Origin of the sequence: Rubripirellula lacrimiformis (assembly GCF_007741535.1) — a bacterium.
GTDB classification, from domain to species: domain Bacteria; phylum Planctomycetota; class Planctomycetia; order Pirellulales; family Pirellulaceae; genus Rubripirellula; species Rubripirellula lacrimiformis.
The window spans coordinates 7,208,919-7,266,589 of the sequence record NZ_CP036525.1; the positions used below are offsets into that span (position 1 = coordinate 7,208,919).

Genomic DNA, 57,671 nt, shown 5'->3' on the forward strand with positions numbered 1-57,671 from the left:
TATGCGTCGGATGCTTCTTCGCTCTGGTTGAACGGAAGCGTCGGCCGAGATAACTGGATTGAGTGGACAACGAACGCCGATGGCTCACTGAGGTCCGACGCACGCTACGAAAGCGTCAGTGGAAGTTGGGCAGGTAGAGGAACCGGCACTTTCGAGCACGATGAACGTGGTCGCGCCAATAGTTTGGTTTACAGACACTCAGGAGACATGTTGCTTGCAGATCACGATATGATCTTCACCGATTCCGGTAACGTTGAAGAACGGACAATGAAAGGATACAACGCGTCTGGTGCTAGCGCGGTAATGAACGATGGGCGGCAGAACACCTTTGATGCGTATGGACGTCTGGATAAAACCTCAGTCCAACGAACGGGTGTCAACGCCTACGTTTTGGACAAGGACTACGTCCTTGACGACAATGGAAACCGAACGAATGACGTGAGTGTGGCCCCAGGCAACCGGCTCATGGAGGACCCGTACCACACTTACAAGTATGACAAAGAAGGTCGTGTCATCGAACGAGTTTCTAAGGCCACCGAAATCAAGATCATTGATTACAACGACGACGAAGTTCGAGATGGCAGTCTCTGGAATTGGCAACTGGAGGGCGGGCAATACACGACGACCAGCCTGGGCATGACCATTAAGCATGAAGTGCACATCGCCGGAGACTATGAGGTTTGGGTTCGATGGGACGCGCTGCCGTCCAACGACGCAGGATCCGCACTCGTTGAACTTTCACTAAACGATTTCAATTCTTCGTTGACCGGTGGCGTTATCTACACGAGCAATGAAATCGATTTTTCGCAAAGCCCAGATGGCTTGCGAATGAACGATGGTCTGATTTGGCGAAAACTTGGTTCGATATTGACCGATGATTCCGACACGATCCAAGTCGAATTCAAACATAACCAAGATGGAAAAATTGCCTTCGACGGTCTATTGATCAAACCCGTTTCGTTGAAGGCCAACTACCGATGGGATTCCTTAGGACGTCTATTGCAGATTAGATCTGAAGAGTATGCCAACGGCAGTGGTCGCACGATTGACTACAACTACGATGGAACTGGACGCCTAATCGGAAGAACATCAACGCGTGAGATGGCCGCGTTTACCGAAAGCAAGTTCACAAGCTATCTGTACGATGGCAACTCCGTTCAATTCGAGACATTCGCCGAGCAGCAGGAGTACCAGGGTACAGCGCCCACACCGACCGGAGGAAACAAGATCGCACGGGCCTGGATCGATGCAGGAGGCAGGCGTCACGGCTACGTCGATTCAGAATCTGGAACGGCAAAGGCCATCTGGATCTATTCGGATCTTGAGGGCGTCGGTCGAACAATTGCCTACGTTTCCCCCTCTGGAAACTGGGATGTGTTGCACCGAACACTCAATGAAGATGGTCGGCTACTTAGACGCGAGTGGTTTGTCAAAGGCGATACAGACAACGAACTACTGATGGACGCCGCAGTCGTATGGCGTGGGATGGTTCAAGATGCCGATTTTGACGTTTACAGTGGATCAGGAGCTGGAGCATACGATCCGCTAACAGGTCGCTCACTAATCGATTCTGGAGGACAAAACGGATACGTTGCGTTTTCGACGCTCTCGTCCATCTCGCGAGCTCCAAAACCGAACTCAGAGCCAACCTTTGGTTCTCTTTGGGCACAGCATACGCGTGAATTTTCCGCCGCTCAGCAACAATGGATCGTCGATGCTGGAGCGAGTCTTGCTGCATCGGTTCGCAATCAGGGGCACGCACAATACAACCGGTCTGCTCTGCACGCTGATGACGCCATTATCGGCGCAATCGCAGCCACGTACATCGAAGGGGCCGCCGGTATCGTTGGCATGCTCGCCAACCTGCCGGGTACCGCAGAGGCAATGGGCTCTACGGCAATGGCATACTACAACAAAGGCGGTGGCGGGATTGGTGGTGTCGCGCTAGCCGCTTCGGCACTGACTGGCATTGCCGGTGCGGCAGAGTCTTACTACGGATTTGACATCCTGAGCGGGGACAAGCTTTCAGGCGACGAACGCTTTGATCGGGGAGTGCTTGCTCTTGGATCGGCGATGTCGATGGCTGGCGGAGTTGCAACAACGACCACCGGCCGCAATCTGGTCTTGGCAGCAGGTCGTAGTTCTCGTGCGGGACGCATTGCCCAGTATCGACACTTCCGTACGAAGTTGGGCTCGTCCAGCATGGCCCGTCAGGCTATGGGAATTAACGCCAGCAAGCACAGCAAGTGTTTTGTGGCAGGCACCCCTGTCTATGTCCCGGTCGACTCAGAGACCCAGGTCCTGGCGATGGCGATAGCCGAACCTCAGTACACAACACCGCGCGAATCTTCCGAAGTCACCGAATCGGAGTCGGTTGCACACTGGAGAATCCCAGTCGGATACGGACTGGCGATCGCCGGTGCAATCGGTTTTGCGGCAAGTGAGGTTTACTCGTCAGTTCGAAAACGTAGGGGTGAGTTGCTTGCTGCGACTGCGTCAGGTTCAGACGAGGAAAGAGTGTTCGGCGAATCAGAATGCTGGCTCGATTCCGTCGAACTTATTTGGGGGACAGGAACGTTTGATGAAAGGCCAGCGTCCCAGGGCCAGCGAGCTTCGACGATTGACGAGATCGCCAGATCGGCGACGGACTGGCTCAGCCCTCCTGGAGGTGAATTTTCATGACGCAACGGGGTTTAACGCTGCACATCTAGTTCACTCTCTTTCAGTCATTCAATCACGCAAAAATTCATGAGCAACTCACAAAAAGATTTCACCGCAAATCGCATCCAACGTTTCAGTCGACTGTTCTTTGTTATCTGTATGCTTGCTGCGGCCGCGCTGTGGTACTGGCCAAACCCATCTGCGAACGAACCAGCCGGACAAGACCAGGAGTTAGGCGAGCGTTTGGTCTCGTTTGCGCGATCCAACCGAAATACAATCGCGGATCACGCGACGAAGCCAATCGAATCGATCCGAGTTGGCGATCGTGTGTTGGCGCACAACCCCGAAGTCGGTTCGGAAGAACGCGAGGGATGGGTGGAGCCCGATTGGTCGAATTATCTAAAGTTGTCTTTGGTGATGCCGAAAGACGACGGTAGCGAGTTGAAGATGGAACTTCTGCGCAGCGAAGATTGGGTGCGTTCGCAGCTGAGTTGGTTGGTCGATGAAGCGGAAGCTGAGTCGAATGACCTAGTCGCTCAGATCCAACTGCTCCCTATAAACGCTCCTGATTCCGAGTTTGAAAGAGATCGACTAAACGTCCCTCTCTCGCCCATGCGCCCGGTCTTTCGAGAGCTACTTCTGACCAATGCCACAATCGAATTGCAGGGCTGGCAGATACAGTCGCTGTTGGTAGAGATGGACCTACCCGAACTCGCGATCACCGGTTCCGCGATTGTGACTGACATTCAATCAGCACCGATGGTCAAAAGTGGTCAGGGCCGCGTTGTGACGGCAACCTTTCATCATAGCAGCGGCGACGTCATTGACCTGACGATCAGTGATAATTTGGACGCGGAAACCATCGGTACGACAAGCAATCACCCATTCTGGTCGGTTGACCGCCAAGAATACGTCCAAGCCGGACGACTTGACAAGGGTGAGCGAGTCCGAACCTACCACGGTGACACGAAACGGGTTGTAAGCAAACTCGCGCGTCCGGGCCCCCAGGCTGTCTACAACATGGAAGTGCACGGGGAGCACGTCTACTATGTAGGCGACCAAGGACTATTAGTCCACAACTCACAAACATACGACTTCGGTGGAGGAGTTGCCTATACAGATTCTCTCGATGACCTTGCCCCAAACAGGGGAGGGCTTGGGCTTGGTCGTTTCGCTCGCGAGATGAACGCGGATGCTTCGACTCGTAGAGTTTTGAACCAAACTCGTGGCAGAGTTTTCGATGATGTAGCGGGACAGTCGGTCGATGGCCGCTTTATCGACCTACAAAGTGAAGTAACCATACGACCGTTTGTTGACGCAAATGGTACGTTGGCTGGCCGAGGATTCCGGGCAGATCGACTCGGAATTGATGTCGAATCATTTGCAACGCGGCCACTTGAGTTTAAGTCCAGTTTCAGAGCGCCGCTGACGAAGGGTCAGCGTCAGGGCTTCCCGTTATTCGAGCAGTTTGGCGGTCAAGTCAGAGGACATGGTGGCGGGTTGGCGTTCCCTCAAGGGACGGTTCTTGATCCGTCAAATGTATTGACTATTCGTCCGCGTGATCTTCCGCGAGCTGCAAGAATTCAGTTTGGCCAGGACCTACGTGACGCGCTGATCCAGTTGCGTTCAGCCCAATAAATCAGATATGAGTTTAAGATGCTTGAAAATGCCCAACAGCTAGCTGAGTCGATTATCCTTGCAGTTGCAAAGGAATTAGCGTCCGATGGATTCGAGTTTGACATTTCGTCAAGTTGTTTCGTGAAGCTAGAAGGAGACTTTCGCCTTCAGTTTCAGATCGCATTGGCGGATAGGCACGGTCGTTTAGTTTGCACGCCTGATGTAGGCGTGCGGAGTGAACGCATTGAAGACATTTTTCATCGCACGTCGGAGTTTTCTGACTCGGACGCGATAAATACGTCAACGCTAGGTGTGAACGTCAAACTGTTGACGCGTTCTTCTGATTACGACGTGTCAGTATCAGAGGCGGCGGATGTCGATGAAGCAGTTCAAAAAATAGTGTGCGCTTTCCGAGAGGTTGCCGTTCCCTACTTCTCGGAGTTCGGAAGCCTGGCAGGAATTGACGCTGCCTTGAACGGCAGCCCTTCCGAACGATGCGTTCACATGATTAACGAGCGTGCACGTTGTTCAAAGGGCTTGATCGTTGCCAAACTCCTAGATCGACCAAATTACGAGGAGCTCCGTCAAATTTATGACGAAAAAGTTTCGCAAGCAGGAGCAATGACATACGAAAAATATTTCGTGCCACTTGTGAATGATCTCGAGCATCTTGGCGTCTCTTAAGTGAATGAAACATGTTTGAAGTGACTTCAGATATCGGGTTCAAGCTGACGCCGACGGCCAAACGACTCACCATCAGGGCGGACTTGCAAGCCGTCGGAACCACAGCGCCGCTTGGATGACGCTTGCGTCTTGTGTGAACCGAAGGTGAACGCGGCGACGGCCACGATGGCCGTCGCAACTTCGGGCGGGATGCCCGCCACGCGCAACTTAGAGCGCACTCGCCGAAGGCAGGCGGGCCCGGATGGCCCGCCAATGAGCCAGCCCGGTGGCAGGACGCCGCCCGGCGGAACGCGACACGAAGCGGTGATCCGCGGTTGATCTATCCAATGGTTCAAAGGTTGGAATTACGGATCAATGTTGCCAACCGTGAAAGTTAGCGACGTCGCGCGTAGCCGGGTCGTAGCGACCGAACGTAGGGAAGGCGCAGCGACGAGGAACGAGGAGCGGAGACCGCACCGGAGTGACCGAGCGGAGACCGGGCGTCGAGAGGAGGGAGCTCGCGCAGCCATGGATGGCGAAGCGCACGACCGACGAACCAAGGCAGGATGCCGATAGAAACGAAAGGCAGGACGCCGTCATCCGCTCATAGAGTACGGTAGCGAAGCGGGTCGGCCTCCGAAGGCCGAGCAGGCGTAGCGGTGGAGCACCAAACGACTTGCAAGGCGGCGGCGATTGCGGTCCTTCGCTGTGAGTGAGGCACAGTCACGTTGCTCTGTAACCGTACACCAGCACCAGTTGGGCGCTTGGGGTTGGTTACTTTTTGCGGGTTCGGCGGCGGGCGCGGCGAGTTTTCTTGCGGTCGGCGGCTTGGCGACGTTCGTCGTCGCGGTATTGCCGGATCGATTCGGGATGTTCTGCCTTCCAGGCATGGGGCGTCATTGATTGCCAGTCGGTTTCGCCGGATAGCGCACGCCGCAGGACATCATCCAAGTACGCTCGCACGTCCAAGTTGTTGCGGATCGCGCTCCCGATGATTGTCATTAAGTTTGCAGCCCGTTCGCCCGCGGCCACCGAGCCTTTGAACATCCAGTTCTTGCGACCCGTCGCCACCCGCTTCATCAACTGCTCGCAGTCGTTGTTGTCCAGCGGGATCGATACATCTTCGGTAAAACGATGGAGTGCCTCCCAGTGCCGACGGACGTAGGCCGCCGCCATCCCAAGGTTGCTCTTGGGAAGCACCTTCGGTGACTGCATCGCTTCACTGGAAAGATAGGCTTCGATCTGATCCAGAACATGACGTGACAGGCTTTGGCGTCGCGAAAGTTGCTCCGGCGCAGTAAGGTGTTTGCATTGATCCTCCACGTCGTAAAGATTTCCAATCAACGACTCAAGTTTCGCCACTTGGATCGGGAACGCACTGCGGCACTCGTCGATCTTGCGACGCGCATGTGCCCAGCACGCTGCGAAAGTGATTCGCGAGTCGCTTCGTATTTGGATCTTCTGAAATCCCGACCAACAGTCGCCAATCAGGTTACCTTCAAAGTCACTCAGCACGTCGTCCGGACCATCACGGTGACGGCTAACCGTGAAGTCGAAAGCGACAACCGGAAGCCGTGAAGCGTAGTAGCCCCAGAAGTTCGCTTTGATGCTTGGCTTGCCTGTGGTCATCGCCTTCTCGAGGACCTCGGTGATACGTTTACCGCGCGGGTGATCCGATAAGTCCGGCATCGCGGCGGGCGTAATCAACAGCACGCCGGTGTCATCACAGCCAACGGTGGGATCTTGTTTCAGAATGCTCTGCAAGTGCTCGGCGAGCGGACGCAGGGCGAACTCGACGGCCGTTTCGATGTTCTGCAGTGTGCTGCGACTGGGCGTCCAGCCGCTGGCCCCGAACATGTCTTGTTGACGATAGAACGGCAGGTGATAGAAGTACTTCCAGGCCACCACCTCGACACCGATCGAGGCGTCGAAGCGATCCCATTCGACGAGGCCCGTGGGCCGCTCGGGGCTGACGATGCCTTGCGCTTTGTCGGTTGGGTGGACGTATTTGGCATACTTGGTTAGTCGGACTTTGAGATCCGCGGGAACCCACTCCAGCGTTTCAACTTCGTCATAGCCGATCAGGGTCAAGCCTTCGCGTTTTCCTTCGGGCACATCGACGATGCGTTCATAGCGCGGCAAATGTTCGGGGAACTTGCGGTCGCCGGTTGCGGAGCGATTTCGTCGTCGCTTCTTCTTGTCTTCTTCGGCATCGTCAACAATTTGTCGAGCGTCGCAGATCGCTTCTTCGAGTGCGCTGATGACTTCGGGCGTGGGCTCTTCGCCCAAGTCGAAATGCAGCTGGCCGTCACAGTCGATGCGTCGCTCACTCTTGCGACCAAAAAGTTGCTTGAGAAGTTTCTCGATCGTCAGGTTCAGCTCGATGTTCTTCTCGTCGAGTTTGTCACGGTCGGACTTAAGTTCTAAGACGCTGTGGGCTTGTTCCTCAATCAGCTTGTCTTTCAACTCCAGTGCGACGGCTTGTTTTTGAATCAACGCATGAGCAGCATCGAGGTCGGCGGGGAGTGGTTTGGGATCCATGATGGCGACATTATAAAGTTCGCCACCAAAAGCGCAAGTGCGTCCCCACGAAAGTCCAAAAGAAAACCGGCCCCGCGAGAATGTTCTCACGAAGCCGGTTGATGCGAAGTGGAACTGATTGATGCGAAGTGGAACTGGCCGGCCAGACGGCCCTACGCCACCATTCGCTTGCGTCTTGTCTTGGCCGATTTCAGTGAGACGCCTGCGATCCACATGGCCAGTTCGACCGAATCGATCGTGACGTGCGTTTGATCACAGGGAGGCGTTGGCAGCTCGACGGTGCCTTGCTCGAGTCGCCTGTACCACAAGGTCAATCCACCAGTCTCCCACCAGAGGGCTTTGATGCGGTCTCGCTTTCGATTGACAAACAGAAACAGCGAACCGTCGGTGACGCTCTTGCCCAACGAGGTGGTGACGATTCCGGTCAGACCATCAAAGCCTTTTCGAAAGTCGACCGGCTCGGTGCACAGATAGATCGGCATGCCATCAGGCAATCCGATCATGGTTGATCCTTGCGCAGTGGATTCGGCTGAGAATCAGTTGGCACTTCGATACGAATGCGGATGCCACCGGGAAGTTCAATCGTCGCGTTCGCGAGATTGGCTGCGGGAGCGGGGCGATCCGGTGTGGCTTGAAACGAGACGGGCACAAACTTGGCCACGACGGGGACTTTCGGATCCCGCGTCGACCGCAGCTTGCGTTTCCAGTTGTAGAAAGACGGCTGCGAAACACCTTCGGCGGAACAGAATTGAGCGACCGTCATCTGAGCTTGCTCAAATCGTTGCAGACGCTCCGTCCAAAGCTTCGCGGTTTCGGCTCGATTCATAGGGTTCTCCATTGGGAAGCAAGGTAAACCCAATAGCCTAAAACCTGCGCCTACAATGGTTTTGGTGTACGGTTACGTTGCTCTTGCTAACCGCCCCTGCACTGGGCCTGATGCCTAGAGTCATCCGCAGTTCCATCAATCCAGCTTAAACTATCAGCCGAATATTTGACTCCCTCACCTCCCGTCACTTTCCTTGCAAAGACCAAATCCTCACGGCGAACCACGAAACTTCGCTGTGTCCTTGAAGATAATCCTGTCACCTTCCCGAATCATTGGTAATTCGCACGATCGCCAAGCCCCATCCACAGTTCGCCAGATCTCTGGTGCGGCTGGACATCGAAAATGACGTGAACCCGCCCTTCGTCAGTGTTATTTCGAGCCTCATGGATTGCTTTGTTGTCGAACCACCACAGCTCTCGCTCCCGAAAAACGACGCGTTCATCACCGCAGATCATTTCACTACCACCTTTGCTCTGCAACACGAGATGATATCGATCTCGTGCCCGATAGTACTCCCCTTCGTCAATATGCGGGTAAACCTGAGAGAATGGGTTCAAGCGAACGATGCTTAGCCGAGCTAGATCACCACCAGTTTCGCGAGCGAATTCGCTGGCCCAGCCATAGATTGCCGGAAAATGTACTGCCAAGCTTGTCGACTCGCTTGGGTGCATGTCGTTGTTGCGAACGCCGGGGGGACGCGAGGACAAGCTGGACCGCAGGGGGATACTGCTTGTTTCTCGCTGCACTCGAATACTCCTTTGCCGCCGTGTGTTTTCGCCCCAAGCGGACTCACCTTGCTGCTTCAGATCCACCAGCATCTCGGCTGTGTCAACATTTCGAATGTACTGAAAATGCTTCCACTCAGAATCTGGCCGTGGTCGCCGAGGCGTCGGTAGCACGTCGATGATCACATGGATTCGCCAATCGGAACCTGTGTTCGTTTCCTCATACGCAACACTGTTGTTCAGCCACCAGACCTCGCCTGCTGCTACACGACAACTAGTATCTCCGCAGACCAGTTGAGATTCACCGTCGCATTGTAAAAGCAAGTGGTAGCGATCTCGGCATTCATAGTAGCTTCCTTGATCAACGTGCTTGTAAACGCGTCCCTTCGGCTTCAATCGAACCAAAAAGACACGCCCAAGATCGCCCCCCACCCGAACCGCGAATTCCTCTGCCCACTGAGACAAGACAGGAAACTGTTTCGACATCCGAGTCCAATTGCTCGCCCGAACGTCGCTCGACTCTACCTCTACCGGAACCGGTTTCTTTGCCGTTCGAATAAAAATCGTTTGTGTGTCTCTTTGGCAGCGAATTTTTTCTTGACGACTGGTATTGCGGAGCCATAGCAAATGATTTGCATGAACCTCCTCTAGCATCGAATCGGTGAAAACGTTGTCTTCGACTCTTTGAACAAACTTATCCATGGTGATTTCGTATCAATTGCGGCGTTGGATTTCAATCTTCGAGATAACTATTCGCGAACCGTTGAATGACAGTTCCCACGGCGGAATTTTTGATGTGAACTTCGTCCTCCCGCCAAACCAGCCTTCGATTGGAATACATCAGCATCTCAAAACTCGGAAAGTAATCAACATTGTCATGCATGGCAGACAGATGACCACAGGCGGCTCGCAAAACACTTTTTGAATAGGTGTTGGCAAGAATAACATCGACGTCACTGTAGGTTGTCTGCAGCGGAACGGGTGACACGGTGAAGATAAACTTCATCTCACGGTTGCACTGCTTGCAAACCAAGTCGATAGTCGACTCCAATGCTTCCACCACACTTGGATAGGTTGCATTCGAAAAACCGAATCGATCGGGGAAGCGTTTTAGAAGATTTGGCTTCGGAGGTAGGTTCACAGGGACATTTAACTCATTGTCTATCCATGTTTCCGTTAACCCCAGCGTGACAAATACAAAATCGCAGTCTTCAATCTCGCGAGTAACCCCGGCAACTTTCGCGCGAACTTCTCGGCAGTCCTCCAGCGGTCGGGGCACCACTTGGGAGCAATGGGGGTCGTACCACAATGAATCATCGACCTGCACAAAACCATCGTTTTCCAGGGAGCGACCTGAGATGACTCGATCCAACTCGAACGCAATTGAATGCGGTGAATACTTGTTGAGTGCCGTCCGTGGACCATGCATCGAAGGCTTGTAGTAATATTCACGAGGCAAGGAGAAGCCCCGGGAAGCAACGTTCACTCCGTGCGAGATCAATTTATCTTCGACATTTCTCGCGAAACATGATCCAATCGTAAAAACCTTTGCCCCCCGAGAAAGCTGAAACTTTGGATTGACGCTCGCGTTGACAATGTCGTCCTCCCGAATTCGATTCCCAGCATTTTCGATTTGATTGCCGTCGACGTACATGAACTTGCGAAATCGATTCGACATCGCTCGCCGCAAAGCCTCCCGCCCGCTGATCGCAGCGTGCGTGCCGGTAGGTAAGACGGGGCCTTGGACTTCATGACGCGGAGTTGGCATTGGATCTCACTGGCGAAAATGCAGGTGCCTGCTTCTAGAGTACAATCGTCACGATACTTTACCCGCTTGCAAAAACTGAGTCAGCTCAATACGTCGTCGCTGCTCCGAAGTGCCTGCTTTGTTTTTCTAGATTCCGAACAGCTTGTCGACGGCGGATTCGCGACGGACTCAGTTTCAGGAATGCGATGACACGATCGACTTCAATTGCTGGTGACTGCTGAAGCAAATTATAATCCACTCGCAAGACGGGGATACTCGGATGCAAGTCAAGGAAGGTCTGCTTTGCCCGCATCAACCGTTCTTGTAGAAGGCGACAATTTTTCTCTGTGACAGGGCTCCAGCCAGCATAGTTGTGCGTACAGCATTGCTGCAAAGACTCCGTTGCCTCTTCGATCGAGCGATCGATAGAAATGACGACCAATCCCTGCCCAGCTGCTCGCAGAAGATGGGGCCCCATCGCGCAAAGCAGTGGATGCTTGCCTCCCGCTATTGTTTCGACGGGGCGGTTCCTCGCTACATTTTTTCGATCAATCACCCACCGCTTAACAAGGCGGTCGGTGCGACGTTCGGATTGCTTTGGAGAAAGATCTGGCAGGGCAATGACATTCTCGCAAATGTTTCTCAGACCGATCGCCTCACCGCCACCATCAGGAACGCGACCGACTAGCTTGTTTCCCATGTAGACACCAAGGTCTCGAAGCATTAACGATACCGCCGTAGTTCCAGAACGGTATATCCCCATCACCGCAACGAACGGATGAGTGGAAAGCGATACATCGCCTGCGTTCAGAAAAAGCTTTGTTTGCTTGATCTCTCGGTTGACGATGTCAGAGTGACCTGCATTTTGTCCAACCATCCATTGGCTGGGAATGTAAGTTGGAACGCTGCGGGCATCTTCCGCTCTTCCGAATCTATGGGCGTGATACTGTCGCTGAATCAGCTGCCCTAGCAGATGATCGATATGAAATCCTGGCTTTTTGTAGGGGCGACAAAGATGCTGCTGCAGCTTCATCATGCTTTCACGCCCGCGAAGAATCATCGCATGCGTGCGATTGACGTTGTATGGCACGAAAACCGATTCACTGATCTGAATCGGCAAAAACCGATCGCCCATCAAGTTCTGACCGCCAAGATATGCGAGCCCGCAATTCTCCGGCAATTCACGCATGAACGTTACGAATCGATCTTTGAAATCGGCACTGAAAATCGCATCGTCTTCAAACACGGCATATGAATTGACGCCGTCGTCCAAACATCGATTCAAAATTGAGAGGTGGGATTGATAGCACCCCCATGCGCCCTTCGATGGCCACAACGGGGGAAGCACGTTCACGCCCTGGCCGTCAAACGCAGAAATGCGTTCCACCTGTGGCAACGGCCATGACTTCGGCAAACCGTCTAGAAACTGCTGCATGCGATCCGGACGTCGATCCAGATTGATGACAAAGCAACGTTCGACTGCGGCGTTTCCCATTTTAAAAATCTTCGTTTCGACCACGAATGCCTAGATCGGAATTTCATTGGCAATGATTTTCTGGATGGCCATTAGGCCGTGCTGGACATTATCGACTCGAACGACATTGTTTCCAACCGTTGTCCGAACACCTCCTCGTAGCCGTTCACGCTTTTGCACATAGAACATGTCAGCATCATTCTTGAAGGTCAACTGAAACAAGCTTCGCAGTCCTCGCCGAATAGCCGTTAAATAAGAATCTGCCCGTTCAATATCTTCCAGCCTGGCAGCCAGCAGATAGGCGTCGGCAAGACCTTCCAGGTAGACGCCAGTTGACGACGCGTGCGGTGGCCCGAACGGCCGGCTAGGATCGTGAAATCGTCCACGGCAATCGGCGTATGGTGCATCGTCCCACTGTTGCACAGCAAGCAGCCAGTCGTTCATCTCCAGAATCCACTTTGCCAGATCGTTATCTGACGTTCTTTCCCAAACACGATAGTAGGCCTGAGTGTGCCATGGAATGAACGCGGGATTTCGGTTTGCGAGGTGCCAACGCTTGTAATGCCATGCTGATCGCATGAAGCGTTCGAGTAATTCGGTATGCTTCAGAAAGTCCCCTGTCGATAGTCGATGGCTCCATGCTAGAAGTGCTTCGCCTGAGTAGAAATTTTGATTGTCGTTCCGTTTGGGGGGAATCAGGAAAGTCCTGAAAGACCCGTCTTCTTGCCAAAGAAAATCGATTGTCCGCATGAACGCATCCTGGAGCGTTGAATAGTCGCTGGATAGCCCGGACTCTTCGATCGCTAGCCACGAAAGAGCAACAGCCCCCAATTTGACTTTCCCAGCATCATCGACTCGCCCTCGTCCGTGATGGTCGATCGACGTGAAGCTCCGAACATTGTGCGCCACGTTTTTGACGAGCGTTTGCTGCAGTTGATCTGACTCAACGGCATAACTTCGATCGCACCGACAAACCCTGGCCAAAGCGAGCGTTGCCATCCATTGCCGAATTTGATTATTGCGTGAAAGATCTTCCTGTCCGGTACTGGGGTAGTACAGATAGGTCATCCGGCCATCTGGCTGTACGGAACGAATCAGATAATTTGCCTGCAGTCGCTCCAGATCGAGCAGTCGCTCGGAAGTGACCTCCGACTCATCTACCGTTGGTGCTCCGTGCAGGAGCTGGTCAACGGTGCTGATGGTCGCATCACCGGCATTGAACCGAACAAGATACTGGCTGGCTCGGAATTTTCGCACGACGGCTTTTCGAATATCGACATCCGCGCTACCGCCTTTCTTACGCTGCAAAACCTGGATCCATTTTTCCAACGAACGGTTTGCGGCAATCGACTTTTGCGGTGTCAACAGAATTTGGCCACCCTGTTCCTGAACGTTATCGACGATCCACCCAACGACCCCGCGGTCAACACGGCCGTCCGGCCAAGCTTTTCTAACGAACGAAACGCGTCGGACATCGCTCGCAATGCAAATTTCAACCGCATCGCAGTGACGCAACGTCTGGTGCGTTAGCTGTTCGAATCCACCTGAAAGGGCATCGCAAACCGTCATGCGATCAAACCGCTGCTCAGCAAGTACGCGTCCTTTCGCACGCCAGCAGAAATGGACCTCCTCAGCGGCGAAACCCAGCTTCTGTTGCCGCTTTACATCAACCCGCCCCGACACGAACAGGTCGACAACAGACTGTCGCAGGACGTCCTTAGGCAACACATCTTCGATTGACGAGGGGACCGCAATCGGGACTGCGGCTGAATTCCTAATCGGAATGAGATGGGTCTCAGCCCAGAACGCCTCGACATCGACGACACCTCTTCGAGATGAAACCTGAGGTAACCCTATGTCATCGCAGAACGCAGCGATCCAATCGCGATGCGACAGACCAGCCTGAGCAATCGCACGAGGTGTGACTAGCCGAAAACGACTCGGGTCTCCGGCGAATGAGATCTTCAAGCCGACTTTGCCTAAGACCGTGTCTTGAAAGAGCCAGCGGCGATCAGGTCCAGAGGCCAGGTCGATCGATCGGGAACGATTGGGGATACAGATTTCGAGATGTTCAATTTTTCCCCACTCAAGCGTACCGAGAACTTCCCGTGCATCGACCACTGCCAATCGAATCGCTTCACATGCATTTCGCGCAGACGTCCATTTCGCCCAGGCGACTGTGGTGCCAATGGAAGCGAGCAAATGGATCGTACCGGACGAGGCCTGCAATCCAGATCTGAGATCATCGTTCAAGGGAACTATCGTTCGATCTATCTCCTCGATCCACTCGAGAAGCCGCCGTGTGTCGATGCGAGAGTCACTGAAGCGTCTGGTAAACACGACTGGCGATTCAAGCGACTCGAAAGAAGATGTCACGCTAGCGTCAATTTGGAAACCGAGCATCTCGCCAAGACGCAACCTGTAATCGATAACCTCCGAGGGCTTTGGCATGCTGTCGGTAGCGTGACGATTCTCGCAGGCTTCGCGAAGTTTTGCGAGCGATTTGTCGCCAAGGTTCAAATTGCCGAGCAGGCCCTCAATCGCTTCCCCAACATCTTCGACGACCAAAACACCGAACTCTTTTGGGAATTCCGAGATTTGCTCAGCAAGGGACCTTGAAGCTAGAATTCCAATCGCACCGCTGCTAGCGTGCGCGTCCAGAAGTCGTTTCGCTAGAGCCGCGTCGACATCCTTGTTGGGCAATAAGACAACCAACGACCTGGGCGGCGAAGACACGAGATCAAACCGACGATCCGTGTCGAAAACAATCGCACTAATCGCCGTGTCCGGTGGACGCCGAACCCAGTGACCAGAGCACCAGACAGCAACTTGCCCCGATCGCCATCCAGGTGTTTCAACTACCATTTCCATGGTGTCTCGACATTCGATTGCTAGATCTGACTTGACCATTCGTCCCCCATCCTCCGCCATACTTTTACCGCTAGAGCCACTATCATAGCCGCAACAACGCGGCCCGGCCTGCGGATGAGCGACGTTTTGCATTGCAAAGGAAAGAGTTTTGTTTAACCCTGAAGAATTCTCGAGTCGCCTGCGTGAAGGCGAAGACTGGATCCAAGAACGATTCGGCGCAGCAACAAAATCGGATGAACAAGACTCTCCGGTTTTCGTGATGGCGTCGAGTTGGCGATCTGGATCAACTCTCTTGCAACGGATGCTAATGCCAAGCTGCTTCGTTTGGGGAGAGCCCTACGGGCACGCTTGGCCAATACAATCATTGCTTGCCCCGTACGCTAGCGTGACGGAGCAATGGCCTGCGGAGGCGAGTCTCTACGACGGGCGACTATCGGATGGCTATGAGGGAAGATTCATTGCCAATCTCTACCCAACGATTCGTGATCTCGACGACGCGTCACGACAGTACATCAAACAACTGTTCAAAGCGTCAGCACAAACCGCAGGGGCGGATCACTGGGGAGCGAAAGAAGTTCGGTGGGATGGGCAAATCGCCCGATCGCTGAAACGTCTTTTCCCATCTGCCAAGTTTCTCTTTTTGATTCGAAACCCTTACGATGCCTACCGTTCCTTTTCAGCGTTTCGTGCTAAAACAAGTCCGTGGTACGACCGCTGGCCAGACAGGGAAGTTACGACAACGCTGTTTGCGAAACACTGGAGCCGGATCACGGAAAGCTTCCTTGAAGTTTCCAACGAAGTTGACGCGAAATTAGTCCGATACGAAAACCTAAATGGTTCCGCGGCCGATGAAATCGAAGAGTATCTTGGCTTTGAATTGAACCGGACTGAACTTGCAAACCGCCCCCAAAGCAATCCCGACCCCAAGGAAACGATCGAAGAAGACGCTGCCGCGGAACTCGATAAATACGTTGCCCCACTGGCCAAACAGCTTCAGTATCAGAACGAAGTAGCCGCAAAGAAAGAGGCGTTAGGTGGTTTCTATACGATTGAGCAGTCGCGATCGAAGTGTGTCATCTTGACGCCTGTTGGGCATTCGATCGAACCCAAATGTGAGCAATCACTCACAAGACTCGAGTCGATGGGCTACGCCGTTCGGAGAGTAAGGGGCTATTCAGCAATCGATCGTGCTCGGAACGAAATAGCGTCGCACGCTCTTCGCGACGATTTCGAGGAAACGATGTGGATCGACAGCGATGTTACTTTTGATCCAGAAGTGATCGATAACATGCGGTCCTTGGGTGAACCAATCCTTGCCGGAATTTACCCCCAAAAAGGATTCCAGAAAATTGCATGCCGGGTGCTTCCGGAAACAAGGAGTATTCAGTTCGGTCAGAACGGTGGGCTTATGGAAGTCCGCTATGTCGCAGCCGGATTCTTGCTGGTGCATCGATCGGTCTACAAGACAGTCCAAACTCAACTTGCCCTACCACTTTGCAATGAAATATTCGGAGGCGGAGTTGCCCCTTACTTCCAACCGATGGTAATCGATCATGGCGGATCACCGCTTTATCTCGCAGAAGATTTTGCGTTCTGCGAGCGAGCACGCCAGTGTGGATATAACATCATGGTCGATACACGAATACGGCTCGGACACGTGGGCAGCTACGAATACAGCTGGGAGGATTCTGGAAAGCAACTTGAGCGAGTCCAAAACTTCACTCTCCGGCTCGGCCAGAACTAACCGAAAATTGCGTTATCTCAATGCGATTCTTCGTTCAAGGGCTGTTGCGAATGAAAGGTGAACGGAACAAGGATCTTACGAAAGCGAAAGCTGCACAGCGCAGAAGAGACGAGCCACTCAACGGAACCTGCTGCACTCTTTCCGCGTCGGGTGCAGCAATCGTCCATGCCGGAAAGCGGCATTGGCGCAGGAACGGAATGCAGGGCTGCGTACGCAGTTGGGGGCGACAAGATTTGCTTGCGCCACGACGTCAGGACCTACGGAATCGACTCGTGCCGGGTTCAGGCTTGGGACGCTGAGCTTCGGATTCGAGGATCGCCTTGGCGAGTCCAGCGACGCGATCGGTGTTCACTTGTCGTCGCAGGGATTCAAGGAAAACGAAGCGACGATGCTGCTTGCGTTGCTGGCCTTCAATCTCAATACGATCTGCCGCAACGAACTCGAAGATGCGGTGGGTGATTGCTGGGACATGCAGCGGTTCGTCAATTTCATGCTGAAGGTTGGCGGCTGAATGGTCAAGCATTCACGCCGATTAGTTCTGCGAATCGCTCAGTCGGCCGAGCCGTTGTGGTCCCGCGTGATCGAGCGGCTTGAAGGCAGGCAAGTGACGCTGCCGAAGCCGAGTGTCGGCCAAGACTTCATGCCTCCACCGGAGCACGCTCACCTGCAAGAAGTGCTTCGTCACGAAAGGCACCCATCGACACGAAGCACGGCTTTGGGGAGGGGCCGTTGCGCGCTCACCGACCGAACCAACCCCGAAATCAATCACGCCGGTGCTCCAAACCGCCTTGTCAACAAATCAAGTCGCATTCAGACGCTTGGTAAATAATGCGGGTTCACTAGCGGATCGTCATGGCCGAGGAGGTAAGGGAACAATTCTAGATATCCAGCACCCTGGCCGGTCCATGAAGATCGCGACCTTGAGGGGTGCCCCCATGACCGCGCTGACCAATCGCGATACATGGAACTCGCCCCGGCATCTTTCCACCTTGCAATGCACCCCCGTGTCGGCCACAGGGTCCCGTTGATCAGGCAACGGAACGGGCGCAGGCCCCGGCAAGCCCGTCTCGTTTCAGAAACAGAAAAAGGTTCCAGGACTCATAAAAGTGGCGAACAGAAAAAGGTTCCAGGACTCATAAAAGTGGCGGAACAGAAAAAGGTTCCAGGACTCATAAAAGTGGCGATCACTTCTGATTCGCCTGAAGCAGGACACCTGAGCCATTAAAACTAGACGGGCTCCCCGGGCGAGCGGCAGCGGACACGGAAGGGGCAAAGACGCGACACCGCGATCGCGATACGCCACAGCCAAGTTTGCGATCGCAATCGTTTGTGCGATGACGGCAGTGGGATTCGCCCGAATTCCGGATCGGCCGGTTGGCGTTTCTTTGAAGGAGGGAAACCCGCCTGCCACGAGCGTCGGTTATGGCTTTTGCGCCTTGGCGCCAAACTGGGACATCTTGTTTGGATTCATGAGCTGTATCACCAACATCTTCATGTCGATCGCCGTCGCTATCCGCCGTCCTGGGGTACAGCCATGAATGTCGAACAAATGAAGACGATCTCAAACGAAGCAAGAAGCGAGTCGGCACATCTCAATCGGTGATGCCGAAACGGACGAAAAATGTAACAAGCAATGGAATAAAGTAGCACGACAGCCCCCATCATGCGAACAACCGCCGACAAGGAGACAAGGCCGAACGCGTGTGAGTGCCAAAGCGAGGATCCAGTGGAATCCAGCATCACGGGCAATAGTGCCAGCATCAGGAAGGAATGCAGGTAAATGTAACCAAGGACAACAAGGTGAGATGGCGAACCGAGGTAGGAATCCCGCAGCCCAATTCGCGTATAGGGGTGTGATACATCGCGTCCACGCATCCGATCAAGCAGCACAAGAGCGAGGGTGCAGACGAGGATCATGAGGAAAAGCACGGAATCACCAGCGTCGGAAGGCGTATCGCGTTAGTGGGTAAGGTCAGCCTTCGAGGCAATGCCCGGCCCAGTCGGACAGCACCAGGATTCACGGGGAGGGCCGCGAAAACATTGATCGGTTGAAACGCGTGACATCCGACTCCCAGGCAATCCATTGGTGATCCACCAGCATGGGTTCCATACGCTGTCACAGCACTGCGTGGCCAACGCCGAATTGTAGCTCGGGCGAGCTTCCCGCCCGAGACATTAAGAACGAGTTCAAGGCTGCCACGCCCGTAAACCCAGCATTGCAGCCCCCAACCGACACCCGCACTGAAAGCGTACTTTGCCCGGTATCGCGAAGTGCCAGAGGTGATGGCCAGTGCTGATGCTAGGAAACGTGTTCAGGAAACCGGATCGCAATCCCAGCCGTGTCGCCGGAATTACGCAGGGGCGGCACGGCGGTTGCACAAGGCATTGCCGTACCGCGACACGCTTGAACCACTGAAAAAGAAAACGACCATGAACCCTGCTACTGCTTGCATTCTGTGCCAATCGCTAATCGTCGTGGCGACAACGGTGGCGGCCAGCGGGCAAGAACCATCATCAACTTCCTCGGATGGCAACAACGCCGAGCTACATACTCGCTCCTCAAACATGATCGCGACCGTCGAAGACGCAATCTTCACACAGACCAACGCGTTTCGAAAGTCAAATGACTTGGGTGGGGTGCAGCGGGATGACCACTTGATGCAAGCGGCCGAGAAGTTCGCAGAGTTCATGGCTCGTACGGACAAATACGGACACCGAGCAAACGGTCAATCGCCGGCCCAGCGGGCAGAGGCGGCTGGGTATGACTACTGTGTCGTCCGCGAGAACATTGCCTACCGCTCGAACACAGGTGAAATTACCGCCGAAACGTTGATTGAAGTCTTCGTTCAAGGATGGATCGACTCACCACCACATCGCGAGAACATGCTAGCCGACTATGCTACTGAAACGGGCGTCGGAGTCGCGACGACTGACGAAATCACCTACTACGCCGTGCAGATGTTCGGTCGTCCAAAGTCAGCGGCCTTCCAGCTGACGCTAATCAACAAATCAGAGGAAACTAAAACAGTAGTCTTTCGCGCCAATGATGAGCAAGACGAAGTGGAACTTCAGCCGCAAATGACCCTAAGGATGACACGGTGTCTTCCGACCAAAATTTCATTACCGGGAAGCGGCGTTTCCAAGCGGATGACATCCCGCGCAACCTTGACCATTACGGACGAAGGAATCACGGAGTCTGATTGATCGACCTTAGTAGGATTTCCCAGAACCCGTTCGTTTCGTGCACACGCGATTTCGGGAACGCCCCATCTCGCACCCTCCATCCGAAGAATTGAACCATGCCCCAAGAATGCCTGATTGCTGAGTTCACTGACGTCACCTCCTTTCGCACCGCGTTGGAAGTACTGGAAAAATCGCAGTTTTCCGAACGTGACGTTTCGCTAGTGACCAAATCGGACCAAGTCTCCGAATCCGTGATAGGTGACACGAAAGACACCAAGCCAGCGTCGCCCCCGGCTGGCAAAACCACTGGGGCAGCGACGATTGCCGGTGGCACGCTGGGCGCGATGTTAGGCACCGCGACGTTGATGGGCCCGATGTTGGTGGCTGGGCCGCTGATTGGAATGGCCGCCGGCGCTGCCGGTGGTAGTGTTCTGTCAGCTATCGAAAGCTGGGGCGTCCACCGCGACGTAGGCAAGGGTTATGAAGAACGGGTCCGCAACGGTTCGCAATTGATCGTGCTAACCGGCAAAGATATCGACCTGTCTGAGGGAGAGCAGCTACTGAAAACCTGTGGCCCGAAATCGCTAGAGCGGTTTCAGCCTGTGGCTTGAGTCGTCGTTAGACGAGACCTTTTGGCCTACTGTTGATTTTCCCGGATCAACTGGATGATCTTTTTGGGACCTGGAAGTCGTTCGGCAACGACCTCCAAGTCATCTTGCCCAGAACTTGAAATCCCGACGCTGCCCACATTCAGCAGTCGCTGCATGAATGACTGATCAAGCTGAATATTTCGCACGTCGTCATGCTGAACTTCCGACGTCTCGCGTGAGACGATGCCACGCTGATAGATCGTCCGGTCGTCAGTCACAGTCAATGTCGTGAAACGACTCAGCAGCACCCAATAACCTATGACAACAGCCTCGACCGAGAGCGTGATTGCGGACACCCAGGTCAGCAGCGACGCCGGACCTAGCGACATGGTATCGTTCAACGAATAGCCAGCGATGGCCATGCCAGTGATGGAGAGGATCATGGCGACAGCGGCGACTAGAAAAATCATGCCAAGGATTAGCGTCGCGACAGGTCGCGCACGCAAGACGACAGGGTGGACCTTGATCAGCGTGCGTTCATCAGGATCCGCGGCCAGACGCTTTCCACTTGCGGTCTTCTCATCAACTTCTTGAACCGAAGTTACCACCGCGGTCGGCATTTCCATCTCGAAAGGCTTGCGACACTCCGGACAGACGATCGGACCATCGAGGTGATCAATCGTGCTATCAACGTCGTGATTGCAGTAGGGGCATATGGCGGAGAGAACTTGCATGAGACTGGCTTTCGGCGATGAAGGATCGTTCGTAACGAGCGGTTCGGCGCAGGCCATCCGATCCTACGTCGACGAACCGGACGGCCCGCACCGTCCTGTCTGAGTCACGCAAGTCGCATGCCACATGGAGGCGTTCGGATGGAAACAGGTCAAACGATAGCCCAAGGTGAACGCTAAACGACCAAACGCCACCATCGAAAGGACGCAATCCTTGCCGACTCGCAAGAAAGTGTGTGCTGCGTTGGATGAGTCAATCAACCAGCCTGCCGCTGGTGGAAACGAGTTATCGTAAGCGGAGCGTTCGAAACCGGACGGCAAACGCAGCAGCAGTTCGACACTTGCCCCAAGTATCAGACGATCTGACACTGAAACGCCAGCAGGTCGCGACGATCTGGGAATGGATGACGAGCGAACCGGTGAAGAAATTTCGCTTGACGTCCACAACGATCGATTCGGCGACAACGGCGAGAGGGCCGCCGAAGCACGTAGTCGCGCTGACGTGATCAAAGACGGTGTCCAGAGAGCGATCGCGGCCGCAGCGGGTCGGCGATGAAGCGAGATCGCACAAATCTTGACAACTACACCGCTCAGCGATCCAAGCATGACCAGGATGCACATTGGGTTTAATTTCACCTGGACGCCAATCGATCAGTATGGCGACAGCTGACGACGCTAGAAAGTTGGAAATTCAAACAAGCACTGCATAGATCAAGCTGAAAGCGGACATGAAAACAGCGTTGGATGCAACTGACGACGAACAACCGCAGAGTATTCTGCGTCAGTTTTGAAAGTAGCGGCACAGCGTAAGGTGCCTGGTGCCTGAGTTCCGCTACGTATTTGAGCGGCATCGTATTTGCACCCCAGAATCATCGCACTAAATCAAACACGTCAGCTGGAGCTTTACTGATGAATGCCATAACGATCGCCCCCCGCACGCGAACCGAGCTTGTTGATTTGATTGGCAAAGAGTCGGGAACATGCGTTTCGCTGTTGATGCGAACTCACAAAAATGGGCGTGAGACGACACAGAACTCCATCCGCTTCAAAAATCTGATCAGCGAAGCAATCGAAAAAGTTGGCGACCGTTGTGACACGTTACAAGGCCGGCTTCAAGAGTTTGCAAAGCTGGAACATGACGAGAAGTTCTGGCAGAACCAGTCCGAAGGTTTCGCCCTCTTTGCGTGCGAGGACTTCGATCAGCGTTTCAAACTCGGGCACTCGCCGGATGAACTTGTCTACGTTGCCGACCATTTCTACACGCTGCCAATTGCCAGCGTTTGCTGCGGCGGCGGCAGCACTCGGGTGTTGGCCTTGAGTTGGGAACGTGCCCGACTGTTCTCGTGTGAGGGCCACACGGCGCAGGAGATATGCAACGAACAATTCCCCGTGGAAATGGACGAATTGGTGACTGAGCGGGATGCCGAAGAGCAATTGCAATTTTCGACCCACTCGACACAAGGCGGTGGCCCGGCTGGTCCCAATGGTGGTTCGACGGCGATGTACCACGGGCATGGGGAGGGCGAAGGAAAGATCGCCGCGGATCGAGACATGTACTTGACTCGGGTCGGTCGGATGGTTGCCGACGTCACCTACAATACGAAGCACCCGCTTATCGTCGTTGCAACCGAAGAGGTCGCGGGGCATTTCACCTCGACAACAGATGTCGATGTCGTGGAAGTGATTCACGCTAGCCCCGATGGTTTGGAAGACCAAGATTTGCAAAAACGAATTGTCGAAGCGTCACACCGATTGCTAAAAAAGTCCGGTGAGGCGTTCACTGAACAGCTCGGTACCGCGATCGCGAAGAACGCTGGGTCAACTGACTTGGCGGATATTGTCGTGCAGGCCGCTAATGGGCGTGTCGACACGTTGCTGATCGGTAGCGTTGGACTGCAGTATGGCAACTTCGATCGAGACAGCCGGAAAGTCGAGATACACGAGGACGGGGAAACCGAGTTGGTCAACCTGGCTGTTCGGGAGACACTGCAAGCCGGTGGCTCCGTTGCCGAGCTCGCGAGCGATGGCGGGGATCGACGCATTGCCGCGATCTATCGCTTCTAAGACTCCTGTATCATCGCGGACGCTCCACCGCTCGCCGGGCTTGGCCAGCGAGCGGCACCTACGCTGCGGCGTCTTTAGCCGCCAGTACCTCAACAGTCACGATCCGAGCCCAGCGGTCGACATCGGCTCGCATTTCCTGTCGCTCGCTAAGCTTAACCCACACGTCCACGTAGGTTCGCTGGCTAACACCCGCGTCAGTTCATGTTTCGGCATCCGACCTAAGAACACTTAAAAAGGAATTCTAGCGAATCCCAACCTAATGTTTTATCTCTACATCTATCTCGCGACGCTTGTTGGTGCCCTTTGCACGATCGTTGCGTTAACCGCGATGCGGCGTCGCGAAAAGCACAATGTGGGGAAGTTTGGTTGGCTACTGCTGTTGCTCCTGACGCCGCCTGTCGGACTAATCCTGTTCCTGATCTTTAGTGGTAAGAAAATATCTGCGGAACATGCTAACCGTGACACAGTCGTGCTGCCAAAGCCGGACGAACCTGACGCAGAGGTCAAAAGCTCGATCGCTGAGATTGCGACAATCCGTGGGATACCGAGGCCCAGCAAGAACAATCGACTGGAGATCAAATTTTCGCCAGAATCGATGCACCAATCACTTCTAGCGTTGATTGACTCTGCTGAAAAACGTCTCTTCGTTCACACCTTCATTCTATGCGACGACGAGATTGGCAATCAGATCACTGATCGGTTATGCGAGAAGGCCAGCGCGGGCGTGGAGGTTCGATTGATGGTCGACGGGGTGGGTGCGTTCATGCTGTCCGACTACTTGCTTAACCGGGTGCAAAAAGCGGGCGGGCACACGACTCGCTTTAAACCGATATCCAAATTTGCACGATTCGCCTACCTCAACTTTCGCAACCATCGCAAGTGCGCTATCGCGGACGGGAATCGTGCGTTCCTGGGTGGCGCGAACTTTGTCGAATACGAGATCACGAAGGATCCGGACGACGAAACCTGGGTCGATTATGGAATGGTCATCGAGGGCACGGCCGCAAGGCAAGTCGAGGCAATCTTCGTATCGGACTGGAACTTTACCAGTGGTGATGAAGTTGTGCGTACGACAGACAACATCCCTGAAATTTCGCATTCGGACGGCGATCAGACGACGTTGCAAGTAATTCCCGTTGGGCCAGATGGGCCACGCGAGATTCTTGACGATCTATGGTTGACGGCAATCAGCCGTGCAAAGGATCGAGTCTGGATTGTGACGCCATACTTTGTGCCACCCCCGATGGCGATGCGTTCGCTAGCGATGGCTGCGCGTCGGGGCGTTGACGTGCGAATCATCTATCCGAATGAATCCGATATGTGGCCAGCGGATTACGCGAGGCGCGACTATGTAACCGACCTCGACGAACTAGGTGCTCAGCTACATCGTTTTCCGGACCAGATGGTTCACGCAAAGATGCTGCTCGTCGATCGCGAAGTCGTCTACGCCGGGTCGGCCAATTTTGACATGCGAAGCTTCTTTCTCAATTACGAACTGGTCGTTGGCATCTTCAATGAAAAGAAGATTGACGACGTGGCCGACTGGTTCGAGACACTGGCTAGCCGCTGCGTGAATGGACCGAAGGAAGATAATTGGAAGCGCAAATTCCTAGGCGTGATGACACGAATCTTCGGAGAGGAATTGTAGTGGGATTCGCCAGAATTCCTTATCAGCACTTCGTCAACAAGAACCCTGGCGAATCTCACGACAACAAACGGCACGAACTAAAAAGCGGGAATTCTACGATGACAACGACAACCGCGACAACGACGCATTCATCCAACAACAATTCTTGGCGGGGCTTTGAAACCAAGTCGCTCCCCGAAGTCCAATCGTGGGTCGAGCCGCTTGGTCGCGCCGGGCATATCGCGAAGGGAATCGTTTACGGAATCATCGGTGCATTGGCTTTCATGCTGGCTATTGGCGCGGGCGGCGAAGTTTCAGGATCACGTGAAGCCGTCCGGCAAATTGGCGAGCAACCGTTCGGTCGTGTGATGTTGGGCATGGTCGCTATTGGTTTGCTTGGTTACACAACCTGGCGTTGGGTCCAAGCCGGCAAGGACACCGAGGGCGTGGGGACCGATGCCAAAGGGATCACCAAACGTCTGGGTTACATGATCAGCGGTATCGCCTATTTGTCGCTCGGCGTCTTCGCTGGTTCACTCGCACTAGGCTTCAGCGGTGGATCCAATGGAGGTTCGAGCTCCATTCTTGATTCCACTTGGGGCCGAGTCGGTTTGGGCATGGCCGGTGCAGTCACGATCGGAGTCGCGATTTATTTCATTTACAAGGCCTATCAAGCGAAGTTCATGGAGCAGTACGACTTTGGCCGGATGAGCGAATCGGCGAGACAGTTTGCGTTGTACGCAGGGCGTGCTGGCCTGAGCACCCGCGGGGTTGCGTTTGCCATCATCGGCGGCTTCATCCTGCGCTCGGCAATTCGCGGAACGGCGAATGGCGAGGTCGCGGGCATGAGTGACGCTCTGGCGGCGATTGCGGCACAACCATTTGGAAAGGTATTGATAGGAATTGCTGGATTCGGCCTGGTGTGCTATGCGGTTCACATGCTCCTGCTGGGCTGGTATCGCCGGTTCAATGTTGGCAAATGAAGCATTCGCGTAAAGAACCGGATGCCCTGCGGCCGTCTGCTACGAAGAACGCTCACTCATGCAATCAAAAAATCGGACACATGCCCGTTCGTGCCATCGGGCACCATTGCGATCTAAAAATCCAGTGTGTCCACCCGATTCGGCAAGTGCCGGATAAAGTGGACCGCCGGCTGACCACTCGCGCCCGGTGAAGACTTCGTCATCGACTACAGGGTCATCTGACGCATGAAATAGAAGCGTTTGTGTGCGGATTTTATCGAGCACATAGATCGCTGAGTTCTCGCGGTAGAATTGCTGCGCTTCCTCGTAACCGAGATGAGGTGCCGTGAATGTATCATCAAGCTCCCAAACTGAACCCGCCTTCTTAATTGCCGCTCGTTCATCATTGGAAAGCTCGGCGCCTTCACGTAGCAGCTCGTCTCGTTGCTTCTTCAGCAGGTACCGATCGAACATACGGTTTAGTCCACACCGGAGGTTTCTCGAGGTGACCTCCATATCCAGCGGTGCGGAGACACTTGCGGCAGCAGTGATCGGCGAGTCAGAACCCTTTTCTGCCAAGTATCGCAACAATACGTTCGCACCGAGCGAGAAAGCGACTGCGTTGAGGCCATGCCGGGTCCACTGTGGTCGTTCACTCTGTACAAATTCAACTAGGTGATTCAGATCGTCTGTATATCCGGGATGATGAAAGCGACTGCAATTGCGAGCAGAACTGCCAGCCCCACGGTTATTCCAGAGGACCACTGGATAGCCAGCCTGGATCAGTCGCTCTGCCATGCTTCGCATGTACCCGCTTCGTGCGTGCCCACCCATGCCGTGCAACAAAATGGTGGTAGGGCGGTTCGTTCTGCCCAGAGTCGGCAAATAGTAGCCGCTCATCACGTCCGGCGGTGTCTGGTCACCAGAAATTTCGAATGGCTCACAACCTTGGTGGGTGTCAATATCAAGCCCTGGGCGCAGTGACTTGATCGAAAGTGTTTGCAGAGTCCCACCAACCCAAAGCCGCGATGGTTCAAACGGATCTAGCCATTCGAAATTCTCAATTGCAAAGCGGCTTGTTAACCGGTCGGACATAACCGTTGCTTTCGTTGCAGGACCTACCAAAGTTCCTTCTAGCGGAACGAAACAACCGGCCCACTTACCAGACTGAAGGTAACGGAGTCCTTTGACTAATCGTTAAGACAGCAGTCCTATAGAACCACAATCAACGCGTGGATGACTCCGACAACCCAGAATCCGACCAGAGTCAAAACAATGTTCAGGATGAACTGCGTTCCCATGCCCTTGTCCATAAAGACAGCCAGTGGCGGGAGCAAGACAGCAAGAAGCACCTTCAGCAGAGTATTTTTATTGTTAACTGCGGTGGACATGATTTTTCCTTTTTAGATCGTATTCGTTGACGCACTGGGATTCGTCAGAGTCCCTGAAGTGAGTAGCGGGATGAAAAGCATTGCAAGCTTCACACCAGCGAGCGCTCGAGACGGAACCAGTGCAAGTGTCGCGCCAATTCATGCGACACAGCATTTCGGGGCGGGTTGCTACGCATGGCTGCTCGCAATCCCGCTTGCAATGCGCCGCCTACGAGGAGAGAAGTTGCCAAGACAACAACGAACACAACGATACTTTCGGTGTTCTCGATACCCGCATAGGATCCGCCTAGATCGCTGGAAACAAACTCATTTGCCTACGCCCCTCGCATTTTATGAACATTGCAACATCTTCCATGCCACTTCTGCAAGTCTTTCCTGCCGCGATGATCGAGCCTATTGCCGAATCATTTCGGCAGCTCATCACCAGATGGATTGTTGCGCCTCGAAGAATCATTCTAGGAGCGTTGCGGGCCACTGAACTAACCAAGCACCACAGTGCCTACCACCGACTCTTCGCCATCGCACGGTGGCCGATCGACCAAGTTGGTCTGAAAATGTTCGATCTCGTAGTCAATGATACGTTGGTCCACAAGACGGGACTGAAGGTATACGGTGTCGGCACGCACCGAGATGCCTGCCAAAGCTCCTCATGAGCAGCGTTCTGTCGGAACATGCGGCCGGCAAATCGTTGCATTTCATCGGCGATTCGGCGTACACCGGAGGTCGAATGCTCGACCAGATTCCCACCCACGTGCAGGTCACCCGAGCGTGAAGCCAAAGTCGTGGTGGTGGAGCATCTAGGCGGCGGGCGAGGCATGCAGCACGCTTCGTTCGCTGACATCCTTGCGAATCTACGCCAGGATTCACTGGCGAACGTGTGCAAAACGATTTTCTTAGCCGGCGACCCGCAGCGGGCTGTCGAGAAAACAATCAAGCCCCTCCGAGTCCTGCTGTCACTGGCTGCCTAAAACTGCGAAAGTCGAACGAACTCTCTATCCCACAAACCGCTACACGGCGGGGGCGAAATGACTTTAATCTCGACACTTATTGATCGCTCGTTGCTGATCTGCAACGCATGGCCTCGACAGCAGCAACCTGTCCGTGACGGGAAACCCACCAGACTGGCCTCGCACCCACCAATACCGTTTCGCTACGAGAGTCGAACTCGCCATATTCTTCTGTCAGAAGCGAGCCTGAGAGGGGACTCTGGCGAGCTCTACTGCGTTCGCCGCGCCCGCTGCTGCGTCAAACGAACGAGCCACCATCCGACCGTCACGACGATGACGAACGTGCTTATCCACCCGAGCGGTCCGGCAAGATCCCCATAGTTGTCGCCGAGCCAGTAACCGATGCCCGCCAATAGTGTCGTCCACAGCACCGTTCCGATCGCAGTGAACGCTGCGAATCGACCCAGCGGCATTTCCGCGAATCCGGCTGGCACGCTGATCAAAGTTCTTAGTCCAGGGATCAACCGGCACACCAGCACCGCAGTCGAACCCCAGCTTGCGAACCACTGATCAACTCGGTCCAAGTCGCGCGGAGCAATCGTCAGCCAAGCCCCGTGCCCTTCGATCCAGCTTGACAGCTTCTGTTTCCCGATCCACCGACCGACAACGTACCAAAGCATAGCGCCGGCAAATGACCCCGTACTGCCCGCCGCAACAACCGCCAAGAATGAAGCGTCACCTTGGCTGACCGAGTAGCCAGCCCAGGGCATGACGACTTCGGACGGGATTGGTGGAAACACATTCTCCGCAAGCATCAGCGCACCGACACCGATCACTCCGAATTGCTCTAGAACGTCTCGGATCCAGTGATCCATCGTGTCATCCTAACGAAAGACATCGCGTTTCAAATCAAAAACAGTACAGTGCCGCTCGCGCCGCATACATTGCCCCACCGCAAACGCGATGCCACCGTTTACCATGGTGAAGCGAACCTGAATTCGACATCATTTGTTGGCATGTTGTTTGCAGCCCTGAACGGAGTCGTACTCAACATAGGGAGCAACATCATGTCGAAGTGTTTGATCGCTGAATACGATACCAGTGCCGCTGCGAAACTTGCCTTGGAAGTCCTTGAGAAGTGTGGGTTCACGCTCAATCAAGTTTCCGTCGTTGCAAACGCAGATGATCCAGCCGCAGCTTATCTGAAGGACTTGCCGCGGAAAGACCCGCACGAGCAATCGGAGCAACATTCTGCCTCGGCCCCCGAGGGTCGCAGCACGTCGCTGGGCATGCTCATCGGCGGAACGGTCGCCGCGCCGATCGCCGCTGGGACGCTGGTGGGTCCATTCATCATCGCTGGACCGTTACTTGGGATGGCGATCGGTGCCGCTGTCGGCGGCTTGTTTGACATGGAAAGCTGGGGCGTCGAGCAAGATACGACCGCTGACTACCAGCAACGCGTGAAGTCAGGCTCCGTACTGGTGATTGTTCACGACGTCGACCAGCGCAGGCTAAGCGAAGCAAGAACAACATTAAACGCAACCGATCCTAAGTCCCTTTCGGCATATGTCCGCGACGGACGCGTTGGCGAATCGACGTGACGCAAACCTTTCCAACAGGAACCCGGCCATGAACTTCATCCGCATCCTCATCGCATTCATCCTGCCGCCCGTTTCGGTCTACATGCAATTCGGCATTGACAAACACTTTTGGCTCAACTGCTTGTTGACGCTATTGGGGTTCGTACCGGGCATCCTGCACGCGGTCTACATCATGGCTTCTCGCCCACCGGGCTTGGCGAAACTTGAATAGCTTTTGCATGACGGCTTTGTTCTTCGATGGTTGAATTACCCGGTCACACCTCCTCGTCCACAAAGATAATGTGGCGGAAGTAATGTTGCGACTCGAAACTCGCCCCAAGTGCTCCGATCAGCAAACCGATCGACGCGCTGAACAAACTCATCTTCATCTTTAGCAGCACGGTCACATCATTCGGCGAAAGGTCGGACGACGCGGCCCAGGAGGCAATCAGGCTGGACCCGAACAAGGAACTGCTGACGGTCAGACCAAGAAAGCACAACCACAACCACGTTACGACCATTCCCCCCACCACGATTCCAATTGCGGAAGCGGCCGTGACGATAGACTGCTCGCTTGGACGACGCCCATGGCGAACCAACAATTGCTGGCGAACGATGACGTAGCCGGTCGTCAACAGCCAAGCCGCAGTCGTCAACAATACGATGCATAGCCAACTTTCAGACAACGCTAAATCCCAGGCTTCCGCCGTCATCAGCAAGACGGCAACCGTTGACACCGATGCGAGAGTCAAACCGCTCAGGCGTCGCGGGAACTGCCAAGGACGCGCCGCGACAATCGCTTCGATGATCTCGCGGCGGTTGATCCAACCGGCACGCATCGCAAACGCGGGTCCACTGAGTCGATGTCCACTGATTTCTTCTAGTCGTTGGTCTGCGACCTCGGTGAACGACAGTCGTTGCTGCTCGACCTGACTCGCGGCCAGCGTTTCCATCGCGTCGAGATCTTTCGCATCGGCAGGATGCGACATCAGATTGGTTGGATCATCGCTCGGACCGAGTCCAGACAAGTGCGAAAGCGAATGCAGCATCAAACGGCTCAACCGGTACGCAACCCGCTGCACCCGCAATGTTTCGTCCATGGATTCCCCTACCGCGACGGGATCAATCAACGAAAAAGAGATGACTGCCGCATCGAGGGGGCGGCTGAGTGCCGCGGAGCAGTGAGCGGCGTAGTAGCGATCGAGATCAGCCGAAGTCAGCACGAACGAGTAGTCCCAATGCCGAAAGTCTCGTTCTTCAACAGCCCGCTGTAGCAAAACGCTCGGTTGCACGACATTCGCGTCTACTAGCTCGGGACGGCGGACGATGAACAGGTCGAACTCGAAGTCGGGGAAGTGGTTCAGTAGAAAGTTTCGCGTGCTCTGAACTGCGAGACTCGTGGCCTGTTCATCGACTTCATCAAGCAATCCTGCAATGATGATGCCGATTTCGATGAGCGGTTGCGATTGAATCGATTTCATAGTGGTGCTGGTCACGGGAAGGGAGGCGTCGAAATTCCTGATTCCCCGAAGCTCGAAGGAATTCTGGCCACCCCACTACAGTTTCTTCGGAAACTTACTCCACGCTTCGGGAGGGTTGGATGCGTCGTTCGGAATCAGCGCCATCATTAACAAAAACAGTCCGACGACAATGTGATTTTGATGAGCAGACGGCGGCGGCGTCCCCGCGAGTCGTCCCCAGGTGATCAAGCCAACAGCAACGAACAAAATCAGCAGGTGAGCATGCCGAGTAGGTCGCCAATACGAAAGCCCTGCCAGCGAGGCGATCAACAGGCTTATTCCTAGGTCTCCCCACATCAACGATGGGTCCGACGACGCGCGAAAGATCCAGGGGCTCGATGCCAGCCAAACCGCCGTCATGATTTCAACCACTCGTCCCCACATCAATCTACCTCCCGAGCCAGTAAAGTTTCAGCAGCCCGCTCGATTGCTTCATCGTGGTATCCCCAAAATGCCCGCCACAGCAGCCCCTTGTCGCGATTTTGGGTCCAGACTAGCCTCAAGTACGCCAACGAAGCTCGGACCTCGTCCCATGCCCAGTACACCAAAATCAAAGAGATGGACGCGGTGATCAAGCACAGAAAACACCAATCGCCAACGATGAACGCCTGACACAGCACCAAAACTACGCTGACGATCCCCAGGGGAATCACGTCAATGCCGAACAGGATCACCAGCCACGGTCGGTATTGCCAACGGCGTGTTGACCCGGCAAATCCAAGGATCGCATCGCCCAGATAAGCGATCACGCCGAGTGCAGCATCGTGGATCCCCAAGATTCCATACATTGTTTTGGCGGTGTCGGATTTCAAGACGCGATTGCTGCCCTGACCAAACACAGGGTCCCAAGTGGCTTCAATCAATCCCCACTGATACATCGACAGATGCGTCGAAATTGCCGCCGCAACGAACGCCAGCAGACAAATCGGAATTCGCTGACTCCACGCCGACGGATTGTGTTTGTAAGGAGGAACGTGAGCATCGAGATCAATCATGTCTGCAACCCGTTCTTGCGATACCACTGATCAGGATCGTCTTTCAAAGCCTGAGTCATTCTTGCAATTGCTTGATCGAGCCTGTGTTCTGGTTCCCAGTCAAGCAGTTCCTTTGCACGTGAGACATCGAACGCGTAGTGATCGTCGGCCATGTTGACCATGAACGGTTTGATAAACGCATCGCCGCCCGACAGCGTGTCAGTGACAGCCGCCCCGACTTTTGCGAGTAGCTTGGGGACGTAAAAAGTCGTCCACTCCTCGCCGTGCAATTGCTGCCCAATCAAATCCTGCAAAACTTGATACGAAACCGGCTCAGCTTCTCCAATCAGGATCGCCGTCTTCGATTCGATTGAATCACGTCGCTGGACCGTTCGCACGATCGCGTCGACCGCGTCATCGAGGTGAACGACGGACTGGCCAGCATCAGTATCGCCTGGAAAAAAACGTCCCTGAAAATCTTTTTCGTAGATTCGCTTGATCTGTTGGACCAGTGTGGGTTGGCGTCCGTAGTCGGTGTAGATACCGGCGATGCGGAGGAAAACCGAACGTACGCTGGGATGACCGTCACGGATCAACCGTTCGGTTTCGATTTTGCTTTGCGGGTAAGGCCACTTTGCTTCTAACGGGTCATCTTCGCTGATGTGTTCGCCGATTTTGCAGGGTCCGTGGACCAATGTCGTGCTGGTGAACGCAAACTGATCCACTTGAAAATCTTCGAGCTCGTTGAGCAGCCGATCGGTTCCGTTGATTGTGACCTGCTGATACAGATCGCTGTCCTGACCCGAAAAATCGTAATACGCCGCCATGTGAACGACGCTCGCCAGTTTTCCGCCAGTCAACTGATGAACCTTTTGCATCGCAGCTCGAACCGAGATCGAATCGGTAACATCACATTCGATGTCACGAACATAGTCGTGCTCTTTGGGTGGCTCCGGCCATCCGACACGGTCAAAGCCCAGGACCTGGTATCCAAGCTCAGTCAGAGAAGTGCAAACGGGACGACCGAGCAACCCAGAGCTACCGGTGACGATGACGGCGGGTCGATTCACAGACATTGTTTTTTCCACATCGAGTCAAAGGTGCGTCGAGGATGACCGAAGCAATTTCTATGCCGACGACAACGCCTGCAATCGATGCATCAGGGGATTTGCCAAAGTTGCTTTTCGCGGGGAAGTCTGGCGAATCTCCAGACTGAACATCGCCGAGCGAGGAATGCTGGAGCTGTCACGGCAAGCGACCATCACAGCTGGTAGTACTCGAATCCGACCCACCCCCGCCAAGCCATACGAAAATAGGAAGTTTCAACCGCTAGGTGGCATGAATATCGCTGTGAAATCCCTCAACAAACGCCCGATCGTACGACCGTGGTAAGCAGCGTGCATGAACCAAAGAACAACACCGCCGATCGACACCTTGTTCGTAAGGAGTCACAGGTCCTGGAAAAGGTTGAATTGTCGATTTTGTTGGCTACCCAGCAAAAAAGGGAGGGTACTTAATTTGCTGTCGCTCACCAAACCCACATCCGACGACATTGCTCGATTCCTACACCAGCAATCGAAACTCGATTTTAGCTATCCAGATGTCGGAGGAACCGAAAGAGAAGTACTGCCCAGTGGTTACGACCACAATCGAGTCGAGGAAGAGATTGGCTATCGAGCGTGCGATTTCCAAGCAGCGAGGTCCGCAATGTTGGCCTGGAAACACTTCGACGTCGGATGGGCAGAAGCTTTGCCAACGACAACGTCCATCCGCGAAGGAGAACATATCGCGATTTGCGCCCGCGTTCCCGGCGTCTGGGCATTGGCGGCTTGTCGTATCATTGATGTCTTCGACGAAGACTCGCCGTCAAGCAATCGCTTCGGATACTCGTTTGGCACGCTGCCTGGACATCCCGAACAGGGAGAAGAACGGTTCGAGATCCTTTGCGGTGCGGACAATATCGTGACGTACCGCATCACAGCATTCTTCCGGCCCAATTACTTGTCCGCCCGTCTAGCGTGGCCCTACTTCCGATATCGCTTCAATCAGTTTCGACGCCAGTCGACAGACGCGATGCGGTGCTGCGTCCAGAGCTCGACTGCCTTGAAGATTGATTCGATGGGTTCTCTGCCATGGTCGCATCGCTTTATCACCATGCAGACGGATTCGCATCACCGCTTATCTCAGCGACCCAAGTGATGCACTGAACGAAAAACTCTCCAGGCCGAAAAATGCTTTCATCGGGTAACGATTCAGCCATCTGGTCGAGAGTTCGATTCGAGCTGAATTTCACAACTCGATGCGTCGGCGCCGACTTGCTTTCGCCGGCAAATACTCATGTCGCGCTTCCGTTGTCGAATAAGCTAGCCAGTCGCTGTTCGGGAAACTCGCCAAAGCTCCTGTGCGCTCAACTCTAATCGGAGGGAAATCCGATGGTCTCCCTTCTCCTTAGCAGACAGATCGCGCGATGCCGCGAAAAAATCCCAAGCGGCTCGCTGCACGGTTTGGAATCACCGTGGCTTCCTATCGCCCACACTGCTGTGAGGAAAAGCGAAAATCGACGATCGACGATCGCTTTGCACGGCCAGCACCAAATATCGAGCGTTTTGGCGCAGCTTTTGCGTGCTGGTTAACTCGTCGGCACAGGTTCAATCAAGTATCGGTCACTGGTGGTTGTCGGCGCCCAAAGACCAAGCAAGGATTTCAAATGTTAAAGCTAACTTACCCCGTCGCGTTCGCTGCACTTCTGACGTTTGGCACCGCCGGTTGCGATGTTGAGCAGACTCGCGAAGGTGCGTTGCCCGATGTGGATGTGGATGTCGATGGCACTGCCGGCCAACTGCCTGCCTACGATGTTGATGCTCCCGATGTGGATGCGTCGATGGAAGAGAAAAAGGTGATGGTTCCCAAGGTTGTGATGGAGGAAGAATCGGTTTCGGTACCGGATGTCGATGTGACCCTTCCCAAAGACGAGTAGGGGGCACTTTGTAGCGGCAGGGAACAAGCCCTCTCGATATCACCGTAGTGGGATCCGCCAGACTTCCTCGTGCTTAGGAGTTCTGGCGAATCCCACCACGTCGAAACGCCATCCCTTCGCGAAGTGCCCACTGGGTAGCGAAATGGCGAACCGACTTCCTGTCAATCACTTCCGCTCAATCACGGCATTGGCAGTTGTTGAGGCAGTGATTGACGCAGTCGGGCTCGCGATCCAAATAATCGTCGGTTTGGTTCTAGGTGTTCTATTCCGTGTTGTTCTGACGAAGCTCCGGAATCAGAATCAGTAGCCAACGACACACATCACTCTGTGGAACGTTCAATGCATGCTACTCCTGTGAAACCACCACAGCCGATGCCAGACCCGCGGCCTAGGCCGATTCCGCCAACCGAGCCTTGGCCCAAGCCGAGTCCAAGTCCATTGCCGCCGGGCCCGCAGAGGCTGTGCAGGATTCAGGCAACGAGTGATCAATAGGCGTCGCGATTAGAATCTCACCTCTTTGCTCAATCGCGGAAGTGGATTCACTTTCGAACACGTGCAGCAATCCTGCAGAACGAGCCCCGGATCTGATTCGAACTGAAAGCAGCCAATCGCAAGCTCCACCTCGTCGCCAGAAACCGAACCGCCACGGACGGCGACCACCACAGCGGATACCAAGAAAATCGCCACGAAGACCGACTGGACCGACGCCATGACGATCAACGCAGTTGCAGGTCGCGAGACGCGAGATCGCACAGCCAGATGTAAATCTAACGCTGGATGCCGACTGCTCGGCTGGCGGCACATAAGATTCGCCATGTGCCCACCAGTGATGCTGCATTGATTCGGCTAACGGCAGCCATCACCGAGGACGGACAGTTGATTTTCGATTTGCAGACACAGGATGCCGCCCTCCGTTGCACGTCTTGACTACCCGCCAAACGGGTCGCGAACCGCACCACCAAACGGATCGTCGATTGGCCCAGTACCGAAAGGACCGTCATCCCCACCACCAAACGGATCGTCGATTGGCCCAGTACCGAAAGGACCGTCATCCCCATCACTGAACGGATCGCCGATTGGCCCAGTGCCGAAAGGCCCGTCATCCCCATCACTGAACGGATCGTCGATTGGCCCAGTCCCGAATGGACCGTCATCCCCATCACTGAACGGATCGTCGATTGGCCCAGTCCCGAATGGACCGTCATCCCCATCACTGAACGGATCGCCGATTGGCCCAGTCCCGAATGGACCGTCATCCCCATCACTGAACGGATCGTCGATTGGCCCAGTCCCGAATGGACCGTCATCCCCATCACTGAACGGATCGCCGATTGGCCCAGTCCCGAATGGACCGTCATCCCCATCACCAAACGGATCGCCGATTGGCCCAGTCCCGAATGGACCGTCATCCCCATCACTGAACGGATCGCCGATTGGCCCAGTCCCGAAAGGACCGTCATCCCCATCACCAAACGGATCGCGGATTGGCCCAGTCCCGAATGGACCGTCATCCCCATCACTGAACGGATCGCCGATTGGCCCAGTCCCGAATGGACCGTCATCCCCATCACTGAACGGATCGTCGATTGGCCCAGTCCCGAATGGACCGTCATCCCCATCACTGAACGGATCGCCGATTGGCCCAGTCCCGAATGGACCGTCATCCCCATCACTGAACGGATCGTCGATTGGCCCAGTCCCGAATGGACCGTCATCCCCATCACTGAACGGATCGCCGATTGGCCCAGTCCCGAATGGACCGTCATCCCCATCACCGAACGGATCGTCGATTGGCCCAGTCCCGAATGGACCGTCATCCCCATCACCAAACGGATCGTCGATTGGCCCAGTCCCGAATGGACCGTCATCCCCATCACCAAACGGATCGCCGATTGGCCCAGTGCCGAAAGGCCCGTCATCCCCATCACTGAACGGATCGCCGATTGGCCCAGTCCCGAATGGACCGTCATCCCCATCACCGAACGGATCGTCGATTGGCCCAGTCCCGAATGGACCGTCATCCCCATCACCGAACGGATCGCCGATTGGCCCAGTCCCGAAAGGACCGTCATCCCCATCACTGAATGGATCGTCGCGGGCACTTACGATCGACGGATCCAATGGTGCAAATACCGCAGCACCAAGTGCGAACACCGTCGTCGCAGCAACAGCAATCGCAAAGTTCGTCTTCATACCATGACCCTTGTGTTGATATTTGACTTCAGTCGAGCGGCGGCGGTGGTGGTCACACGGCCCTCGGACGCTGTGTTTCGAACTGTCAAATCAAGCGGACGCCGAAACTCCGTTACATCGGACGGCTACCCGCCCCCTGCGTGATCATCGAGCAAGGCGGCAATGCAGGCCAATCCATTCCGCTTTGGATCGACGGTGCCTGCGCTTTCTGGACGCCGAAGACCGGTGATCTCCACAGTCCGATGATAGACGATATCCGCTGCCGTTGCGCCCAAATTGCTTTCGGCGGCAACGATCGCACCTTTCCCACGGAACAGAAAAAGGTTCCAGGACTCATAAAAGTGGCGATCACTTCTGATTCGCCTGAAGCAGGACACCTGGAGCCATTAAAACTAGACGGGCTCCCCGGGCGATCCGCAGTCGATTCGCACGACGCACGGAGCGATTGATCGGGGGAAAGTGAAGACAATTCTGCAATGACCACGCTTAGGTGCGCCCTGTCCGCTGATGGATGACGCCTAGTTTGCAGGAAGGTCGAGCGTCAACGTCGATTGTTTGTCGGCCTGCGCAGCCTGGCCTCGCTTGAACCCAAGGAAGCCTGAATGCTAGACGACTTCAATCAGCGGCTCGCGATTGCGAAATCCAATTTGCGCCAAAAGAACAAGCTTGATTCGATGCTGCGTTCTACCCAAAACTCGCTTGCAGCAGCAAAGAGCAAGCGAACCAAGCTTCAACGCATCCTTGCGAAAGAACAGTCGGATGTGGATGCGCTGGAAGGAATGACCATCACCGGTTTGTTCCATGCACTGCTTGGCAGCAAACAACAGAGGCTGGAAAAGGAGCGGCAAGAACTTGTCGCAGCCAAGCTGCAATACGACCAAGCCGTCGATACCGCCAACGACCTTGGCGATGAAGCGATACGCTTGAAAGAAGCATTATCGCAGCTGGAAAATGCGGACGCCCAATACGAACAGGTGCTTGCCGAGAAGGCAGGACACCTCGCTGCCAACGAGAGCGAAATAGCGAGCACGCTGATTGAGCTCACGCATCAGATCGCTGATTTGACGGCAGACCAGAAAGAACTTGTTGAAGCCGCCGAGGCAGGACAGTCGGCACTCAGGTCGGTTGAAAAGATCCAAGCCACACTCGCGTCCGCCGCCACCTGGGGCGCACTGGACATGTTCGGTGGCGGATTGCTGACCACGATGGCCAAGCACTCGAAAATGGATGCTGCCAAAAATCAAGCCAGAATTGCACAACGACAACTGCTTCGATTTGAAGAAGAACTTGCGGATGCTGACCAGCGTCTTCAGCTGTCACTGAAGATCGATGGATTCTCGAAGTTTGCAGACTACTTTTTTGATGGCCTGATTTCTGATTGGATCGTCCAGTCAAAAATCCAGAAGGCAAAAGCCGAATGCTGCCAAACCATCTCTCGTGTGAAAACGGCACTTCGTCAGTGCGAAAGCCGCCTGGAAACCGTTCGCTCAGAAATCAACACGCTTGCCGAACGCAAAAGAGACTTGATCGAAGCTGCGTAATCACCCGACCTGACGCCGAAAATGAACCGTCATCGCGAACCGTTCCGTATGCTGCCATCGAAGCGACGCGGACCGCTATTGGCCAACGACTCCAAGGGCAAACAACACGCCAAACGCAGCGACCATCAGTCCCGAAACCATGTAAAACAGGTGCACCTTGTCGCCCCATAGAGGGCGTGAACGAAGAGCTAAAACGCGATACACAATGAACTCAGATTTCGTGAGGCCACCGGCAGACATTAGCAGCCCGATGACGATCATTGCGATTCCCAAAACTGTTTGCATTGCGATGACTCGTCTAAGAAGGATTGTGTGCTTGCCGTTGTGCGGACGAACAGCCAAGAAGAACAGTTTGAATTTCAGGCGGATACGGCCTGGTTTCACCGTTCCGCGGCGAACGAAGTTGATTCCCACCGCCGCGCGGCTGGTGACTCCGCGTGCCCTCCTATTGCGATGCCCCCTTCGTGACCTGGTACTTTTGCTGGACAAAGCCAAAGTCGTACCGCGTAGTTGCAATGCATGACAATTTAACATCCGTGGTCAACGAACCAAGCAGCGGAATGCCCACACCAAGCAAGAACGACCGTGCACCATCCAGTACGTGCCAGTGGCCTGTGTTTTCAATCGTACTTGCTTGGAAGCAAGCAGCCGCAGCGTCGAAGGCATGAACAATAGGGCCAAGCTGGCATTGAGAAAATGCCTACGGCTTCAAATCCTACGACACGATCGAATTCGCCCCGTATCACCGACCCCGGAAAGATTACCGAGCCCAATCCAACCCACCGATTCTGCTGACGCGACTAGGATACAGCGGCGTTTTGCGATGGCGGTATCGCGAGCACATCTTGGCCAGAGTCTCGCAAAACGCCTTCCGTCACACTTCCCATCAGTGCTCGGGCAATCATCGATCGACCGCACGTCCCAACGACAATCAATTCGGCCGAAAACGCATTGGCTGTCTCGCAGATCGTTTCAGCGATGCCGGCAGTGGCAGGTTTCAGAATCGTCGACATTCCGTTGGCATTGATCCTTTCCATGAATGAAGCAATCTCTTTGCCCGCGCGGTTTCGAACGCCAACGAGGTACGACTGTTTCTCATCATCGCTTAAGGACGCGCGGCTCATCAGAGGAGTCCCAGGGTCGCTGAACACATGCAGCAGAGAGACATTCAGCCGATCGAGTAGCCCAAGTGATTGGGCGGTGCGGAACGTTCTTTCCGAATAGGCGGACAGATCCGTCGCGACGATCGCTCGACGGTAGGAGCCTGTCGGAATACCGTTGGCCAACAAGACGGGCCGGTCTGCAGTTCGTATCGTTCGTTCGGCGGTTGTCCCGATCAAAATATCTCGCAACAGCTGCCGACGATGCGGACCGATGACGATCAGATCAGCACCGAGATTTCGTGCTGCCTGCGTGATTCCGATAAACGGATCACCGAGGACAACACGAAAGTCGCACTGCACCCCGTCGATCTCCTGCAGAGTTTGCGTCAGTTCCTCAAGAAGCTTGTCGGAAGCGTCTCGCTGCGCCTGCACGATCAGATGGGGTTGATCGTCATCGACGACGTGAACCAAGTGGAGCTTGGATCCAAATTCACGCGCCAGCAACTCCGCGCGACGGATCGCACGGTCCGAGCGTTCCGAAAAATCAGTCGCAACGACAATGGTCTTCATTCCCTACTCCTCTCGAGAGCGGTTGAGCACTTTTGTCGTCGCGTCGATCCATCGACGCACAGCGGATCCGCCAATGCCTCAAGTCGCTCTTGCTTTCCTCGGATCATCAATCCACTCAAGTGCTAGCGATCGCTTAACGACAGACGAACCGCCCAGAATTACTGCGGCACCACATCAACCATTTTCAAAAAAGCGTCGCCTTTCTTCGCGAGCTTCGCGGACTTGGAAAGGGTACAACGATTCACCAGCCGCGCATCGGTAGCGACGAAAGCACTTTTGATTCGTCTCATGCCGCAGTTTACTTTGCAGGCGTCGGAAGCTTCAAGGCGGTGACGAGGTCCAGATCACCTACCCAGTCGTCGATCGCATTCCGGTCTACGATCGCGTGATGCGATTCGCCTATCGATCGTTTCCCCCTATGCTCGGCACCCAACCCGACAAGTCCCCCCCCCCTGCATTCCTACTACAGGATGTCTTGTACAGGAACGATTTCATACTGAAACGACTCGGGATACAACGCCATGAACAGCAGCATCGCAATGGCGGGGATGACGAGCACCCAAAGCATCGTCAACACGACCTTGAAAACGAAGCGTTCCTCATCGGCGCGTTCTTCCTCGAACCGTTGCATTTGTTCTTCGAACGACAGTTCAACGCTTTGGTCGGAAGGCTTATGTTCCTGGCGATCCGGTCTCGTCGAATCTGGCTGAGCGATCAGGACAGGAATCATGACGTGAGTCTCCAGAGCAGGCGAGAAGCGTCCAGTACTTTGGCGAGATGGGGGAACCAAAGGTTCGTTGCGTTTCGTTACCGAGACGGTGATGCAATGCACGGGCCAATGCCGAAAAATCACGCATTTCGCGTCTGCAGCCTCGAGTTTACGACGTGCAAGCGTCACCGCTGGCGCCATGCGACAACTCCAGTTGACGCTTTGGAACTTCTGACGCGCGCGGCTGGCGATGCGAGTTCGATCGGTCGGCAGGTAGCCGTTATGGGTTAAACGGAAAGAGAAGCGGCACGATGGCGAGTGTCGCAACCAGAATCAGCAGTTGCAGCGGCACGCCTACTTTTAGAAAGTCACCAAAGCGATAGTTCCCCGCTCCGGCGACCAACGCGTTGATCGGCGACGCGACCGGTGTGGCAAATGCCGTTGACGCAGCCAGCGCAACGCCCATCAGCAATGGATAGGGAGAAACTCCCACCTGCTGGGCAAGCTGTAGTGCGAGTGGAGCGACTAGCACGCTGGTCGCGGTGTTCGAGATCGCTTGGCTCAGCAGCGACGTGACCACGAACAGCAGCAACAGAAGGATGGGCGGACTTGTTAGCCCCGGGCTTTCCACAATCGTATCAACGACCAAGTCAAGCGTTCCAGTCTTTTCCAGTGCAGTTGCAAGCGGCATGACAGAAGCGATCATGACAATGCTTTCCCAGTTGATGCTCTGGTAAACGTTCGATCCACGAAACGCACCGGTAAACACCATCAACGTGGCAGCGACAAGAACGGCGGTCACATTCGCCACCATGCCGGTACTCATCGCGATCAGCATCCCAAGCAGGATGACGACAACCCACCAGGCAGCAGGAGCAAGCGGTGCCTCGCCATCTTCTTCCTGCTCGCTGACCAACAAGACGTTGCTTCGCGACTTCCGCAACCTGTTCAACGCGCTTAGGTTTGCCGCGACCAACATCGTGTCGCCTGGGCCCAATGGAGTATCCGATGTCCGAGTGCTAACCGGCTGGATCCCGTCCTGCAGCGAAAGCACCATCGCTCCGTAAATCCGAAAGAAATCCACGTCCCGTACCGTTCGGCCAATGAACTCCGACCGTGGCGGAATGATCAGTTCAGCCAGATGCACTTCTCGGGGCAACGCCGTCGGTGATGGCATCAGTTCCATCTGCCCTTCCCGGACCAAATTTGCGATGGCGTCTTCGCTGGATGCTTTGACGAACAGGGTGTCACCGGGAAGCAGAAGTGTGTCAGGATCGCATTTTCGCACCACGGGGCCTCGCGATGCTGCTCCCGGCGCGGTTGGTGTGGAAACGGCGAGCACATTGACGTGAAAAGTGGTGCGAAGTCCGAGTTCTCGCAGCGTTCGCCCGGCAAACTTTGACCCGTCCGGGACCCTGACCTCGCGAATCTGACCGTCGACGCCATACGTGCGCATCAGTTCTGGACGGGATACGAACCCTTGATCACGCGCAAGGTCTCGAGCACCTGTTCGTTGTGTCGGGAGCAGGCGTGTGCCAATCGTACTCATGAACACGATGCCCACGGTCAGCATCAAAATCCCAGCGGGCGCAAAGGAAAAGAAGCCGAAGACATCGAGCCCAGCGTCCCGCAGTTCCTGATTGACGACCATGTTTGGCGGGGTACCAATCAGCGTCAGCATGCCTCCTAACGAAGCGCCAAACGCAAGCGGGATCAGCAGCTTTGTTGGCGAGACCTCGGCGCGACGGCCAAGGCTTAGGACGACCGGCAACATGACCGCCACGGTCCCAGTTGAACTCAGGAAAGCCGACAACAACGCGCTTGCGATCATCACGGTCACGGTTAGCTGGATGGTGGACGTGCCGCCAAGCCGGCCCAACCACCTGCCTGCAAGATCAGCGACCCCGGATTCCAGGATCGCTCCACCGACGACAAAGAGTCCTGCGATCATCAGGACCAGCGAGTTCGAGAACCCTGCCGTTGCTTCGGCCGGTGTCAGGATGCCAGTCAGCAGAAGTGCCAACATCGAAACGAACGCGACCACGTCTAGCCGAAAACGGTCCAATACGAAGGCGATGATTGTCGCCAGCAAGACGCCAGTCACGATCCAGATTTCAGTATTCATCTGGATGATGTTAGCCGCATCCCTACGGTTCTGTAAGCGTCCCCGCAGGTCTCGACGACATCACCGAAACAAGAGACTCCCTACGGAACCTGCAATCATTTCGTCAGCGATCCCGACACGCTCGACGCTTGCTGCGGAATGTCATTGAAACGACCAAGGATTCCTGCGAGGGCAGGAACCAAGGTGCCATGACTCTTTGCCCCAAAAAAACGTCGCGATTACGGGCTTCAAATGTGGGATAGGATTCCAGCCTGCCATATGCGATTCGGGGCATTGCGAGAGGGCATCAAGACGCACAGCACCACCCAGCAATCCCTCAGCGAAAGCACCTAATAAAGCCGCTGGAGCATTGGCAGACATCTCCGTGCATGCCGGCGCCGCACAACAACCTAGATCGCTGGTTATTGCTGGCGTGGTGGAAAACTGGGGTTGTTGTGACATCACCACTCTCATTACATTTGGTTAAGCAAATTTGGTTCATCAAATATCCGGAGACGTGATGGCTAGGCCGAAGACGACCGAATTGACCGAACGAGAGCTCGAGGTCATGCACGTGTTCTGGAATCACGGGGAATTGACCGCAAACGATGCCCGTGAATTGCTTGCCAAGACCGGCATCGACCGAGCTTATGTGACCGTCGCCAACTTGATCCGCATCTTGGTCGACAAGAAGTACTTGAAGGCCAGTAACGACGAGCGACCGTTCATCTACGTGAGCATCCGATCGTTCGATGATGTCTCCAAGTCCTTTGTCGGCGACTTGGTCAAACGAGTTTTTCAAGGGTCTCGCGAAGCCATGCTGGTTCAACTGCTTGGCAGGAAGAAAAAGCTCACCGCCTCAGAGAAGGCGTTCCTTCAGAATCTGTTGGAGGAACAAGAATGATCGCCACGCTACTAACGAACCAAACCGTTCTTTCCATTATTTTCTGTGTCGTTCAAGTTACATTTCTTGCTGCCATTGGAACGCTGGTAACTCGCTGGCTGATTCCCCGCAGACCGGAAATGGCGTCTACCGTGTCTTGCACGATCGTAGCGGTCATCATCTTGCTGACCATTGCCGTTCCGTTTTCGGTGCCACGATGCCTGGTGATTGAGTCGGCAGCAACTGATGAGGACGTAGCGATCGGCGATTACTTCGTCGAAATCGAACAGACACGTCACCCTGAAGAAACAGAAAGGCGCAATGCGTCGGCGAGCGGACCAACTTCCGCACTCATGATTGATGTTCCACACTTGATGAAACAAGTCGCGTTGCGATTGCGTTCTGACTGTGTAGCAGATCGATCGATGACGATCTCTTCGCTCTCACTCGCTTTGCTCGCACTGGGGGCAATCGTTGGTTTTGTTCGTTTTGCTATGAGCATTGTTGCAACATGGCAGCTGGCGCTGCGTGCTCACGTGTTGACCGACGAACGAGCGTTGCAATCGCTCTTGGTACTTTGCTCAAAGTTGGACGTTCACCAATCCGTCAAACTATTCGAGTCGGACTTAATCTCCAACGCTGCAGTGTGCGGTAGCATTCGACCGCGAATATTCTTGCCTACGGATTGGCGTGATTGGTCTGACGCCGAACTCCGTTGTGTTCTGGCTCACGAGTTGGCACACGTCGCTAACGGAGATTTTGCATGGCGAGTGATCAGCGCTGCGGCAGGTGCGGTTCATTTTTTCAACCCTTTCGTTCACCAATTGGTACGTTCGATGGTGTTGGCGCAGGAGTTGACGGCGGATGTGTCTGCCGCGGTAGCGGTCGAAAGGGCTGCTTACATTCGCTCGCTTTCGGTTTTGGCTTTGCGGCGTGATCAGTCGGACACGGGGTGCGCTCGTGTAGGAATCTCGCCGGTGTTTTCAGGTTTTTTGATCAGGAGGATCAATATGTTGTACGGAAAGAAAGATCTCGGATTGCGACGAATGTCTGGTGTTATGCGACTCGCCATCGCGGGGGCCTGGATTTCATTCGGAATGTTCGTGTTCACGATTCGTGGGTACGCCGAGCCGCCGATGGCAGAAACGTCCGGCGAAAGCAAACCGGCCGTTGAACCGACAGCAAGAATTGCCCGCGCATCGCGGACAGAATTAGCTGTCGATCCACGCGAAAGATTATTTCAGCGGCGGAGTGTCGATCCTGCGGACATCGACGAAAACCAAGTTGGTATGTTTGAGATTCGCGTGGCGGATCTATTGAGCCACAAGGATTTGGCTCCCCTGGTTGCGATTGCCAATCAAGGGATCGCCGGCGAACTAAAATCCTATCTTGAGCTAGAGAAAGCTCCGCAGGTTGAGTTACCGTTGATCGACGTTGTCTACGGTAGCACGCAAGTGACCGTCCGACAGGGGCTAGAAGATGCGGAGTCGCGACTTATGTTCGGTACCGGAAGCCTCCCGACACGGATCCGATTTGTGGAGCCAGTCGATGCGGAATCCTGGATTAAGAAGCATGTACGTGGGACCGTGGAAAAGCAGTTGGGAGAGGAAACGTATCTGGAGCTGCCAATCATTCCGGCCATGGGGCCTACTTCATTTTTCATAAAGCAGCGTGATCCCTCGACCGTTTGCATCGGAAGTTGCGTTCGGAGCTTTGCCGGGAAGGAAGAAATTGAAAAACGTTCGAGTGAGTTTCTCAAAAGTGTTCGCCGAAAACCACAAATCAATCCTTCGCAGTGGGCAATACCCTTTGATCAAGTCAGGGGAGGTTTGTTGACGATTGCGTGCACCAACGAAGAAATCCAAATCCCAGAGACTTACAATTCCGGTGGTCGAACAGGGGCCGAGTCGGATTGTGGTCGCATCGTACACCGTATGCTTCACACGTTCGAAACCTTTGCGATGGGTCTGGATATCAATGAACACGGGACGCGACTTGGTCTCCGTGTGCACATCAGTGCCGCCGATGAAGCCCGCCAGGAGATCATCTTTTCCGATGTTCGGACGCTCATCCAGATCGCAAGAGAGCATTTTGTGAATAGCAAGGGCAAGGTGGACATGGAAGTCGACGATCCGCAACTTAGACACATGAGTTTAAAGTCCCTTGGCCAATTCCTTGATCACATGGTCGTTGAACCTAAGATCGAGGAGGGCGGTTTGCCGTATGTCTCGATTCGATCGGAGATCGAAATCCCTTCGCTGGGAATGGTCCTTGCTTCGCTGGTTTCGACTGACGTGAATCTGGAATAGGCCTAATCACACAGGTTTTTTCTACTTCGGTCGAGGGAATTTGTCAGACTCAAAAGTCTGCTGCAATGGACTCAGAGGATCCACGGCTACCGAGCGCCCCCCAAAGCCCGTACGGGCTTTTCGCCCCCGGAACGGTCGGAAGCGTGGGGTCCATCGCGGTGCCGTTCTGGCGAACGCTGGCATGGCTACTGTTTCCCGCTTCGATCGAATCGGTGACGAATCGAACTGCACCGTCGGCTAATAGTACATGAGCCCCTCCTTGATGGCGGCTCGCGGCGCTAAGCACACCCTCATCCAGCAAGTCCGTAACGTTGCCAAAAGAGCTGTTCCAAGTGCAGCTTTGTCGGTTCGGTGGAAGGATCGTCTGAAACCCCGTGTATCCCACGCGTCCGCAAGCCCATTTGTGGCCGCGTCGATTGGTTGGAATCGTCCCCGCTTCCGGAGTTCCTGGCAACCAGAAACTCGGGCGTGACGGATCAATCATCGTTGCGCAAGCGTTTGGATTTGTTCTTAATTCCACCGCGGATGCGCCGATCTGCGATCGCATATCGCCATCACCAAGATCGGTAATGATTTCTCCCATTGCGATCGTGTTCGATAACCCGTCTCGGATATCGGCAAAGCTCGTAAACATTCGATTTACAAACACACCACGGCACGACTCGCGGGCCCGTTGTGCGGCAATCGTTTTGAATCGTCCCTCTGGATCACCCGGCCCAATATTGGTTTGCTGGATTGCGTCACCAACGCAAAATGAAAAATTGGTCCTTCCCATTGCTGGCAGGCCGACGCCTGGATCGCTCGGGCATCGAAGTGTTTGAATCTCCACCATCCATGGTTCATACAAATGAGCCGCTTGCTCATCCAAGTTCATATTGGGGTGTGGTCCCATCGCAGCGAAGTAGGTGCCGGGGCTTCCGACCTGGACTTCGTAAACATTGCTAATCTGCTCCCAGAGTGCCTGTTGCTCCATGAAAGGCAACAGCCCCGGAAAGGCACTCAACTCATTGCCGTTCGTGCTACCAGCCTGCTGCGGAGTTGCCCCTGTGACATAGCCAAAGGTACCGCAGAAAACCGTTCCGCCCATTTGCTTCGGCAGATTTTTGAAGGCTGAGTGGTAGTTATGAAGTGCCAAACCAACTTGCTTGAAGTTATTTCCGCAGCTCATCCGTCGGGCGGCTTCGCGAGCGGACTGGACTGCCGGTAAAAGCAATCCGACCAGAACGCCAATGATGGAAATCACGACAAGTAACTCGACGAGCGTAAAGGCTCGAAAACGAACGAGATTTTTCTGCATCAGATTCACGGTCCCGGACTTGCGGCGATTCACGTAATTTGCATTGATTCTACACAATACAACCTCGCGATTTTCCGATCCCTACTAGAACTGATGTTTTGCAAGAATGCCTTGACCTCACCGAATGTGTTGAACTAAGTCGAAAGAGGGAAGCTATGGGGCCCCGAGCCCGCAGCGGATCGAAATTCGCCGCGTCCCGGCACGCCTGCTTCGAAGGGACCAGAGATTCCGGCGACGTGTGTCCCGCTTGCCATCGGATCGCCATGCGGGGTCGATGCTAGTAACGCAGGATCGCTTCGAACTGCCAGCGGTCTTCGATGATGTCTTCGAAATCCGTTAGCGGGAATTCGTAAGCGGCCCCCAGTTCGAGGCCACCGTGTGGCTTGTACTTCATACCCACATTGTGCGTGACCAGATTGTTGCCATCGACGTTGCTGGCACCCAAGTTCAACAGGTCTTGACCGGAGACTCCCAAGGCCGCTCCATCGAATGCATCGCTGGCCCAGTGCCACCACGAGTTTTCGGTGAACAAGTAAACGGTGTCCGTCAACTTGACGTCGAAGTGGTTGTTCCAGTGAACGGTCGTGCTTTGATCGCTTTGGTCAACAGGCAGTTGCCATCCGAAGGAGCTAAGGACGTGTGCTTGGCCATCGAACAGACGCTGGCCACCGGTGGCGAAGAAGTGAAATTCACCATCGCTAACGGCCTGCAATGCACGTTCGCTTCCCATGGGGATTTCGTAGGTGAAACCAGCCGACAACAGCGTACCGGTCTTCACGTTACGGATGAGGTTGTATTTCAAACCAGCGGTTACATCTGCCCAACCCGAGTCGAGCAATCCATCCAGCTGGCCTTCACTGTTATCGATCAGGTACCCGTCTTTGACAGCGATCAGGCTTAAACGATCGGTCAGCGCGATACGAAACTGCATCGCGATAAGCTGTGCGCTACCGCCGGCGGGAATGTTAGCCGGCCCGAGTGTATTCGGGAAATTATGATGCACGAAGATTGGACGCAACTCGGTCAAGTTACGCGGGTCTTCGAAGTGGACAAAGTCGATCATCGGGCTGATGAAATCGTCGAAGCAATGATCGCTTTTCTGGATGAACCCCATGCCGTCCAGCTTGCGAGCGAAACTATTCAGCTTCGGCAGGCAACTGCTAGCCGCTTCGGCAACGTTGCAGCCTGCCAGCGAATCACAACCTCCGTCACAGCACCCGCTATCGCAGCAACTCTCTTGGCAGCACGATCCGGTATCGCAGCAGGCATCGTCACAGCACGTTTCGCCCAACAGGTCTCCGATCCAACCGGCTGCCTGCACTTGTCCGCTTGTCGTCGTCATTCCGCAAGCCAAGGCAGCGATGACTAGCCAGTTTTTCAAATTCCGTTTCACAGGTTTACTCTCCATGTCTGGGGCGTTCCCACACCTTGAGGACGACCCCCATCGTATTTCCGTAGGTATGCCTCCGGGTTATCGAACCATGCATGGATCAGCTGCTTGCAGCCACTTTGCAGGTGCATCATTCGATACAACCGGAAAAGCTTTTCGGGGAGACATGCAAACGTGTGACAAAGTCGGCACAAAGCCGTCGACAAGCAATCTAATTCGCGCGTATCCGCGCGAATCCGCCTGTTCTGGCGCGGCAATTGCAACCCCTGTTGGTAAAGGTTTGCGGCGTTGACACTTTCAAAAATTCGGTCCAGCGCAGTTGGAACTGGATCAACCCGAACAGTTTATCGAGGGGGCCGCATCTAGTTCTGCCAGCACCCAAGCGCAATTCAGATGGTGCCCCCACCATCTATTTGACTTGAGAGGGAAAAGGTGCCAGGACTGTTAATTGGGCAAGAGTTCTGGCACCTTTCTGCCCTGCTCGTAGGATGGCCTTTCCAGGCCGTCGGTGGCTGTTTTTAGATTGTCGACTGCCAGGAAAGGCCGTCTTACCTTTCCTGCCGCCCGCTCAATCGCGGTGGGGTATGCTGGCGCATTGAACGTGCGCAGAGATTTCGCCAAGATCAAGTGCTTGTCAATTTTGCGGATCGACCCAGTTGCCACCGAGCATGACGCGGCTGACATTGTCGAGGTCCTGCACGGTCTTGTCGGGGAATCCGTCCACGAGGATCAGGTCCGCCAGTTTGCCGGGCTGGATCGTGCCTAGGCGATCTTGCACGCCGAAGAATTCACTGTTGGTCTTGGTTGCCGCAGTGATCACTTCAAGCGGCGACATCCCCGCTTCGACCAACAGTTCGACTTCTCGCAGATAGGCCTTCCCCTGTTCAGCGAAGGGCGCTGCGGTGTGTGAGCCAACGACGATTTTTACTCCGTGTTGATGACAGAGTTCGGTGAAGCGGAGCATGTTTGCAAAGGCCAACGCTGTCACAGACGTTGCGTTCTTCTGCCCCGTCCGCGATTCGAAGATCGCTAGTGTTGGCGAGACGAACGTTCCCTGATGCAAGAGCTGGTCCAACAATGGCTTTAGCCTAGGGTTGTTTTCCAGTTCAATATTGCTCCACAACCGGGGCCGCCATTCACGACGTGCATTGGAGTCATTCCCGACGACTTCCTCAAAGATCCCTGCTTGCTTTGGATCCGCCAATGCGGTTCCAAAGGACGTGACATGTTCGATGCCGTCGACCCCCGCGTTGATTGCCGCGTCGGCTCGGATCAGTTCCAAGTGCGCGGTGACCGGGATCCCGTGCCGATCGGCCGCTTCGCAGGCGGCGGCGATGTGTTCGACCGGCAACCGCATGTAGATCTTGATCGCAGAAGCTCCGCGTGCCACATGAGCGTCGACGGCTGCGGCCGCGTGCTGTGCGGATTCGATGACGACTGCTTGCTTGGGCCACGCCGGCGGGACGGCGTCCAGATGCCCACCGCACAGGAAGACGCGAGGAATCGTCAATGAGTTGCGATCTAACCAGTCATAAAACTTGAACGGGTGCCCAGGGTCTCGAAACGATGTGATGCCGTTGTTGAGTTCATACTGGATCGGGCGATCGGCTGAATCACGGGAATGAAAGTGAGAATCAAACAGCCCCGGCAACAAAGACTTCCCGCCTGCGTCAAACGTGATGGCGTCATCGGGAATCGTCGCCTCCGTTTGTGCCCCAGCGAACACAATTTTGTCGCCCGAGACGACGACACAGGCGTTTTCGATCGGAGGACCGCCGTTCCCATCGATCAATCGAGCATGCGTGATCACGACCGCACGAGACTCCGCCGCCGGCGTGATTGAATTCATCTCGCGATGTTTCACCGGCGGACCGTGTTCATCGGCCAAGACGACAAGCTTGCCCATTGCCACCATCGCGATCAACGCAGCACATCGAAATATCGGTCTCATCGTCGGTCCTTGAAAAATTTGCGTCGACGAGTCCATGAGTTGCTGCCGTCGTCGGACCGAACACCACTCGCCTTGAAGGTGCAAATTGTAAAACAACTGCGATCCCCGGTTGGCGTCTGCCACTACTTATTTGACTCGGGTTTCGAAATTGGTAGGTTTGGGCACGGGTTGATCGCTCGTTGCTTTAAATCAATCCAGCGAAAACAACAAACCAACCATCACTGACAGTGCTTGAACCCATGACATCCATCCAAGACGCCCTTCGCGTCATCTGCGTTTTCCTGGCCGGCACTGTCATCGCGAGCGTGCAATCGGCAGACGCCAAATCCAGCGATGAAGCCGCGATTTCCGACGGATCCCACTACAGCACCGTGTTTGCGGGACATCGAAACTATCGGATTTTCACTCCGCCTAGCTACGCCACCCAAACCAGCAAACGCTACCCCGTCATCTACTTCTTCCACGGTTGGAATCAACGGTACTTTGGATCGATGGGCAAGGGCTATGCGGACTACGACAAAGGCGATCAGAACGGTGGCGACAATATCCAGAACTTTGTGTCCAAGAACGATGTCATTGTCGTGAAGGTCGATGGCTTGAACACATTTTCAATCGACCCGCAAAATCTAAGCCCCTACAACGTCAGCACCGTCACGACGTTCCGCCAGTTCCCAACGTACTTCAAAGAGTTCGTTCGCTACATCGACAGCCACTATCGCACGATCCCCGATCGCGAGCACCGGGCCGTGTCGGGGCTTTCCATGGGCGGATTCATGACCTTTTGGCTGGCGGCCAAGTATCCGGACATGATCAGCGCGGCCGGCAACTTTTGCGGATCGACCGAATTCATGGCAGGTCCGCTGGAGTTTCCGACGGAGTACGCGCATGCCGAAATGTTCGACAACGTCCGGGGCGTCAGCGTCCGCATGCACAATGGGACTCGTGATCGACTGCGGTTCTATCACCAGGACTTCAACCGGTACTGGTTGAATGTCGTGCCGCAATACGAGTTCCAAGCCTACGACGCGTCTCACACGACCTGTGGCCTGCATGACATGTTCACGTTCATCATGGATGCGTTCGAGTCGCCGTTGCCCGTGCCGTCCCAGTGGGACCACATCGACATCTATCCGAGCTTTGAAGTTTGGGATTATCAGGTCGAAACCAATCGAGCCAGAGCCGGCTTCACGATTCTGGAAAACGTCAATCGTGATGGATTCAAAGTCGCCGTCCAGAACTTTCTGCCTGATGGCCAGCGGATGCCCCATGTCTCCGTGACGATAAAAACGGCGCCGATCTATATGGCAGATCAGCGATATCGAATCACCGACGTCACCGATAACGGAATGACCCATCGCACGTCCAACGTCACCAGCGATGCCGAGGGCAGGCTGACCATCGTCACCGATGGAGGCCTGCATCACATCGCGATTAACGGACAGGATCCACTTCCGAATCTGTGCATTTCCCAGTGGACCATCGACAACATGCCGTGGGCTGAAACAGATAAAGAGATTCATCTATCGATCGACTTGTTGAACAAGGGGACCGCCGACGCCAACGCGATCACGGGAACAATCATTCCAATCAGCGAGGGTCTGGAAGTGCTGCAAGGCACAGGCACGCTTCAGAATCTAAGGTCGCTGAGTGTCGATCAGTTGGAGGGATCGTTGACGGTCAAGAACAACAAACGGGGCATCGAGATTGCCAAATTTGGATTGCAGTTGAAAGACGAAAGTGGACATCAATGGCAAGAGGAATTTGAACTGCGACTGAAGGATCCGGTGCCGGAGATCAACGACTTTGAAATCGCCGATGGTCGGCTGGTGACGGTCGTCCAAGCGGCGGTGGAATCCGTGTCGGGCATCGTGGGCGTGGGCAATGGCGATGGGATTGCGAACCCTGGGGAAGCCATCGTGATTTTAGTGAAGGATGACGGCAAGTACCTGCGAACCAATGCGTCTACCCTGCATCCAAAGATCAACGCCGACAACAACCATATCCGAGTTTCCGATAGCTGGCAGGAGTTCGACCATATCGGCGGTTCGTCCAAGTACACGCAGCCCGTGATCGCATCGAAAGAAAGTGCGGGGAAGTCCGCTTGGTTCTACGTGGAATATTGGTTACCGGGCAAAATCAGCGGCCAGCATTTGATCAAGAAAGGCAAGGTTCGGATCGACATCACAGGCCAGGACAAGACTCCGCCACAGTTGCAATGGATCCAGATGTCGACGGACGATCGCATCGAGGCAAGAGTCTATGACGGCGCAGGGGTCGACAAAGTGACTCTAACGCTTGTCCCCAATACGGAGAAATCGACGATCCCACACGTCCAGTGGGATGCAGCCCCAGAGACATTTGAGGTAGAGCTGGTCGACACGGGAACCGACGGCGATGCCGCCAAGGGAGACGGCGTGTTTAGTCGCAAGATCAAGAATCGTCCGTCCTACTTCTTTGATCTGAAGGTGAAGATGGTCGACGAACGGGGCAACAGCCAGTCGGATGACTCACTAGGAACGATCTTCTTAAAGAACACACAGTGACGATCGAGCAGCCTCTCTTCGCCGGCTGATTTTCGCACCGCGTTCTGGGGAAGCACCGTTGTCGTCGTGAACGAGGCGAGCGAAATCGACGTACGATCCATGGGTGACGGGATCGCAGTCGTGGGATTCGCCAGAATTCGCTCCCCAACTCGATGGTCGGGAATTCTGGCGAATCCATCGGCGACAACCATTTTGGGTGCGTTGCTAAGAGCGTTGATACGACTGCCCGCTTACGCGATCAAATCATGCACGACTTGTGCGGGCCGATTGGCCGTGATGATTTGTTCTTGGTTGCCGTGGGGATAGATGACTTCGTCGTGGTTCAGCCCGAACAGATGCATCACGGTGGCTTGGAAGTCGTTGGGGGTGACTTTGTTTTCGATGACGTGATGTCCAAAGTCATCTGTTTTTCCGTAGGTCAAACCGCCGCGAACGCCGCCTCCGGCCATCCAAATGCTAAATCCCTGACCATTGTGATCGCGTCCTGCTTTCTCTGGCGATCCATGCTCTTGAGTCACCGGCAGCCGACCGATTTCGCCGCCCCAGTGCACCAAGGTCGAATCCAACATTCCTCGCTGACGAAGATCGGCTACCAATGCCGCCGTGGGCTGGTCGGTCTTTTGACAGATCGACGTCAATCCGGTTTTGATGCTGCTGTGATTGTCCCAAGGTTGGTTGCTGTGGAACAGCTGCACGAACCGAACACCGCGTTCGACCAACCGCCGAGCTAACAAACAACGCGTGCCATATTCACGCGTCTCTGGACGATCCAAGCCGTACATGGTGTGGGTAGCCGCGGTTTCTTGGGAAATGTCCAAGGCATCGGTCGCCGCGGTTTGCATGCGAGCGGCGAGTTCATAGCTGGCGATACGAGCCTCCAGATCCGATTCGCCTGGGTGGGACTCCAGATGTCGCTGATTCAGTTCCTGTAAGAAATCCAGATTTTGACGTTGAAATTTGCCTGCCAAATGCGGCGGCGGTTGCAGGTTAAAGATCCGTGGCTCTTTGGGCCGCAGCACGGTTCCTTGAAACATCGATGGCATGAACCCATTGCTCCAGTTGGTCGTGCCGTCGACGGGCGGGCCGCCTGGATCCGCCAAGACCATGAACGCGGGCAGGTCTTGAGACTCACTGCCAAGCGCGTACGTCAACCATGAACCAAACGTCGGCCGCCCCAACACCGCCGGGATGCCACCATGAAAGTAACGGATCGAAACCTCGTGACCGTTCGCTCCGGTGTGCATGCTGCGAATCATGCAGATGTCATCGACGACGCCCGCGGTGTGAGGCAACAGCTCTGACAGATCCATTCCACACTGGCCGTGTTTCTGGAATTGAAAGGGGCTGCCAAGTAGCTTTTTGCTGGCTTCATTGACGAACGAAAACTGGATGTCGCCGGTGTAATCCGTTCCATCGTATTTCGTCAGTTCCGGTTTCGGATCGGTCAGGTCCATGTGCGATGGACCACCGTGTTGGAACAACGAGATCATCGCCTTCGCACGAGGCTCGAAGTGCGGCTTTCGTGGCAGCAGATCACTGGGAGGCAGCGTTTTGAGAACAGGCGGCTTTGCCGACGCGGACTCTTGATCCAACATCCATTGCAACGCCAACGCCCCCACACCCATTCCGGTTTGTTGCAGGAATTGGCGGCGGGTATGGGGGACCTGAGGGGAATCCATCGTCAGTCGCTCCGAAGTCATTCGATGTACAGAAATTCGTTGGAATTGAGCAGCATCTGGCAGAGATTGGCCAGAACTTGCTCGCCGCGAGATCGGCCTTCCGATGTGCCTTGGCGATCTCGAGTCATCAGCACCAATTGATCACGAGCAAACCGCAGCGACATTTCCAGTTCCGCTTCGCTGGCAGCGCGGGACAAAACAATTTCCCATGCCGCATTGATTTGGCCCGGAAGCAACTTCAGATCCGATTCAGGCCCATGAAAATCAACCACCGAATCGTGAATGGCCGGCGTTGCATCGGATTCTGTGAACGTCAACTTGAGTGGCCAACTGAATGAGTCGGATGTTTCGTTGGCGATACAGTCGGTTACAAAGTCGATCGTTTCGCCAGCCCGAACGGCGAACGCAGCCACTGCGGTTTCCACGGTGCCATTTTGGATCCGCCAATCTCCCATCAAGCCGCTGGCAGAAACGACTCGGGATCGGACGCCATCGCCGTTGCCACTACCATGCTGCAGCGTTCCGGTGATGCTAAGCTGTCCGTCACCCGGTGCTGTCCAACGCCGGATCGCTGGGTGAGCGGGGTTTCCGGGATGCCCACCGCTAGCGCTTAAAATGGTCCAGCCGAACTCAGCGTCCGGCGCAGTCGCACTCCCTTGCCATGATGTGCCCGTAAAGTGGGGCAGGTCGACGAAGTCGCGAATCACACCCGCCGCGTCGTCCACCGTGCCGGATCCGTAACGCCACGCGAGCGGTGGAATTTTGGGGAACCACGGTGCGAGAACCTCGTCACCCGTCGGATCCACTTGGGCAGCCCGCTTGATCGCCTGATCCGCGACGAGAGCAGCTTGTTCGAGAACGAAGGCCCCGTTCAGCATCATCAACGACTGGGGCGCGACGGTCGTCACGGATCGCACATCACAGTTGACGCCCATCACGGGTGCGTCGAACGTCTGCAATATGCCGACCGGTTGGCTCCGTCGGACTCGCGCGTAGATGCTGCGACGCGGTTGACTGGCATCCACGCGAACCTGTCCGGTTTCGTCTTCGGCCACAGCGACCGGAGCCCCGTATAGCGTCAGGTCAAGAGTTCCGGAAACGGCCAACATCGAATCGCGTAGGATCTCTGCATCAACGCGTTGCAGCGACTTTCGCCAATAGGTTCGGTTCTCGGCATCGATCGCTTCCCCATCAGGTCGACGCACAGAACTTTGCCGCCATGTCGTCGAGGTCAATATTTGTCGGTGCAGTCGTTTCAAGCTCCATCCATGATGGACGAAATCGCTGGCCAACCAATCGAGCAATTCGGGATGCGAGGGTTGATCCCCCAACCGCCCAAATTCGCCCGGGGTCGCAACAATCCCGTGTCCGAAGTGGTGCATCCAAATCCGATTGACGATGGCCCTAGCGGTCAACGGGTTGCTTTCCTGTGTCAACCATTTTGCGAATGCCAACCGTCGGCCCGTCGTCGGCAGTTGGGGATCATTGATCGGAAACGTCACCCGAGCTCCCGCGGTCGAAGCGACGGTTAGGGCGCCCGGTTCGATGACTTGTTTAGGTTGATTGAAATCACCGCGATGAAACAAATGGCTGATCGGGACATGGTTCGCAGGTTCTACGAACGCTTGGATGAACTGCTCGACAGGCTTTTGAGCTCGCAAATCTGCAATCTCAGCGTCGATCTTTTTCAATTCGGCTGCGGCATCGGGGCGATATTGGTACAGAACGCCCGGCGTGATGTTGATGCTGGGGTGATTGGCCAACAACTTGATTTGTTCAGCATCGCGTTTGTCCTTTGCCGTTTCATAAGCCGTCCGCAATTGAGAACGGAGTGGTTCTTCAAACTTCAACAGTTCTTGCTCAAACACCTCTTGGATAAACGCACTTTGCTGACTGGCACGCTCGGCCGCCACGTTGCTAACTTCGCTTTCGATTTTTGCTGACGCCGCGCGATCCTGTTCGGTGGCTAAAGAAACCAGTCTCG

General features: G+C 54.8%; 45 protein-coding genes (2 of these 45 cut by a window edge). 20 read left to right on the top strand and 25 right to left on the bottom strand.

Annotated elements, in window-relative coordinates; translation table 11 throughout:
• The 3 genes from K227x_RS25130 to K227x_RS25140 all read left to right on the top strand — a co-directional run.
• Positions 1–2,682 carry the 3' portion of a Calx-beta domain-containing protein gene (locus K227x_RS25130; protein ID WP_145174475.1) on the top strand. It extends 19,059 nt beyond the left edge of the window, so 2,682 of the gene's 21,741 nt are visible here — the last part of the coding sequence; its start codon lies off the left edge, out of view; the stop codon is at positions 2,680–2,682.
• A 309-nt stretch (positions 2,683–2,991) separates the two neighbouring features.
• On the top strand, positions 2,992–4,299 hold the full coding sequence (locus tag K227x_RS25135; RefSeq protein WP_218933514.1) for a polymorphic toxin-type HINT domain-containing protein: 1,308 nt from the start codon (positions 2,992–2,994) through the stop codon (positions 4,297–4,299).
• Between the two features lie 18 nt (positions 4,300–4,317).
• Positions 4,318–4,962 (top strand): hypothetical protein, encoded by a 645-nt coding sequence (locus K227x_RS25140; RefSeq protein ID WP_145174481.1) that lies wholly within the window; start codon positions 4,318–4,320, stop codon positions 4,960–4,962.
• Positions 4,963–5,715: 753 nt separating this feature from the next.
• Here the strand turns inward: K227x_RS25140 and K227x_RS25145 are convergent.
• The 7 genes from K227x_RS25145 to K227x_RS25175 all read right to left on the bottom strand — a co-directional run bounded on the left by K227x_RS25145 (position 5,716) and on the right by K227x_RS25175 (position 13,979).
• Positions 5,716–7,482, bottom strand: a complete 1,767-nt coding sequence (locus K227x_RS25145) for an IS66 family transposase (protein ID WP_145167544.1) — start codon at positions 7,480–7,482, stop codon at positions 5,716–5,718.
• Between the two features lie 152 nt (positions 7,483–7,634).
• Positions 7,635–7,985, bottom strand: a complete 351-nt coding sequence (tnpB, locus tag K227x_RS25150; RefSeq protein ID WP_145167546.1) for an IS66 family insertion sequence element accessory protein TnpB — start codon at positions 7,983–7,985, stop codon at positions 7,635–7,637.
• A complete protein-coding gene (gene tnpA / locus K227x_RS25155) occupies positions 7,982–8,308 on the bottom strand; it encodes an IS66 family insertion sequence element accessory protein TnpA (RefSeq protein ID WP_145167548.1) in 327 nt (108 codons plus the stop codon). Before tnpA ends, tnpB begins: the two co-directional genes overlap by 4 nt.
• 269 nt (positions 8,309–8,577) lie before the next feature.
• Positions 8,578–9,735, bottom strand: a complete 1,158-nt coding sequence (locus tag K227x_RS25160) for an aspartyl/asparaginyl beta-hydroxylase domain-containing protein (RefSeq protein ID WP_145174484.1) — start codon at positions 9,733–9,735, stop codon at positions 8,578–8,580.
• Positions 9,736–9,766: 31 nt separating this feature from the next.
• Positions 9,767–10,801: a GSCFA domain-containing protein gene (locus K227x_RS25165; protein WP_145174487.1), complete on the bottom strand. Its 1,035-nt coding sequence runs from the start codon at positions 10,799–10,801 to the stop codon at positions 9,767–9,769.
• A gap of 85 nt (positions 10,802–10,886) precedes the next feature.
• The gene (locus K227x_RS25170; protein ID WP_391540396.1) at positions 10,887–12,275 is read right to left on the bottom strand and encodes a glycosyltransferase family 25 protein; all 1,389 of its coding nucleotides are present in this window, start codon (positions 12,273–12,275) and stop codon (positions 10,887–10,889) included.
• A gap of 30 nt (positions 12,276–12,305) precedes the next feature.
• The gene (locus tag K227x_RS25175; RefSeq protein ID WP_145174493.1) at positions 12,306–13,979 is read right to left on the bottom strand and encodes a hypothetical protein; all 1,674 of its coding nucleotides are present in this window, start codon (positions 13,977–13,979) and stop codon (positions 12,306–12,308) included.
• 1,405 nt (positions 13,980–15,384) lie between these two features.
• Between K227x_RS25175 and K227x_RS25185 the strand changes: the two genes are divergently transcribed.
• The 4 genes from K227x_RS25185 to K227x_RS25200 all read left to right on the top strand — a co-directional run bounded on the left by K227x_RS25185 (position 15,385) and on the right by K227x_RS25200 (position 20,663).
• Positions 15,385–16,869, top strand: coding sequence for a sulfotransferase (locus K227x_RS25185; RefSeq protein ID WP_261343469.1), 1,485 nt, complete (start codon positions 15,385–15,387; stop codon positions 16,867–16,869).
• A 388-nt stretch (positions 16,870–17,257) separates the two neighbouring features.
• Positions 17,258–17,380 (top strand): hypothetical protein, encoded by a 123-nt coding sequence (locus K227x_RS31485; RefSeq protein ID WP_261343416.1) that lies wholly within the window; start codon positions 17,258–17,260, stop codon positions 17,378–17,380.
• Between the two features lie 1,919 nt (positions 17,381–19,299).
• Positions 19,300–20,073, top strand: coding sequence for a CAP domain-containing protein (locus K227x_RS25195; RefSeq protein WP_145174502.1), 774 nt, complete (start codon positions 19,300–19,302; stop codon positions 20,071–20,073).
• Positions 20,074–20,168: 95 nt separating this feature from the next.
• Complete coding sequence (locus K227x_RS25200; protein ID WP_145174506.1) at positions 20,169–20,663, top strand: DUF1269 domain-containing protein; 495 nt, start codon at positions 20,169–20,171, stop codon at positions 20,661–20,663.
• Between the two features lie 26 nt (positions 20,664–20,689).
• On the opposite strand, the gene K227x_RS25205 is transcribed toward K227x_RS25200, so the two are convergent.
• Complete coding sequence (locus K227x_RS25205; RefSeq protein WP_246146236.1) at positions 20,690–21,433, bottom strand: PH domain-containing protein; 744 nt, start codon at positions 21,431–21,433, stop codon at positions 20,690–20,692.
• Positions 21,434–21,773: 340 nt separating this feature from the next.
• Between K227x_RS25205 and K227x_RS30870 the strand changes: the two genes are divergently transcribed.
• The 4 genes from K227x_RS30870 (at position 21,774) to K227x_RS25220 (ending at position 26,047) form a co-directional block, all read left to right on the top strand.
• Positions 21,774–21,929 (top strand): hypothetical protein, encoded by a 156-nt coding sequence (locus tag K227x_RS30870; protein ID WP_218933516.1) that lies wholly within the window; start codon positions 21,774–21,776, stop codon positions 21,927–21,929.
• A 353-nt stretch (positions 21,930–22,282) separates the two neighbouring features.
• Entirely contained in the window at positions 22,283–23,437 is a 1,155-nt protein-coding gene (locus tag K227x_RS25210; protein WP_145174512.1) for a baeRF3 domain-containing protein, read from the top strand.
• 259 nt (positions 23,438–23,696) lie between these two features.
• On the top strand, positions 23,697–25,085 hold the full coding sequence (locus K227x_RS25215) for a phospholipase D-like domain-containing protein (RefSeq protein ID WP_145174515.1): 1,389 nt from the start codon (positions 23,697–23,699) through the stop codon (positions 25,083–25,085).
• 98 nt (positions 25,086–25,183) lie between these two features.
• On the top strand, positions 25,184–26,047 hold the full coding sequence (locus tag K227x_RS25220) for a DUF1206 domain-containing protein (RefSeq protein WP_145174517.1): 864 nt from the start codon (positions 25,184–25,186) through the stop codon (positions 26,045–26,047).
• Between the two features lie 39 nt (positions 26,048–26,086).
• Here K227x_RS25220 and K227x_RS25225 read toward each other — a convergent pair whose 3' ends face one another.
• Both K227x_RS25225 and K227x_RS25230 read right to left on the bottom strand, forming a co-directional pair.
• On the bottom strand, positions 26,087–27,121 hold the full coding sequence (locus K227x_RS25225; protein ID WP_145174519.1) for a YheT family hydrolase: 1,035 nt from the start codon (positions 27,119–27,121) through the stop codon (positions 26,087–26,089).
• 116 nt (positions 27,122–27,237) lie between these two features.
• Positions 27,238–27,417, bottom strand: a complete 180-nt coding sequence (locus K227x_RS25230) for a YqaE/Pmp3 family membrane protein (protein WP_145174522.1) — start codon at positions 27,415–27,417, stop codon at positions 27,238–27,240.
• A 353-nt stretch (positions 27,418–27,770) separates the two neighbouring features.
• Here K227x_RS25230 and K227x_RS30875 point away from each other — a divergent pair, with 353 nt between their 5' ends.
• A complete protein-coding gene (locus K227x_RS30875) occupies positions 27,771–28,070 on the top strand; it encodes a hypothetical protein (protein WP_218933517.1) in 300 nt (99 codons plus the stop codon).
• Between the two features lie 563 nt (positions 28,071–28,633).
• On the opposite strand, the gene K227x_RS25235 is transcribed toward K227x_RS30875, so the two are convergent.
• Positions 28,634–29,239, bottom strand: a complete 606-nt coding sequence (locus K227x_RS25235) for a DedA family protein (protein ID WP_145174525.1) — start codon at positions 29,237–29,239, stop codon at positions 28,634–28,636.
• 192 nt (positions 29,240–29,431) lie between these two features.
• Between K227x_RS25235 and K227x_RS25240 the strand changes: the two genes are divergently transcribed.
• Both K227x_RS25240 and K227x_RS25245 read left to right on the top strand, forming a co-directional pair.
• Positions 29,432–29,965, top strand: a complete 534-nt coding sequence (locus tag K227x_RS25240; protein WP_218933518.1) for a DUF1269 domain-containing protein — start codon at positions 29,432–29,434, stop codon at positions 29,963–29,965.
• Between the two features lie 28 nt (positions 29,966–29,993).
• Positions 29,994–30,176 carry a YqaE/Pmp3 family membrane protein gene (locus K227x_RS25245; protein ID WP_145174531.1) on the top strand — a complete coding sequence of 61 codons (183 nt, stop codon included), beginning with the start codon at positions 29,994–29,996 and terminating at the stop codon, positions 30,174–30,176.
• A 43-nt stretch (positions 30,177–30,219) separates the two neighbouring features.
• Here the strand turns inward: K227x_RS25245 and K227x_RS25250 are convergent, their stop codons facing one another.
• Genes K227x_RS25250 through K227x_RS25265 form a run of 4 tightly spaced genes read right to left on the bottom strand, consistent with a single transcriptional unit; the run spans position 30,220 to position 33,514 of the window.
• Positions 30,220–31,440: a hypothetical protein gene (locus K227x_RS25250; protein WP_246146237.1), complete on the bottom strand. Its 1,221-nt coding sequence runs from the start codon at positions 31,438–31,440 to the stop codon at positions 30,220–30,222.
• A 60-nt stretch (positions 31,441–31,500) separates the two neighbouring features.
• A complete protein-coding gene (locus K227x_RS25255; protein WP_145174537.1) occupies positions 31,501–31,848 on the bottom strand; it encodes an SPW repeat domain-containing protein in 348 nt (115 codons plus the stop codon).
• The gene (locus K227x_RS25260; RefSeq protein WP_145174540.1) at positions 31,848–32,459 is read right to left on the bottom strand and encodes a vitamin K epoxide reductase family protein; all 612 of its coding nucleotides are present in this window, start codon (positions 32,457–32,459) and stop codon (positions 31,848–31,850) included. Before K227x_RS25260 ends, K227x_RS25255 begins: the two co-directional genes overlap by 1 nt.
• Entirely contained in the window at positions 32,456–33,514 is a 1,059-nt protein-coding gene (locus K227x_RS25265; protein WP_145174544.1) for an NAD-dependent epimerase/dehydratase family protein, read from the bottom strand. Before K227x_RS25265 ends, K227x_RS25260 begins: the two co-directional genes overlap by 4 nt.
• Positions 33,515–33,956: 442 nt before the next feature.
• Between K227x_RS25265 and K227x_RS25270 the strand changes: the two genes are divergently transcribed.
• A complete protein-coding gene (locus K227x_RS25270) occupies positions 33,957–34,637 on the top strand; it encodes a DUF1990 domain-containing protein (protein WP_246146239.1) in 681 nt (226 codons plus the stop codon).
• Between the two features lie 508 nt (positions 34,638–35,145).
• Positions 35,146–35,415: a hypothetical protein gene (locus K227x_RS25275; RefSeq protein WP_145174549.1), complete on the top strand. Its 270-nt coding sequence runs from the start codon at positions 35,146–35,148 to the stop codon at positions 35,413–35,415.
• Positions 35,416–36,182: 767 nt separating this feature from the next.
• Here K227x_RS25275 and K227x_RS25285 read toward each other — a convergent pair.
• On the bottom strand, positions 36,183–37,517 hold the full coding sequence (locus tag K227x_RS25285; protein ID WP_145174555.1) for a hypothetical protein: 1,335 nt from the start codon (positions 37,515–37,517) through the stop codon (positions 36,183–36,185).
• Between the two features lie 693 nt (positions 37,518–38,210).
• On the opposite strand from K227x_RS25285, the gene K227x_RS25290 reads away from it, so the two are divergent.
• Positions 38,211–39,149: a coiled-coil domain-containing protein gene (locus tag K227x_RS25290; RefSeq protein ID WP_145174558.1), complete on the top strand. Its 939-nt coding sequence runs from the start codon at positions 38,211–38,213 to the stop codon at positions 39,147–39,149.
• Positions 39,150–39,224: 75 nt separating this feature from the next.
• Here the strand turns inward: K227x_RS25290 and K227x_RS25295 are convergent, their stop codons facing one another.
• The 4 genes from K227x_RS25295 to K227x_RS25310 all read right to left on the bottom strand — a co-directional run bounded on the left by K227x_RS25295 (position 39,225) and on the right by K227x_RS25310 (position 43,656).
• Complete coding sequence (locus tag K227x_RS25295; RefSeq protein ID WP_145174561.1) at positions 39,225–39,434, bottom strand: hypothetical protein; 210 nt, start codon at positions 39,432–39,434, stop codon at positions 39,225–39,227.
• 515 nt (positions 39,435–39,949) lie between these two features.
• Positions 39,950–40,822, bottom strand: coding sequence for a universal stress protein (locus tag K227x_RS25300; RefSeq protein WP_145174564.1), 873 nt, complete (start codon positions 40,820–40,822; stop codon positions 39,950–39,952).
• Between the two features lie 463 nt (positions 40,823–41,285).
• Positions 41,286–41,552 carry a hypothetical protein gene (locus K227x_RS25305; protein ID WP_145174567.1) on the bottom strand — a complete coding sequence of 89 codons (267 nt, stop codon included), beginning with the start codon at positions 41,550–41,552 and terminating at the stop codon, positions 41,286–41,288.
• 259 nt (positions 41,553–41,811) lie between these two features.
• Entirely contained in the window at positions 41,812–43,656 is a 1,845-nt protein-coding gene (locus K227x_RS25310) for an SLC13 family permease (protein ID WP_145174569.1), read from the bottom strand.
• 499 nt (positions 43,657–44,155) lie between these two features.
• On the opposite strand from K227x_RS25310, the gene K227x_RS25315 reads away from it, so the two are divergent.
• Both K227x_RS25315 and K227x_RS25320 read left to right on the top strand, forming a co-directional pair.
• The gene (locus K227x_RS25315) at positions 44,156–44,539 is read left to right on the top strand and encodes a BlaI/MecI/CopY family transcriptional regulator (RefSeq protein WP_145174572.1); all 384 of its coding nucleotides are present in this window, start codon (positions 44,156–44,158) and stop codon (positions 44,537–44,539) included.
• A complete protein-coding gene (locus K227x_RS25320) occupies positions 44,536–46,827 on the top strand; it encodes a M56 family metallopeptidase (RefSeq protein WP_145174575.1) in 2,292 nt (763 codons plus the stop codon). Before K227x_RS25315 ends, K227x_RS25320 begins: the two co-directional genes overlap by 4 nt.
• A 49-nt stretch (positions 46,828–46,876) precedes the next feature.
• Here the strand turns inward: K227x_RS25320 and K227x_RS25325 are convergent, their stop codons facing one another.
• The 3 genes from K227x_RS25325 to K227x_RS25335 form a co-directional block, all read right to left on the bottom strand.
• Positions 46,877–48,124, bottom strand: a complete 1,248-nt coding sequence (locus K227x_RS25325; RefSeq protein ID WP_145174578.1) for a DUF1559 domain-containing protein — start codon at positions 48,122–48,124, stop codon at positions 46,877–46,879.
• 277 nt (positions 48,125–48,401) lie between these two features.
• Positions 48,402–49,517, bottom strand: coding sequence for a hypothetical protein (locus K227x_RS25330; RefSeq protein ID WP_246146240.1), 1,116 nt, complete (start codon positions 49,515–49,517; stop codon positions 48,402–48,404).
• A gap of 631 nt (positions 49,518–50,148) precedes the next feature.
• Positions 50,149–51,465 carry an amidohydrolase family protein gene (locus K227x_RS25335; protein ID WP_218933519.1) on the bottom strand — a complete coding sequence of 439 codons (1,317 nt, stop codon included), beginning with the start codon at positions 51,463–51,465 and terminating at the stop codon, positions 50,149–50,151.
• A gap of 239 nt (positions 51,466–51,704) precedes the next feature.
• Here K227x_RS25335 and K227x_RS25340 point away from each other — a divergent pair, with 239 nt between their 5' ends.
• Positions 51,705–54,008, top strand: a complete 2,304-nt coding sequence (locus tag K227x_RS25340; protein ID WP_145174584.1) for an alpha/beta hydrolase — start codon at positions 51,705–51,707, stop codon at positions 54,006–54,008.
• Positions 54,009–54,238: 230 nt separating this feature from the next.
• On the opposite strand, the gene K227x_RS25345 is transcribed toward K227x_RS25340, so the two are convergent.
• Together K227x_RS25345 and K227x_RS25350 are read right to left on the bottom strand one after the other, a co-directional pair.
• Entirely contained in the window at positions 54,239–55,687 is a 1,449-nt protein-coding gene (locus tag K227x_RS25345; RefSeq protein WP_218933520.1) for a DUF1501 domain-containing protein, read from the bottom strand.
• A 17-nt stretch (positions 55,688–55,704) separates the two neighbouring features.
• Positions 55,705–57,671: the 3' portion of a PSD1 and planctomycete cytochrome C domain-containing protein gene (locus K227x_RS25350; protein ID WP_218933521.1), read on the bottom strand. It continues 1,174 nt past the right edge of the window; the window shows 1,967 of its 3,141 coding nt (coding positions 1,175–3,141); its start codon lies off the right edge, out of view; it ends in the stop codon at positions 55,705–55,707.

What these genes read in the sequence shown, in the direction of transcription:
- K227x_RS25140 (WP_145174481.1), top strand. Translation starts at nt 4,318, where the DNA reads ATGCTTGAAAATGCCCAACAGCTAGCTGAGTCGATTATCCTTGCAGTT.
- K227x_RS25145 (WP_145167544.1), bottom strand. Translation starts at nt 7,482, where the DNA reads ATGGATCCCAAACCACTCCCCGCCGACCTCGATGCTGCTCATGCGTTG.
- tnpB (WP_145167546.1), bottom strand. Translation starts at nt 7,985, where the DNA reads ATGATCGGATTGCCTGATGGCATGCCGATCTATCTGTGCACCGAGCCG.
- tnpA (WP_145167548.1), bottom strand. Translation starts at nt 8,308, where the DNA reads ATGAATCGAGCCGAAACCGCGAAGCTTTGGACGGAGCGTCTGCAACGA.
- K227x_RS25160 (WP_145174484.1), bottom strand. Translation starts at nt 9,735, where the DNA reads ATGGATAAGTTTGTTCAAAGAGTCGAAGACAACGTTTTCACCGATTCG.
- K227x_RS25165 (WP_145174487.1), bottom strand. Translation starts at nt 10,801, where the DNA reads ATGCCAACTCCGCGTCATGAAGTCCAAGGCCCCGTCTTACCTACCGGC.
- K227x_RS25170 (WP_391540396.1), bottom strand. Translation starts at nt 12,275, where the DNA reads ATGGGAAACGCCGCAGTCGAACGTTGCTTTGTCATCAATCTGGATCGA.
- K227x_RS25185 (WP_261343469.1), top strand. Translation starts at nt 15,385, where the DNA reads ATGGCGTCGAGTTGGCGATCTGGATCAACTCTCTTGCAACGGATGCTA.
- K227x_RS31485 (WP_261343416.1), top strand. Translation starts at nt 17,258, where the DNA reads ATGCTGCTTGCGTTGCTGGCCTTCAATCTCAATACGATCTGCCGCAAC.
- K227x_RS25195 (WP_145174502.1), top strand. Translation starts at nt 19,300, where the DNA reads ATGAACCCTGCTACTGCTTGCATTCTGTGCCAATCGCTAATCGTCGTG.
- K227x_RS25200 (WP_145174506.1), top strand. Translation starts at nt 20,169, where the DNA reads ATGCCCCAAGAATGCCTGATTGCTGAGTTCACTGACGTCACCTCCTTT.
- K227x_RS25205 (WP_246146236.1), bottom strand. Translation starts at nt 21,433, where the DNA reads ATGGCCTGCGCCGAACCGCTCGTTACGAACGATCCTTCATCGCCGAAA.
- K227x_RS30870 (WP_218933516.1), top strand. Translation starts at nt 21,774, where the DNA reads ATGGATGACGAGCGAACCGGTGAAGAAATTTCGCTTGACGTCCACAAC.
- K227x_RS25210 (WP_145174512.1), top strand. Translation starts at nt 22,283, where the DNA reads ATGAATGCCATAACGATCGCCCCCCGCACGCGAACCGAGCTTGTTGAT.
- K227x_RS25215 (WP_145174515.1), top strand. Translation starts at nt 23,697, where the DNA reads ATGTTTTATCTCTACATCTATCTCGCGACGCTTGTTGGTGCCCTTTGC.
- K227x_RS25220 (WP_145174517.1), top strand. Translation starts at nt 25,184, where the DNA reads ATGACAACGACAACCGCGACAACGACGCATTCATCCAACAACAATTCT.
- K227x_RS25225 (WP_145174519.1), bottom strand. Translation starts at nt 27,121, where the DNA reads ATGTCCGACCGGTTAACAAGCCGCTTTGCAATTGAGAATTTCGAATGG.
- K227x_RS25230 (WP_145174522.1), bottom strand. Translation starts at nt 27,417, where the DNA reads ATGTCCACCGCAGTTAACAATAAAAATACTCTGCTGAAGGTGCTTCTT.
- K227x_RS30875 (WP_218933517.1), top strand. Translation starts at nt 27,771, where the DNA reads ATGCCACTTCTGCAAGTCTTTCCTGCCGCGATGATCGAGCCTATTGCC.
- K227x_RS25235 (WP_145174525.1), bottom strand. Translation starts at nt 29,239, where the DNA reads ATGGATCACTGGATCCGAGACGTTCTAGAGCAATTCGGAGTGATCGGT.
- K227x_RS25240 (WP_218933518.1), top strand. Translation starts at nt 29,432, where the DNA reads ATGTCGAAGTGTTTGATCGCTGAATACGATACCAGTGCCGCTGCGAAA.
- K227x_RS25245 (WP_145174531.1), top strand. Translation starts at nt 29,994, where the DNA reads ATGAACTTCATCCGCATCCTCATCGCATTCATCCTGCCGCCCGTTTCG.
- K227x_RS25255 (WP_145174537.1), bottom strand. Translation starts at nt 31,848, where the DNA reads ATGTGGGGACGAGTGGTTGAAATCATGACGGCGGTTTGGCTGGCATCG.
- K227x_RS25260 (WP_145174540.1), bottom strand. Translation starts at nt 32,459, where the DNA reads ATGATTGATCTCGATGCTCACGTTCCTCCTTACAAACACAATCCGTCG.
- K227x_RS25265 (WP_145174544.1), bottom strand. Translation starts at nt 33,514, where the DNA reads ATGTCTGTGAATCGACCCGCCGTCATCGTCACCGGTAGCTCTGGGTTG.
- K227x_RS25275 (WP_145174549.1), top strand. Translation starts at nt 35,146, where the DNA reads ATGTTAAAGCTAACTTACCCCGTCGCGTTCGCTGCACTTCTGACGTTT.
- K227x_RS25290 (WP_145174558.1), top strand. Translation starts at nt 38,211, where the DNA reads ATGCTAGACGACTTCAATCAGCGGCTCGCGATTGCGAAATCCAATTTG.
- K227x_RS25295 (WP_145174561.1), bottom strand. Translation starts at nt 39,434, where the DNA reads ATGCAAACAGTTTTGGGAATCGCAATGATCGTCATCGGGCTGCTAATG.
- K227x_RS25300 (WP_145174564.1), bottom strand. Translation starts at nt 40,822, where the DNA reads ATGAAGACCATTGTCGTTGCGACTGATTTTTCGGAACGCTCGGACCGT.
- K227x_RS25305 (WP_145174567.1), bottom strand. Translation starts at nt 41,552, where the DNA reads ATGATTCCTGTCCTGATCGCTCAGCCAGATTCGACGAGACCGGATCGC.
- K227x_RS25310 (WP_145174569.1), bottom strand. Translation starts at nt 43,656, where the DNA reads ATGAATACTGAAATCTGGATCGTGACTGGCGTCTTGCTGGCGACAATC.
- K227x_RS25315 (WP_145174572.1), top strand. Translation starts at nt 44,156, where the DNA reads ATGGCTAGGCCGAAGACGACCGAATTGACCGAACGAGAGCTCGAGGTC.
- K227x_RS25320 (WP_145174575.1), top strand. Translation starts at nt 44,536, where the DNA reads ATGATCGCCACGCTACTAACGAACCAAACCGTTCTTTCCATTATTTTC.
- K227x_RS25325 (WP_145174578.1), bottom strand. Translation starts at nt 48,124, where the DNA reads ATGCAGAAAAATCTCGTTCGTTTTCGAGCCTTTACGCTCGTCGAGTTA.
- K227x_RS25335 (WP_218933519.1), bottom strand. Translation starts at nt 51,465, where the DNA reads ATGAGACCGATATTTCGATGTGCTGCGTTGATCGCGATGGTGGCAATG.
- K227x_RS25340 (WP_145174584.1), top strand. Translation starts at nt 51,705, where the DNA reads ATGACATCCATCCAAGACGCCCTTCGCGTCATCTGCGTTTTCCTGGCC.
- K227x_RS25345 (WP_218933520.1), bottom strand. Translation starts at nt 55,687, where the DNA reads ATGGATTCCCCTCAGGTCCCCCATACCCGCCGCCAATTCCTGCAACAA.